This window comes from Stenotrophomonas capsici (genome assembly GCF_034961085.1).
Lineage (GTDB): Bacteria > Pseudomonadota > Gammaproteobacteria > Xanthomonadales > Xanthomonadaceae > Stenotrophomonas > Stenotrophomonas capsici.
In genome coordinates, this window is the sequence record NZ_JAYFUH010000085.1 from 165,643 (window position 1) to 215,123 (window position 49,481).

A 49,481-nucleotide genomic window follows, 5' to 3' on the forward strand; every position below is an offset into this window, starting at 1 on the left:
CGGTGTGCAGGTAGCCGCCAGCCCACAAGGTGGCCGACGCGGCGGGATCGTGCAGGTAACCCTGGGTCAGCCATGGCGCGCGCACCACGACTTCGCCGGTGGCCTGGCCGTCGTGGGCGACCTCGTGCATGTCCTCGTCGACGATGCGCAGGTCCACCAGCGGGATGGGGATGCCGGCCTTGGTGCGCAGCGCGACATCGGCCTCGCCGTCGGCCAGCGCGTCGCCGTCGAGCTGGGCGACGGTGAGCACCGGGCAGGTCTCGGACATGCCGTAACCACCGAAGATGTCGATGCCGCGCGCCAGCGCCTGCTGGGCGAGCACGCGTGGCAGTGCGGCGCCGCCGATGATGACCTTCCAGCCGCGCAGGTCGGTCTGCGCCGAGGCCGGGTCGTTCAGCAGCATGTGCAGGATGGTCGGCACGCAGTGCGAGAAGGTCACTTTCTCGCGGCCGATCAGCGCCAGCAGCCGCCCGGGCAGGTAGCGGCCCGGATAGACCTGCTTGATGCCCATCAGCGTGGCCACGTAGGGCAGGCCCCAGGCGTGGACATGGAACATCGGCGTGATCGGCATGTACACGTCGTCGCGGTGCAGGCGACCCTGCTGGTGCGCGCTGCCGAGCGTGGCCATCGCCGCCAGCGAATGCAGCACGAGCTGGCGATGGCTGAAGTAGACGCCCTTGGGCAGGCCGGTGGTGCCGGTCGTATAGAACGTGGTGGCGCGGGTGTTCTCGTCGAAATCCGGGAAGCGCGTGACCGGCGTGGCCTGTCGCAGGCCGGCCTCGTACTCCGCGGCGAAGCCATCGGGCAACGCGCCGCCTTCATCGTCGAGCAGGATGCGCGTGCGCAGCGCCGGCAACTGCCCGGCGATGCCGTCCAGCACCGGCAGGAACTCGCGGTTGGCCAGGATCACGCTGGCCCCGCTGTGCTTGAGCGTGTAGGCGATCTGTTCCGGGGCCAGGCGGATGTTCACCATCATCAGCACCGCGCCCATCATCGGCACCGCGAAGTAGCTTTCCAGGTAGCGGTGGCTGTCCCAGTCCATCACCGCGACGGTATCGCCGGGCTTCACGCCCAGCGATTGCAGCAGGCCGGCGAGCTGGCCGATGCGTGCCTGCAGCGTGCGGTAGTCATGGCGCACGTCGCCGTAGACGATCTCCTGCCCGGGCCGGGTTGCCAGCGGCGTATGCAGCAGTTGCTTGATCAACAGCGGGTAGGCGTAGGGACCGGATTCGGGCGGCGTGGTGGCGGGCATCGGCGATTCCTGGGGGCAAGGCAACGGGGTGTCAGCGACGGGAGGCCGCCGGGAGCGACAACTGTGCGGGCTGCAGCGGTGCTTCCGCGCGCGGGGTGGGGGTGATCAGTGCATCCTGGGGCAGGGGCTGCGCCGGGTCTTCGAGGTGGTTCCAGACCTGGTCCATGGCCGCGAACAGGTAGGGCAGCAGCGGCACATAGCGCTTGCGGTAATCCGGGAACGCCAGCAGCGAGTCGAAATGCTGCGCGTTGGCTACCCGCCAATAGGCGATCCGTGCGCCCGCCGCACGCGCCTGCGGCACGTAGCGGTCGCTGGTCAGGCTGATCGGCACCAGTCCGTCGTCGATGCCATGGATGACGACGATCGGCAGGCCCGGGCGGGGCGGATTGGCGGCTGCACGGGCAATGCCGGCGCGCACGCGCTCGGCACCTGCACCATCGTGGGTCCAGAGCGAGCGCAGGCAGGACAGGCCAGGCAGGGGATCCGCTGCGGGCAGCGCGTGATCGTCGTAGAGCAGCGTCACACCATTGCCTGGCGGGATGCCGCTGGCATCGCTCCACCAGGCTGCACGGACCTCGGGTGTCGCGATGCCGGGCCTGCCATCCGGGCCGGCGGCGGCGAAGGTGTACCCGCAGGGGTGATTGCCTGCGGCATAGCCACCATAGGCTGACGCATAGGTGGCGGCGATCGCTTGCCACAGATCAAATCCGGTCGAGAACGCGGCTGCGCGCAGGGCGGGTTCACTCAGGCCTGCGTTCGCCAACTGCTGCCATGCCGATCGCGCCTGGGCCTCTGTGTCCGCGCCTTGCACCTGTCCAATGGATGCCAGCACCGCGCAGCGCTGGATTCCGGCCGGTCGTGTCTGGGCCTGCGCGGGTGGCTGCGGCAGATCATCGATGGCCAGCAATGCGCAAGGCATCAGCAGCGCGGCCTGGGTCACGAAATCGTAGAGCGGAGGGGCGCCAGCGACCGATACGTTGGGCTCACCGGCCACCATCGCATCAAACCAATCGCCTTCAATTTCGGCGGCGCGCAATACCGCGCCGCCGCCGTTGGATACCCCGACGCCCAACGTGCGTGTGTTGGCCGGGGTGAAGGGTGCCGACTGCGGAAAGGCACGGTCCAGCGCCTGCAATCCGAACTGCACGGCCTGCACGAGGTGCAGGCCCCAGTCGGCTTCCGGGTTGTCGCCCGAATGTGCGTGCTTGAACGCGACCCCATGCGCAGCGCTTCCCTTCGCGGGGACGAATGCCAACGTGCCATCTGCAGCCGGGGTGCCATCGGCCTGGAAGCCGATACCTGCGTCCAGATCGTAGTAATCGCTGCCGGCGCCCTTGTCCGTATAGGCCACCGCGCAACCGTGGGCCAGTCCCCAACTGCCGGCCACGGAAATCGCGCCGTAGATCCCGCGCGAACCGGAAGACGCCGTCGCGACCAGGCAGCGGCGTGCGGGGTCGAAGTTGTCCGGTATCTGCACCAGCACGCGGTGCGGCTGGCGGGCACCAGGGATGCGGCCGTAGGCGGAGAACTCGCGCCCCGGTGCGGGCTGGAACGTGCCGTAGATTTCACCGAAGCCGCCACCCGGAGTCAGGTCGGCGATGCCCCGCCAGCTGCTCCAGATCGCACGGCGCCGCGCTTGCTCTGCGGTGGGCTTGGCGAATGCCGGCGGCGCGCTGGCGCGCAGGCCTTCAAGGCCGAGCCCGGCTGTCATCAGGTCATCGCTGCCGCGATGGGATGTCTCGCGCCATTGCTCGAACACCGGGGCGGCGGCAGGCACGGGGGCGGTGGCGGCGTTCGCGACGGGGATGCAGCCATGCAGGATCGGCAGCACGGCACAAAGCAGGGAAGCACGGCAGGGAATGTTCATCGCTCCACACTATCAATCCGGTCCGGGGATACCAGCGTACCTAGGTCCCCGTGCTCAGCTGCAATGGGATTTGCTAACCTCGGCCCGAGATGCCAACCCTGCTCATTGCCGATGACCACCCCCTGTTCAGAGCCGCGCTGCATCGCGCGGCCGATGAAGCGGTGGTCGACCTGCAGATCAGTGAAGCCGATTCACTGGACGGGGTACTGGAAGCCATCGACGGCCAGTCGATCGACCTGATGCTGCTCGACCTGCACATGCCGGGCAACCACGGCCTGGCCGGGCTGGCGACGATCCGCGCGCTGCAGCCGGGGCTGGCGATCATCATCGTCTCGGCCAACGAGGAACCGCATGTGATCCGGCGTGCCATCGACCTGGGGGCGGCCGGCTACCTGCCCAAGAGTTCGGGGCTGGCGGACCTGCAGCAGGCGCTGCTCACCGTGCTTGAAGGCGAGCGCTGGATACCGGCGATGCTGCGCGATACCGTCGCGCGGGTGGCGCCGTTCAGCCGCGATGCCGACCTGGCCGCGCGGCTGTCCAGCCTGTCGGCGCACCAGTACCGGGTGTTGAGCCTGGTCGCCGAAGGCCTGCTCAACAAGCAGATCGCCGACCGCCTGGGGGTGCAGCTGCGCACGGTGAAGGCACACATGACGCGCATCATGGGCCGGCTGGGCGTGCGCAACCGTGCGCAGGCGATCCGCGTCCTGCATGAGCTCGGCCTGGCCGATCCCTCCCGGCAGATCGAGGACGCGGACGCGCGGGTGCAGCGCGAGGCCGCCGAAGAGGCCTGAGCCGGCACCGGTCAGCCGTAGGCCCCCGTTGCGCCGGCGTCCTCGCCGGTGGCACGCGCGGCCAGCAGGTGGTTGATCGCCCAGCGCAGCGCCAGCGGCTTGAAAGGCTTGTTCAACAGTGACAAGCCAGCCTCACGCACGGCCTCGCGCGTGTCACTGCCGGTGTCCGCGCTGAGGATCACGGTCGGGCGCGGGCCGTGCATAGCGGCCAGACGCGCGTACAGGGCAATGCCGGTGTCACCGTCATCAAGGTGGTAGTCGAACAGCCACAGCCCGGCCTCGCGCGCCGCGGTGCCCGCGTTGGCGCCATCGGCCAGCGCGGTGACCTCGCAGCCCCAGGCCAGCAGCATCTGCCGCATCGCCGCCAGCGCATCGGGGTCGTTGTCCACCACCAGCGCGCGGGTGCCCTTGATGGTGCTGGTGGCCGCGGGCGCGTCGTTGCGCGGCGCACGCGGCGGGTAGGCACGCGGCACCGTGATGGCGAAGGCCGAGCCGCGGCCGAGCGCGCTGTGCAGCGACAACGGCGCATGCAGCAGGGCGGCGATGCGTTGCGCGATGGTCAGGCCCAGGCCCAATCCCTGCCCGTTGCTGCGGTCGCCGCGCTGGAACTCCTCGAACACCACGCCCTGCTGGTCGGCGGCGATGCCCGGGCCGCTGTCGTGCACGCCGACCACCAGCGCCTCGCCGCGCCGGCGGACACCAAGCAGCACGCCGCCGCTGCGCGTGTAACGGATGGCGTTGGCCAGGAAGTTCTGCAGCACGCGGCGCAGCAGCAGCGGGTCGCTGTGCACCCAGGCGCGGCTGGGCACGTAGCGGAACTGCAGGCCGCGTGCGGCGGCCAGCACCGAGAATTCCTGTGCGAGCGGGTCGAGCACGTTGGACAGCGCGAACGGGCGCGGGTCGGCGACCAGCCCACCGGCTTCCAGCCGCGAGATGTCGAGCAGCCCGGAGAGCAGGTCGTCGGTGGAGTCCAGCGCGCCGCGGATCTGGCGCAGGAAGCTGTCCAGGAATTCGGACTCCAGGTGCTGCGACATGGCGTCGGTCAGCAGTTGGGCGGCATGCAGCGGCTGGATCAGGTCGTGGCCGACCGCGGTCAGGAAGCGCGTCTTGGCCACGTTGGCGCGTTCGGCCTCGTGTACGGCCTGCTCCAGGCGCGCGGTGCGGTCCTGCACGCGGCGCTCCAGGGTCTCGTTGCTGCGCTTGAGCGCATCCTCGGCGCGGCGGAACGCGGTGACGTCGGTGAAGGTGGCGACGTAGCCGCCGCCGGGCATCGGGTTGCCGCGGATCTCGACGATGGTGTCATCGGGGAAAATGCGCTCGGACAGGTGCGGCGTGCCGCGCCGCATATGCGCCACGCGCCGGTTCAGCGCCTTGGCCGGGGTATCGGCGCCGCCCTGGCCGATCTTCAGCTGTCCCATTGCCCATTCGGTGAGATGGGCGACCGGCTGGCCCACCTGCAGCAGCTCGGGCGGGAACTTGAACAACGCGGCGTAGCGGCTGTTCCAAGCCACCAGCTGCAGCTGCGCGTCGACCACGCTGATGCCCTGGCTCATGTTCTCCAGCGCGGCTTCGAGCAGGCGCTGGTTGAAGCGCAGTACCTGGGTGGCTTCGCCGACCGCGCGGGTGACCGCTTCCAGTGGCGCGGCGCCGCCATCGCGCGCGGCCTCGACCAGCAACCGCGCCATCCCGGCACCGACCACGGCGGTGAGCTCGCGCTCGATGGCGGTGACGCGTTGGTCGTCCAGCATCTGCCCGGCATGCCCGGCCATCAGCTGCCGCGTGCGTTCCTGGCCGAGGAAGCGCCCGGCGGTCTTGCGCATGGAGGCGGCGGCCACGCCTTCGCGTTGCTGCGGCAACGACGGACGCACCGCGCGCGCCATCACCGCGACGGTGATCAGGTTGACCAGCAGGCTGACGCCCATGCTGATCGCGATGTGGCCCGGCTGCACGCGCAGCGGGAAGAACACGACCCAGTGCAGCCCTTCCGAGGCGGCCGGCGGCGAGACGATCATCGGCAGCAGCACCAGCCACAGCCATACCAGCGAGCCGGTCACGATGCCGGCGATGATGGCCGGCGAGGGCGTGCGCGGGCGGTACACCGCCAGCAGCACCGCCGGTGCCAGCTGCGCCAGCGCGGTGAAGGACATCAGGCCGAAATCACTGAGCGCTTCGGTGTCGCTCATCGCCCGGCTGTACAGCCAGGACATCAGGAACACGGCCAGGATGCCGGCGCGCCGGAACGCGATCACGCGCGGGCGCAGGTCGGCGCCGGTGTCGCCATGCACGCCGCCGAGCAGGCGCGAGCCGAAGCCGTGGTTGCCGAGCATGATCGACAGGGTCAGGCCGGACAGGATCATCATGCCGGTGGCCGCGCTCAGGCTGCCCAGGTAGGCGAGCAGGGCCAGGAGATGGTGGCCGGCGGCCTGCGGCAGCATCAGCACGTAGACGTCCGGCGATACCGACTGCCCGAGCTGGGCCGCGCCGGACAGCGCCATCGGCACCGACGGCAGCCCGATCAGCAGCAGGTAGAGCGGGAACAGCCAACGCGCGGTCTTCAGGTCGGAGGTCTGGCGCAGCTCGACCACGCCGACGTGGAACTGATGGGGCAGGGTGAAGGCCGCCATCGCGCCGAGCGCGACCATGGTGAGGAAGTCCGGGACCACTGCGGGCGGCGGCAGCTGCGTCATGCGTGCGAGCAAGGGGCTGTCGGCCTGTACTGACAGGGCCGCATACAAGCCGATGGCCAGCAGTGCGGCCAGCTTGAGCAGCGACTCCAGCCCCAGCGCCACCACGATGCCGCGGTTGTGCTCGGTGGCTGACGCCTTGCGCGCGCCGAACAGCAGGGTGAACGCCGCCATCGTCAGCGCGAACCAGAACGACACGTCCGGCGGTGCGCCGCCGCTGGCCAGTTGGTCGCCGAGCAGTGCGCCCAGACCCTGGCTGATCGCCTTCAGCTGCAAGGCGATGTAGGGAATGATGCCGATCAGCGCGACCAGGGTGATGGTCATGCCCAGCCCCTGGTCGGTGCGCAGCCGTGCCACCACCAGGTCGGCGATGGTGGCGCTGTTGTGCTGCTTTGCCAGCCGGCCCAGCCGCGCCAGGAACGGCATGCCGAAGGCGAAGATCAACGCCATGCCGATCAGCGTCGGCGGGATCGCGAAGCCCCATTGCGCGCCCTGCGAGGCGGCGCCGTAGTAGGTCCAGGCGGTGCAGTGCACCGCCAGCGACAGCGCATAGATCACCGGCCAGGCACGTGCCAGGCGATGGCCCTGGCGTTCGCCCCACAGCGCCACGCCGAACAGCAGCACGGTCCAGGCAAGGCAGGCCAACAGGACGATGGAGGGCGTCAACATCGCTCCAGTGTAGGGACCCGGCCGGCCGCCAGGCAGGTGCCGGTCGGCACGGTGGCGCGGTCGCGGCGAGGGCGTGGCGGGCTAGGGGTCGATGAGGACCAGGGCGAGCTGTTCGGCCACCAGCGCCACGTCGCCGGTCGGCTGCAGTTCCACCGTCTTGTGCTGGGTGAGCAGCCATTGCCCGGGCTGGCGGCATTGCAGCGACAGCAGCCGCGAACGCACGCGCACGTCCGCGCCGCTGGGCACCGGGGCCAGGAAGCGTACTTTGTTCAAGCCGTAGTTGAGCACCCGGGTGATGCCGGGGAGCGCGGCCAGCGCGGCCACGTCGTCCTGGACGGTGAGCGAGAGCAGCAGGAAACCATGGGCGATGGTCTGCCCGCCGGGCAGCTCGGCCTGCGCCCGCGCCGGATCGACATGGATCCAGTTGTGGTCGCCGGTGGCATCGGCGAACGCATCGATGCGGGATTGCCCCACCTGCACGCCCGTCCCCAACCGCTCGGCTTCGGCCCAACGCTGCAGTGCCGCCACTGCCGGCGGCAGGTGGTCGTCAATGGTGCTCATGCCACGCGCTCCAGCAAGGCCAGGATGGCCTGGAGCGCTTCCGGCTCGGACAGGGTCGGGGCGTGACCGACCTCGGGCACTTCGACCAGGCGGGCGTTCGCCGAGGTGGCGGCCATCTGCCGTGCCACGTCGGGCGGAAGGATGTCCGAAAGCGCGCCCCGCACGATCAGGGTCGGAGCCTGGCCGGTGAGCGTGCGGACCGCGCGCCACAGCAGCGGCCGCAGCAGCCACAACACCCAGGGCCGGGTGGTGCGGATGACGGCCGGGTCGTAGTCGAGTTCCAGCAGCCCGTCGTCGCGCTCGCGGAACATGCGCGTGGCCATGTCCCGCCAGTCGTCGGCGCCGAAGCGCGGGAACGATGCCTTGCCGATCGACTCGGCGTAGGCGGCTGCCTGCGCCAGGTCCATCGGCGGCAGGTGCTTGCCGGCGTACTTGCCGATCCGTGCCAGCGCCTGGCGTGGCACCTTCGGCCCGGCATCGTTGAGCACGGCGGCGGCGATCAGCCCGGGGGCGCGCGTGGCCAGGGTGATGGTGACCAGCACGCCCAGCGAAGTGCCGATGAACACGCTCCTGTCGATGCCCTGCGCGCGCAGCAGCGCGACCAGATCATCGGCGTAGGTGCGGGGGTTGTAGCTGGACGGGTCGGGTGCGCGCGCCGAGCCCGCGCGGCCGCGCAGATCAACTGCCAGCACGCGCCAGCCGCGCGCGGACAGCGTCGTGGCCAGCGCGTCGAAGTCGGCGCCGTTGCGGGTCAGCCCGGGAATGCACACCACCGTGCCGCGGGGGGATGTCCCTGCTGCCGGCCGGTGGTCACGTGCATGCAGGCGCAGGCCGTCGCTGCTGTTCCAGTACAGGTCATCGTAAGACCGGGTCATGCAGGGGTTCCTAGAAGTCGTAGCGGACGCTGAGGCTGTACTGGCGCGGCGGACCGTAGAAGCCGATCAGCGTGCCCACCGCCGGGATGTTGTAACCGGTGGTGCGGTACTCCTTGTCGGCAAGATTGGTGCCTTGCAGGGAGAACGTCCAGGCATCGTTGAGTTTCCAGATCACGCCTGCATTGACCAGGCCGTAGCCATCCTGCCGGATCACCGGGCTCAGGTCGGTGGTCGGCCAGACCTCGCTCTGGTAGCTGTAGCCCACCCGCGCGGACAGGTTGCCGCCGTTGGCCAGGTCGGTGCGGTACTCCACGTTCACCGCGCCGGAGAATTCGGGTGCATTGGTGAACTTCATCTGGTCGGCGACGTTGACGCCACGGTCCATGTACTCGTCGTACTTGGTGTCCAGCCAGGCCAGGTTCCCGGTGATCAGCCAGTTCTGGGTCGGCAGGTACTGATACTCGACTTCCAGGCCGTTGACCGTGCCTTTGCCGGCGTTGGTGAAGTCGCCGAAGAAGGCATCGTTCACGCCATCGCCGTTGGTATCGATGCCGGTGAATACCGACAGCTGGATGTCCTTGTACTTGTTGTGGAAGGCCGACAGGTTCAGGAACAGGCGCTGGTCGAGGAAGGCCATCTTGCTGCCGATCTCGTAGCTGTCCACGGTCTCGTCGTCGAACGGTTCGGCCGAGCGCGGCACCGCCACGGCATTGGCGCGGATGTTGTAGCCGCCGGACTTGAAGCCACGCGTGGCCAGGCCGTAGACCATGATGTCCGGGGTGATCTGGTAGTCCAGCGACACCTTCGGCGAGACGTTCTTGAAGTTGGTGGTCTTGTCGAAGTCGGCGGCCACCGCGATCGGCCGGGTGAAGGTCGCATCGGCGTAGAAGCGGTTGAGCACGATCGCGCGCTTGTCCTCGTCGGTGTAGCGCGCGCCGACGTCGAGCTTGAGCCTGCTGGTCAGGTCGAACGTCCAGTCCGCGTACAGCGCGACGCTGTCGGTGAGTACCTTGCCGCGGGTGTCGCCGAACTGCAGGTTGAAGAAGTTGTTGCGGATCTGGCCACCGGCCTCGCCGCTGAACTGGTACAGGCCGACCACGCCGCGCACGCGCCCGCCGCCGTCGTAGTTGGCCTGCAGTTCGTTGCTGACCTGGTTGTCCTCGTAGAAGCCGCCGACATCGGCCAGCTTGACCGGGGTGGTGTCGAAATCAATGTTGGAGTGCGAGTCGGACTCGCGCTTGGCGACCACGTACTTGAGCGCCCAGTCTTCGTTGGGCCGCCAGTTCACCGTCGCCGAGGCGCCCTTGGTTTCCACGCTGTTGACGTTGGGCATGCCCGAACGGATGTCGTAGCGATCGTCCATCGGCGGGTAGGCCGGGGTGAACGGGTTGCGCGCGAGCATCTTCGAGCCGCGCATGCCGGACTGGTCGTCGATCCAGTCCAGCGCGAACTGCACGTCGAAATCGTCGCCGGCGTAGGCGCCCAGGTTCAGGCGCGCGGCGTTGACCTGCTTGTCGCTGACCGGCTGGCCGTTGTAGGTGTTCTCGCCGAAGCCGTCACGGTTCATGCTGGCCACCGCGATGCGGCCACGCAGGCCGCTGTCCGGCCCGCCCAGCGGGCCACCGATGGCGGCCTTGGCATCGCGCTGGTTGTAGTTGCCCACGGTGACCTGGGCAAAGCCCTCGGTGGTGGTCGGCAGGCCACGCGAAACGTACTTGATCGCACCGCCAATGGTGTTCTTGCCGTACAGCGTGCCCTGCGGGCCACGCAGCACCTCGATGCGCGAAACGTCGAACACGTCCAGCAGCGCGCCCTGCGGGCGGGCGATGTAGACGTCATCCAGATAGATGCCCACGCCCGGGTCGGCGCCCCAGGTGGGGTCGGACTGGCCGACGCCGCGGATGTAGGCGGTGACCGTGCTGCTGGCGCCGCGCGCGGCGTAGATGGTCAGGTTGGGCACCTGGGCGTCGAGGTCGCCGATGTCCTGCACGTTCAACTTGTCCAGTGCCTCGGAGGTGAACGCAGTCACCGCCACCGGCACTTCCTGCAGGGTTTCCTCGCGCTTGCGCGCGGTCACCATGATGGTGTCCAGGTTGGTGGCCGAAGCGCCCCTGTCCGCCGCCGGCGCGGCCTGCGGCGCCTCCTGTGCCAGTGCCGGCCCGGAGGCCAGCAGCGCGCCGATCATCAGGCTCAAACAGTTCCGCTTCATTCGGTCCTCCCCAGGCAGGTGCGTTGCGGATGGCCCATTGCCACCCGTGGAGCCTAGGCTAGCGGCGTAGCCCCCGGCCCAGCGAGTGGACCTAGGTCCAGTCGGCAGCGGCGGCCAGATCCGGATACTTGGCGCCTCCTCTTCCGGGAGCGCCGTATGTCGTTGCTGATCGTGCTTGCCGCGCTGGGCTTCCTGATGCTGGTGGCCTACCGCGGCTACAGCGTCATCCTGTTCGCGCCCATCGCCGCGCTGGGCGCGGTGCTGCTGACCGACCCGTCGCTGGTGGCGCCGATGTTCACCGGCTTGTTCATGGACAAGATGGTGGGCTTCCTGAAGCTGTACTTCCCGGTGTTCCTGCTCGGGGCGGTGTTCGGCAAGCTGATCGAGCTGTCCGGGTTCTCCAAGTCGATCGTGCAGGCGGCGATCGGCCTGTTCGGGCCGCAACGGGCGATGCTCTCGATCGTGCTGGTGTCCGGGCTGCTGACCTACGGTGGCGTGTCCCTGTTCGTGGTGGTGTTCGCGGTGTACCCGTTCGCCGCGGAGATGTTCCGGCAGAGCGACATCCCCAAGCGGTTGATCCCGGCCACGTTGGCGGTGGGCGGCTTCAGCTTCACGATGGATGCGTTGCCGGGCACGCCGCAGATCCAGAACATCATCCCGACCACGTTCTTCGGCACCGATACCTGGGCCGCGCCGGTGCTGGGCATCCTTGGCAGCCTCTTCGTGCTCGGCGTCGGCATGGCCTACCTGGAATGGCGCCGCCGCGTGGCCGCGCGTCATGGCGAGGGGTATGGCGACCCGGCGACGCTGGTCAACGAGCCGGCGCCGTTCGCCGGCACCACGCTGGCCAACGCCGGGGTGGCGGTGCTGCCGCTGGTATTGGTGTTCGTGTCCAACAAGCTGCTGACGCTGGGGATCCCGCACTGGTACGGTGCCGAGCACAGCTTCGTGCCCGCGGTGCTCGGCAAGGCCGCACCGGTGGTGCAGGAGGTGCCGAAGATCGCCGCGATCTGGGCGGTGGAAGGCGCATTGCTGGTCGGCATCGCCACGGTGCTGGTGCTGGCCTGGCGGCCGGTGGTCACCCTGTTCGCCGAAGGCACCAAGGCCGCCATCGGTGGCGCGTTGCTGGCGGCGATGAACACCGCCTCGGAGTACGGCTTCGGCGCTGTGATAGCCGCATTGCCGGGCTTCATGGTGGTGGCCAATGCGCTGGGCTCGATCAAGGATCCGCTGCTGCACGAAGCGGTCACCGTCACCGGGCTGGCCGGCGTGACCGGATCGGCCTCCGGCGGGATGAGCATCGCGCTGGCGGCGATGTCGGAGACCTTCGTCGCCAACGCGCAGGCGGCGGGCATCCCCATGGAAGTGCTGCACCGGGTCGCCTCGATGGCCTCCGGTGGCATGGACAGCCTGCCGCACAACGGTGCGGTGATCACTCTGCTGATGGTGACCGGGCTGACCCATCGACAGGCCTACAAGGACATCTTCGCGGTGACGATCATCAAGACGGTCGCGGTGTTCGTGGTGATCGGCATCCATTACGCCACCGGTTGGGTGTGACGGCGGCGGGGCAACACCCGCGGGGCAACACCCGCGGGGCAACACCCGCGGGCGAGCTTCTCCCCGTGGTGACTTCGGCACGACTTCATCCACGACTCACGCATGAGGATCTGGCTATGAAACCCGGCATCGAGATGATCAAGGCGGGCCTGCTGGCCCTGTGTGCATGGTTTGCAGTGGCGGGCCCCGCGCACGCGCAGGCGGTGGGGCATTGGGATTTCGGCGTATACGGCAATCTTTACGGTGCCCGTGAATACCAGGTGTGGGTGCCGGCCGGCTACGACCCGGCGCAACCCCGGCCGTTGCTGCTGGTGCTGCACGGCTGCGTCAACGGGCCGAACCTGATGGGCGAGGCTTCCGGCTTCAACGACGTGGCCGACGTGGAGGGCTACATCACGGTGTACCCGCGTCAGAACGTCACCGCCAACCCGGCACGCTGCTGGAACTGGCAACTGCCGGTCAACCAGGCGCGCGGCAGCGGCGAAGCGTCGATCCTGGCCGGGATCGTGGATGCGGTGAAAGGCGACTACAACGTGGATGCGCGGCGGGTCTACGTCACCGGCATCTCCGCCGGCGGTGCGATGACCTCGATCATGCTGGCCTGTTACTCGGACGTGTTCGCCGCCGGCGCGGTGCACTCCGGCGGCATGTACAAGGGCGCGACCACCGTTTCCGGCAGCGCCTACGCGCTGCTGGCCGGCAGCATCTACTCCCCGGACGGCAACGGGCGCAGCGCCTGGGAGTGTTCGGGCTCGCCGTCGCCACGGCCGATCCCGCTGCTGGTGTTCCATGGCAGCGCCGATGCCACGGTCAACCCGGTGAATGGCCAGCAGGCGGTGCGCCAGTTCCTGCAGACCAATGACCTGGCCGATGACGGCATCGACAACGACTCGGTCAAGTACGTGCCCACCAGCACGATTGCCGGACAAGTGCCGGGCGGGCGTGCCTACACCGTCTACAACTACACCTATGGCGGGCAACTGCTGGCCCAGCACTACGTCATCCATGGGATGGGGCATGCCTGGAGTGGCAGTACCTCCGGGCTGCCGTTCACCGACCCGAAGGGCCCGGACGCAACCCTGATCACCTGGCTGTTCCTGAAGGGCTACCAGCGCTGAGTGCTGGCACCTGGTGATCTGCCTGCCGCCATCCCGGACCTGATGCAGGCCCGGGTGGCGGCGGTGCATGGAGGACGGCGGGCCGTCGGCCGGCGCGTACGCGGGCGACCGTGTTACGCAACTGCAATGTTGTGCAGTGATGATCTGCGCGCTTTCATGCCGCGCCATCGGTGCGACCCGGGCCGAACGGACTCATCACCTGCCAACCAAGGGCAACGCCATGCAGCTTCACCCTGTTTCACGTGTTTTCAATCGTTCCATCCGCACGCTGCCGCGCCGCTCGCTGCTGGCGCAGGCTTGCGCTCTGCTGGTCCTGCCGCTGGCCGCACAGTCCGCGCTGGCGCAGGACGCCGCGCCAGGCGTCGAGCGCAGCGCGGCCACCGCGCTGGACACCATCACCGTCACCGCCGAGCGCCGCGAGCAGAACCTGCAGGACGTCCCGGTCTCGGTTGGCGTGGTCCAGGGCGAAGCACTGCGCAGCTACACCGAAGGCGCCGACGACACGCTGCTGGCGCTGTCCGGCCGGGTGCCGAGCTTCTATGCCGAGACCACCACCGGGCGCATCTTCCCGCGCTTCTACATCCGTGGCCTGGGCAACATCGACTTCTACCTGGGGGCCTCGCAGCCGGTGTCGATCATCCAGGACGACGTGGTGCTGGAACACGTGGTCCTCAAGTCCAACCCCGTCTATGACGTGGACCAGGTGGAAGTGCTGCGCGGCCCGCAGGGCTCGCTGTTCGGGCGCAACACCACCGCCGGCATCGTCAAGTTCGACACGGTCAAGCCGAGCCAGGAGGGCAGCGGCCGGGTCAACGTCAGCTACGGCAGCTACAACACCGTGTCCATCGACGGCGGCATGGGCGGTGCGATCAACGACGTGCTGTCCTACCGTGTCTCCACGCTGTACCAGCACCGCGACGACTGGGTCGACAACACCTACGACGGCCCGAGCGCGGATGGCACGGTGACGCCGAAGAAGGACGCGATGGGCGGCTACGACGACCGCAACCTGCGCCTGCAGCTGCTGTTGCAGCCCAACGAGCAGTTCTCGCTGCTGGCCTCGGCGCACACCCGCGACTATGAAGGCACCTCGACCCTGTTCCTGCGCAATGCGCTGACCAAGGGCAGCAACCGCGTGGACGTGGCGCGCGACAAGGTGGCCTACGACGAAGCCGGCAACAACCCGCAGGCCTACAAGACCCACGGCGGCTCGATCAAGGCGACCTATGACTTCGGTGCCACCACGCTGACGTCGATCAGCGCCTACGAAACCACCTCCGGCTACAGCCGCGGTGATACCGACGGCGGCGCCGCGGCGGACTACCCGGTCGGTGGCGTGCCCAACGGGTACGGCCAGTCGATGGGACAGGTGCGCGACCTGGACCAGTTCACCCAGGAAGTGCGCCTGGCTTCCAACCGCACCGACCCGTGGTCATGGCAGGTGGGTGGGTTCTACTTCGATGGCCGCGACACCACCGATTTCTACCAGCGCGCCTGGTTCCTGCAGACGGCCGCGCACAACCCGAACAACTGGGTGCGCCTGCGCAACACCAACACCTCCTGGGCTGGTTTTGGCCAGGTGAGCTGGAAGGCGACCGACGCGCTGACCCTGACCGCCGGCATCCGCGCCACCAAGGACGAGAAGCGCACGCGCCTGCTCAAGACCGCCGACACCGCCGCGGGGGCGGTGACCTACAAGGGGCGTCGCGATGTGGCGATGTCCGATACCCAGCCCAGCTGGGACCTGAGCGCGATGTATGAGGTCAGCGCCGAACTGAGCGTGTACGCCCGCGTGGCACGTGGCTTCCGTGGCCCGACCATCCAGGGCCGCTCGGCGGTGTTCAACGCCGATTTCACCACCGCCGATTCGGAAACCATCCTGTCCTGGGAAGCCGGCATCAAGAGCAGCCTGTTCGACAACCGCCTGCGCCTGAACGTCAGCGGCTTCACGTATGCGGTGGATGACATCCAGCTCAACGGCAACGACTCCAACGGCAACGGCGTGTTGTTCAACGCCGACAAGGCCCGGGCCTACGGCCTGGAGGCCGACCTGGACTGGCGCCCGATCCCGAACCTGTCGCTGACCGCCGGCCTGAGCCTGCTGCACAGCAAGATCCAGGACAAGCGCGTGTATGCGCAGGTCTGTGCGCTCAACGGCGTGGTGGTGTGCACGGTCAACGACCCGACCATCAAGATCGGCAGCAATGTCTACGCGCAGATCGACGGCAACCCGCTGCCAAACGCCCCCAGGTACAACCTCAATCTGGCCGCCCGCTACGACGTCCCGATGGGGGATGACGGTGCATTGTTCTTCGCCACCGACTGGAACAAGCAGGGGCAGACCCAGTTCGTGCTGTACAGCAGCGACGAGTTCCATTCCAAGGGCAACTTCGAAGGCGGCCTGCGGGTGGGCTACACCGGCGGCTACGGTGCCTGGGAAGTGGCGGCGTTCGCGCGCAACATCACCAACGAGAAGAACCTCAAGGGCGTGATCGAGAACTACATGGCTGCGGTGTACAACGAACCGCGCATCATCGGCGTCTCGTTCAACTACAACTGGCGATAAGTGTTCAACGGGGCCTGATGGCGACTCGTGTTTTTAGCCCCTCTCCCGCGTGCGGGAGAGGGGGTGGGGTGAGGGCGCTCTGCGAAGGTATCGCGACTGGACGATGCTGGAAGCACGCTGCGCGCAGCTCCTCATCCGCCTCGCGGGCGCCATTGTCTGCTTGAGCCCCTCTCCCGCGTGCGGGAGAGGGGTTGGGGAGAGGGCACTCCGCGGAGGTATCGCACCTGGACGGTGCGGGAAGCACGCTGCGCGCAGCCCCTCATCCGCCTTGCAGGCACCTTCTCCCGCCAACGGGAGAAGGGAACCGCCAAAGCCAAAAGCAAACCAAGCCCTGCGAACGCCGGTTGGTTTACGCCATGCCGGCTCCGACCGTGGCGCGCACCGGGATTCCAGTCGGGTCGAAGTCCTCCAGGCAGAATACGTTGATGCCGTAGAAATCCGGCGTCACCCGCTTGCGGTGGAACGGGTAGATGCCGCAGGTGGCGCAGAAGTAATGGTGCGCGGTGCGGGTATGGAACTGGTACTCGACCAGTTGTTCCTGCCCGGACAGCAGTTCGAACGCGGATTCGTGCACCTTGACCATCAGCGCGTTCCGGCGCCGGCAGATGGAGCAATCGCAGGTGGTCAGCTCGGGGAATTCGGTCTGGATGCGGAAGCTGACCGCACCGCAGTGGCAGCTGCCACGGTAGGTCTGCAGGGGGCGGTGGGGCATGCGGGGCTCCGTTTGGGTCATGCTGCGCGCCTAGGTGCCTGGCCGCGCGGGGCGGACCATACTGGCGCATCATCGGGCGTCATGGGAGAGGGGCGATGCGTGCATTCCTGAAAGGGCTGCTGGCCGTGGTGGTGGGGTTGGTCGTCGGCAGCGCGGTGAACATGGGGCTGATCCTGCTGGGCGCACGGGTGGTACCGGCGCCGGCGGGCGTGGATACCACCACCAGCGAAGGCCTGGCGGCGGCGATGCCGCTGCTGGGGCCGGCCCATTTCGTCTTTCCCTTCCTGGCCCACGCATTGGGCACGTTCGCCGGCGCGCTGCTTGCCACCTGGGTCGCCGGCCGCGTGAGCCGGGTGCCGGCGGCCGTGATCGGCGTGCTGTTCCTGGCCGGTGGCATCGCCAGTTGCTTCATGCTGCCGGCGCCACGCTGGTTCGAGGTGCTGGACGTGGTGCTGGCCTACCTGCCATTCGCATGGCTGGGCTATCGCTTGGGACGACGACCGGTCTAGTCCGTCAGGCGTGGCTCACGCGTGGGTGCGCGCGATGTTGCCGCGGTTGTCGCGCAGTTCGCGTATCCACCACTGGTGCGGCGTGGCATCGCTGATGAAACGCAGGTGGGTGGCCATCGCCAGCAGGGCGCCGTCATCCGGGTCGAGCTGCTTCCAGGCGTAGCCCAGCAGGTCCGGGGCCTGTTCGGTGAACTCGAACCCATCATGGTCGAACAGGAAGACCTTCCCGGCATCGGCGCCGTGGGTGGGTATCAGCAGGTAGTTGCCGGTGCGGGGTTCCTCGCCGACCACCAGCGCATCATCGGCCCATTCCGGCAGGTACTCCTCGCGTTCGTCCTCGGCCATGTCCTCGGTCCAGCCATCGAACCCGGAACGCAGCAGCGCCCACTCCGACGGCGCGGCGAGCCGCACGGCAGCTTCACCGCTGTCCTCGTCGCCGTAGAACAACACACCGCCGAACTGCCGGTAGAAGTCACGCAGGCCCGCCAGGTCAGGGACGCCTTCGATGCCCAGCGCCGGGGCCAGCTGATGGCGGAAGTCGATGGTGCGGGTGATGTTGGCATCGTCCAGTGCTTCACACAGGAACGTACCGTTGTGCGCGTCGATGGCGTGGTACAGGGCCTGGAGGGGGGGCATGGCTGTCCTTGGCGGTGTGGATAGGGCGCCGGTGGCTCAGGCGCGGTGGGACTTGGCGTAGCTGTCGCGTTCGATCTCGACCAGTTGCACGCTGGTCTGCAGGGCATTGCCATTGGCCGGCACGGCCGCTTCCAGCGCTGCCAGCAAGGCCTGGGCGATCTCCTGGCGAACCTGCAGCGAGCGCCCCGAGAGCAGGGACAGCGTTGCCGCCAGGAAGGCGCGGGGCGCGTCGTCGGTGCCGATCGCCACGCAATTGAACGCCAGCGCACGGGTCTTGATGTCGGCCTCGTCGAAATGGCCGGTGGCGACCAGGGCGTGGTTCAAGCCGCGCAGCACGGCCGGGCTGATCGCGGTGCCGAGGTTGTCGCTGTATTCAAGGGTGAGATGTGGCATTCAGGGCCTGGACGGGGCGGCGTGGAAGGAAGGCCTGCAGTATCGCCTGCGGCAGCCGGATCAATGCGCCGATGACGGCGTTGCCGGGGCAGGGTCGGTGGCGCGCGCCGCGTGATCCAGTGCACGGACAAGGCGCTCGACCTGGGCATGTTCGTAGTGGATATGCGGCGGCGTGCCGGCGTTGGGCGCGGCGGCATCGGCGCGGCGCAGCACTGCCTGCAGCCCGCTGTTGGCCCCATAGCGGGGGGCGTCGATCTCCAGCGTGCGTGCCTCCGGCATGCCGTACAGGGCGTGATGGAGCTTGATTGCATCGAGCAGGGTCAATGCCGGGCCGGGGTGCATGCCGTCTTCCGCATACCAGGGCAGGTCCGGCTGGTGCCGCGAGAGGTCGGCCAGGGTCTGCGAGATCTCGACGTATTCCGCACCGGCCTGGCGCGCGGCCGCGGCTTCCTTTTCCACCAGCGCGGCCGAGGCCTGCGCATTGGCCTGGTAGGTGCCCAGCACCAGCACGCGTGCCTGCACGGCGCGGGCGGCCTCGGCCAGTCCCTGCAGCGCATGCTGCGACTGCTCGCACCGTTGCCGCCCGCCCAGGCAGAGCAGGTCGCCGCCGCGTTCCTGCAGCACCAGCACCTGCGGTCGTCGTCCGGCCAGCGCTGTCTGCACGCTGCCATCGGCCAGCCGCTCGCTGAGCGTGGCGCCGCCCTCAAGGATCATCTCGGCCTCGACCGCATGGCCGTTGGCCTGGGCCAGCGCGGCGAAGGTCGCCGGCAGGTTGCCGTAGTAGGTGAGGCTGTTGCCCACGAACAGGATGCGCTGGGGCGGCGCGGGTGGCGCGGCGCAGGCCGGGGTGACGGCGGACAACCAGAGCGCGGCCAACAGGATCCATCTGCGCATTGCGTGCTTCCCTTCAGGAGACCAGGCCGCTGTGACCTGGCTTACCAGTCGATGGTTCCCTGGATGACGGTCTGCACCTGGCCACCGGACCAGACCTCGCCGTGTTCGTCGATGCTCAGCTCCAGCAATGCGTCGTGGCCGACCTCGCGCCCCTGGCTGGCGGTGTAGCGCTTGCCGCTGCCGGGCAGGGCGCCGCGCTCGTCCAGCCATGCCGCGAGCACGGCGTTGGCCGCGCCGGAGGCGGCATCCTCGAAACGTCGACCGTTGCCGACGAAGGCGCGCACGACCAGCTGGTAGCCCTCGCCACTGCTGCGGGCGTAGGCGAACACGCCCATTGCGCCGGTGGCTTCGGCCAGCGTGGCGATCGCCTCCCAGTCCGGTGCAAGGCCGCGCAGGCTGGCTTCGTCAGCCACCTCGACCACCCACCAGCGGCGGCCGCCCTCCATCAGCGCCGGCGGCAGTTCGCCCAGCGGCCAGCCATGGATCGCCGGTTGCAGGCGCGCGTCATCGGCGGTGACCACTTCGGCCACCGAGGCACGCGGGGTGCGGATGGCGATGGTGCGCACGCCGTCCTGCGTGTGGATGCGCAGCGGCAACGGGCCGGCGATGCCGTCCTGGATCAGCTGGCCATCGACCGGCGTGGCCAGCCCGGCTTCCAGCACCGCATGCGCGCTGCCGACGCTGGGGTGGCCGGCGAACGGCACTTCCTTCTGCGGCGCGAACATGCGGATGCGGTAACTGGCGCCGGGAACGGTCGGCGCGCTGATGAAGGTGGTCTCGGGCAAGCGGGTCCAGCGGGCGATGGCCTGCATGGCGGCATCGTCCAGGCCGTCGGCGTCGAGCACGACCGCCAGCGGGTTGCCGGTGCCGGGACGGGGTGCGAAGACATCAAGTTGCAGGAAGCGACGGGTGGTCATGGGCAATCCGTGGAGAAGCAATGCGGTAGACAGCCCCTCTCCCGCGTGGCGGGAGCGGGGTGGGGGAGAGGGGACGACATCACCACTCGATCTGGCCGGAGATCACCGGCTGCACCTCACCGCCGATCCAGATCTGGGAATCGATATCCACCTGCACCCGCACTTCGCCGTTACGGCCCAGTTCGCGTCCCTGGCTGGCCAGGTACTGGTCGCCGGGCTTGATCCGGCCCTGCGCGAGCAGGTGCGCGGCGACCAGCGCGTTGGCGCTGCCGGTCACCGGGTCCTCGTTGACGCCCACGCCGGGCGCGAAGGCGCGCACGACGTACTGGTAGCCCACGTCCGGGCGGTCGGCCGGGGCAAACACGGCCAGCTTGCCGCGCCCGGGCAGGGCGCCGATGGCCGCCAGCTCCGGGGTGTAGCGGCGCAACGCGGCCTCGCTGGAGGCTTGCAGCAGCCACCAGTCCGGCCCGTTGTTCCACAACACCGGGCTCTGGCCAGGATGGGCCAGGGTGGCCAGGCCATCGGGCAGGACCGGGACGGGCTGCTCGCGGCGCTCGGCCTGCGGGCTGCGGACCTTGATCTGGCGGAACCAGCGCCCGCCCTGCACGTGGACCGGCAGCATTCCGGCGGCGCACTGCTGCACCAGCCGGCCGTCCTCGTCCGGCGTGGCCAGGCCCAGTTCGACCGCCGCCCACGCCGCGCCCACGCTGGGATGGCCGGCGAAGGGCAACTCGCCCTTCGGGGTGAAGATGCGGACGTGGTAACTGGCGCCCTCGTCCGGCGGCAGGAAGAAGATGGTCTCGGAGAGGTTCAGCCAGGCGGCGATGGCCTGCATGCCCTGGCTGTCCAGGCCGTCGCTGTCGACGATCACGCCCAACGCGTTGCCGGCGCCGGGACGGGCGGAAAACACATCCAGCTGCAGATAACGGCGTACGGCCATCGCGGGGGACACTCCAGGAAGGGGGCCGGTCAGCTTACCAGTGCAGGTTTGCCTGGATCACCCGCTGGACCTGGCCGCCGATCCAGATCTCGCCCTGCGCCTCCACGCGGAGCTGCACCTGACCGTCGCGGCCGACTTCGCGGCCCTGGCTGGCGACATAGCAGCCATCGGTGCCCGGCAGTTGGGCGCGCTCCCGCAACCACGCCGCGATCAGGGCATTGGCGCTTCCAGTGACCGGATCCTCGGGGACGTCAGGCGCATCGGCAGGGCAGAACGCGCGCACCACCAGCGCATGCGTCGGGCAGGGCTCGGGGGCGAACAGGGCCACGCCGGTGGCAGCGGTAGCGATGCTCCAGTCGCGCAGCGCGGCCATGTCCGCGACCAGCGCACGCAGGCTGGCGGCGTCGCGCGCCGGCAGCAGCCACCAGCGCGGGCCGTTGTCCCACAGCTCCGGCGGCTGGCCGGCGGCGGCCAGTGCACGCAGTTGCGCGGGGACCGCCCCGGGGGGATCCGGCAGCCGCCGCGGTGGCGGGCTGGCCAGTTCGATCAGCGGTGCCTGCGGCGGGCCGGACACCCGTACCGGCAGCCGGCCGGCGGCGCATTGCTGGACCAGCAGGCCGTTGCGCGGGCGCACCCGCCCGCAGGTCAGCGCTGCCCATGCCGCCCCCACGCTGGGGTGGCCGGCGAACGGCAGCTCGCAGCATGGGGTGAAGATACGGACGCGGTAACTGGCCTCGTCATCCGAGGGCAGCAGGAAGACCGTCTCGGACAGGTTCAGCCAGGCCGCGATGGCCTGCATGTCCTGGCTGTCCAACCCATCGCTGTCGAGAACGACGCCCAACGGGTTGCCGGCGCCGGGCCGGGCGGAGAACACATCCAACTGCAGATAGCGGCGAACGGTCATTGCGGTGTGGGGAACAGGGCAGGCTAGCTTAGGCAAGCCGCACGCAAATGTCGCACCACCAAATGTCGCAGCACGGGTAGGAGCGGCCTCGGCCGCGAAGCTGGCCAGGCATCCGTGTCCCGAATCGCGCAACCGGGGGATCCATCGGCTTCGCGCCCGAGGGCGCTCCTACGGGGTGGCTGTTCAGGTGGATGACCCGGATCGTTGCAAGTGCTACTTTCTTCGCCCCGGGAGGGGGCGGGCTGGAATGGTATCTCCCGAAATCAGCGGTCCGGCCCCATGGGCCTTGGCATAGAATCGGGGGTTCCGCCCGCATTGCCGGGTCTTTCTCCCACTGTGAACCTCCAAAGCCAATGTCCGCTTCCCCAATCGCTGATCGCTGGATCGTCCTCAAGTTCGGTGGCACCTCGGTGTCCCGTCGGCATCGTTGGAACACGATCGGGGAACTGGCGAAAAAACGTGCGGACGAGACCGGTGGGCGTGTTCTGGTGGTGGTGTCGGCGCTGTCCGGCGTCACCAATGAATTGACCGCCATCGCCGACGGCGCGGCCGACAGCCGTGAACGCGTGGCCGCGCTGGTCCAGCGGCACAACGACTTCCTCGCCGAGCTGGGGCTCGGCAGCGAGGTACTGGCCGAACGGCTGGCCGCGCTGCAGTCGCTGCTGGACGACCCGCGCGCCGCCACCCGTCCGCTGGACTGGCAGGCCGAGGTGCTGGGGCAGGGCGAACTGCTGTCCTCGAGCATCGGTGCCGCCTACCTGCGCAGCAACGGCCTGGATTTCGGCTGGATGGACGCCCGCCAGTGGCTGCATGCGCAGCCGCCGGCACCGAACCAGACGGCCTGGTCGCAGCGCCTGTCGGTGAACTGCCAGTGGCAGGGCGATGCCGACTTCAAGCCGCGCTTCTCCGCGCAGCCCACGCGCATGCTGATCACCCAGGGCTTCATCTCGCGCCATGGCGACGGTGGCACCGCCATCCTGGGCCGTGGTGGCTCGGATACCTCGGCCGCGTACTTCGGCGCGCTGCTCGGTGCCAGCCGCGTGGAAATCTGGACCGACGTGCCGGGCATGTTCAGCGCCAACCCGAAGGACGTGCCCGACGCTCGCCTGCTGACCCGGCTGGACTACTACGAGGCGCAGGAAATCGCCACCACCGGTGCCAAGGTGCTGCACCCGCGCTCGATCAAGCCGTGCCGTGACGCCGGCGTGCCGATGGCCATCCTCGACACCGAGCGCCCGCACATGCCGGGCACCAGCATCGACGGCAACGCCGAGCCGGTGCCGGGGGTGAAGGCGATCAGCCGCCGCAACGGCATCGTGCTGGTGTCGATGGAAGGCATCGGCATGTGGCAGCAGGTCGGCTTCCTGTCCGACGTGTTCAACCTGTTCAAGAAGCACGGCCTGTCGGTGGACCTGATCGGTTCGGCCGAGACCAACGTGACCGTGTCGCTGGACCCGTCCGAGAACCTGGTCAACACCGACGTGCTGGCCGCGTTGTCGGCCGACCTGTCGGAGATCTGCAAGGTCAAGGTGATCGTGCCGTGCGCGGCCATCACCCTGGTCGGCCGTGGCATGCGCTCGCTGCTGTACAAGCTCTCCGACGTGTGGGCCACGTTCGGCAAGGAGCGCGTGCACATGATCTCGCAGTCGTCCAACGACCTGAACCTGACCTTCGTCATCGACGAGGCCGACGCCGACGGGTTGCTGCCGATCCTGCACGACGAGCTGATCGGCAGCGGCGCGATGCCGGTCTACGAAGAGCAGGTGTTCGGTCCGCGCTGGCGGGAGATCATCGGCACCATCCGCCCCCGGCAGACGCCGTGGTGGCAGGCGCCGCAGCAGCGCCAGAAGCTGCTGGAGCTGGCCGCACAGGGCACGCCGGCCTACATCTACGACCTGGACAAGGTGCGCGAGCGCGCCCGCCAGTTGAACGCCATCAGCGCCATCGACCGCCGTTTCTACGCGATCAAGGCCAACTCGCACCCGGACATCCTGCGCACCCTGGCCGCCGAAGGGTTCGGCCTGGAATGCGTGTCGCAAGGGGAAGTGGAGCTGGTGTTCGCGGCGGTGCCGGACCTGGCGCCGGAGCGCGTGCTGTTCACCCCGAGCTTCGCGCCGATCGGCGAGTACGCCGCGGTGCTGGCGCGCGGCGTCAATGTCACCATCGACAACGTCGAGCTGCTGCAGCACTGGCCGGAGGTATTCCGCGGCCGCAAGCTGTGGGTGCGCATCGACCTGGGCCATGGCGACGGCCACCACAAGAAGGTCAACACCGGCGGCAAGGATTCCAAGTTCGGCCTGTCGGCGCTGCGCGTGGACGAGTTCATCGCCGCCGCGCGCGCGCTGGATATCCGCATCACCGGCGTGCACGCGCACCTGGGCAGCGGCATCGAGAACGCCGGCCACTGGCAGCAGATGGTCGATGAAATGGCCGGTTTCGCGCGCCGCATCGGCAGCGTGGAGATCCTGGACATCGGCGGTGGCCTGCCGGTGCCGTACAGCGACGATGACGAGCCGTTCGACCTGGACGCCTGGGCCGCCGGCCTGGCCGCGATCAAGGCGGTGCACCCGGCGTTCCAGCTGGCGGTCGAGCCCGGCCGCTTCATGGTGGCCGAGTCCGGCGTACTGCTCACCCATGCCTCGCAGGTGGTGGAGAAGGACGGCGTGCGCCGCGTCGGCCTGGATGCCGGCATGAACGCCCTGCTGCGCCCGGCGCTGTACGACGCCTGGCACGACATCGCCAACCTGTCGCGGCTGGACGATGCGCGCGATGTTGATTTCAGCGTGGTCGGCCCGATCTGCGAATCCAGCGACGTGTTCGCGCAACGGGTGAAGCTGCCCGGCGCCACCGCGCCGGGGGACGTGATGCTGATCGCCGATGCCGGTGCCTATGGTTTCAGCATGGCCAGTACCTACAACCAGCGCGTCCTGCCGCGCGAAGGCGTGGTCAATGCCTGACGCCCACCTTTTTTTGTCGTCCCGCCGCGCGCCCGCGCGAAAACGGTTCGTTTGATTCGGATACGCCATGACAGCTTTTGATAAACACCAGGTTTCCCGTTTCCGCTTCGTCCGCTGCGATTTCGCCGCGGACACCGGCGTGGCGCGGCTGGTCTACGCCTTCGACGACGGCCCGGAGATGACCGAGACCGTCACCGTGCCGGGTGCGCCGTTCCAGCTGGAGGGTGAACGCGCCGCAGCCGTGCAGCGTGCCTTGCAGCTGCTGCACCTGATCGCCGGCGTGAGTTACTACAAGGCTGGCGTACCCGCGCAGGTCAGCATCGACAGCTATGCCATCGATACCGACACCGCCGCACTGGTGGAAACCGTCTACCTCAACGGCCTGGGGGAGTTCGCCTACCGCAATGGCCTGAACCTGCGCGGCAGGTTCAAGCTGCCAGTAGCTTCGCTCCCCTCTCCCGCCAGCGGGAGAGGGGCAGGGGGTGAGGGGGGGCCTGCTCCCAATCTCAACCTCACCCACCACGCCCTGGTCGCCATCGGCGGCGGCAAGGATTCGCTGGTCAGCATCGAAGCCCTGCGCAATGCCGGCGTGGCCGAAACCGTCACCTGGATCGGTGGCTCGCAGCTGATCCGCGCCTGTGCCGAACGCACCGGCCTGCCGATGCTCAACATCGGCCGCACGCTGGCCCCGGAGCTGTTCGAGCTCAATCGCCAGGGCGCGTGGAACGGGCATATCCCGGTCACCGCGGTGAACTCGGCGATCATGGTGCTGGCCGCGCTGGTACAGGGCGTGGACCAGGTGGTGTTCTCCAACGAGCGTTCGGCCAGCTACGGCAGCCAGATCGCCGGCACCGGCGAGGTCAACCACCAGTGGTCCAAGGGCTGGGCCTTCGAGAAGGCGTTCGGTGAGTACGTGCAGCAGCACGTGGCCGCCGACCTGCAGTACTACTCGCTGCTGCGCCCGCTCTCGGAACTGGCGGTGGCCCGCCAGTTCGCCAAGACCGATTTCTACGACGCACATTTCTCCAGCTGCAACCGCAATTTCCACATCCTCGGCGAGCGCCCGGTGAACCGCTGGTGCGGCGTGTGCCCGAAGTGTCACTTCGTGTTCCTGGCGCTGGCCCCGTTCATGCCCAAGACGCGCCTGGTGCGCATCTTCGGCCGCAACCTGCTCGATGACAGCGAGCAGGCCGGTGGCTACGACGCGCTGCTGGAGTTCCAGGACCACAAGCCGTTCGAATGCGTGGGCGAGGGCAAGGAATCGCGCGCGGCGATGGCCACCCTGGCCGCGCGTCCGGAATGGAAGGAAGACGTGTTGGTGAAGCGCTTCGCCAACCTGATCCAGCCGACGCTGTCGGCGGAAGAATTGAAGATCGAGCCGTTGCTGGTCATCGACGGCGAACACCGCATCCCGGCAGCACTGTGGGAGCGTCTGCGTGCGAATTTCGCAGCTTGACGGCAAGCGTGTCGCGCTGTGGGGCTGGGGGCGCGAGGGCCGTGCCGCGTTCGCGGTACTGCGCCAGCGCCTGCCACGGCTGCCGCTGACGCTGTTCTGCCCGCCGGCCGAGGCCGAGCAGGCGCGTGCCGAGACCGCTGGCGCGCTGCAGGTGGAAACCGACATCACGGGCGCGGCACTGTCGCGCTTCGAGGTGGTGATCAAGTCGCCGGGCATCAGCCCGTACGCGCCCGCGGCGCAGCAGGCCATCGCGCAGGGCACGCAGTTCATCGGCGGCACCTCGCTGTGGTTCAGCGAACACGCCGATGCCGACGGCAACCTGCCCAACACGGTGTGCGTGACCGGCACCAAGGGCAAGAGCACCACCACCTCGCTGCTGGCGCATCTGTTGCGCGCGGCGGGGCATCGCACCGGCCTGGTGGGCAACATCGGCTTGCCGCTGCTGGAAGTGCTGGACCCGCAGCCGACGCCGGACTACTGGGCGGTGGAGCTGTCCAGTTACCAGACCGGCGAAGTGGCGCGCAGTGGCGCGCGCCCGGACGTGGCGATCGTGCTGAACCTCTTTCCCGAGCACCTGGACTGGCACGGCAGTGAGCAGCGCTACATCGACGACAAGCTGTCGCTGGTGACTGGCGGGCATCCGCGTGTCGCGGTGCTCAACGCCGCCGACGAACACCTGCGCGCGCTGCAGCTGCCGCATAGCCAGATCGTGTGGTTCAACCAACCCGAGGGTTGGCACATGGTGGGCGAGGTGGTGCATCGCGGTGCGCAGCCAGTGTTCGATACCTCGAGTACACCGCTGCCTGGTCGGCACAACCGCGGCAACCTGTGCGCGGTGCTGGCCGCGCTGGAAGCGATGGGCCTGGATGCGGTGGCCTTGGCCCCGGCGGTGCAGGGCTTCCGTCCGCTGCCCAATCGTCTGCAGACGCTGGGCGAGCGCGACGGGTTGCGTTGGGTCAACGATTCGATCAGCACCACGCCGCATGCCTCGCTGGCCGCGCTGGACTGCTTTGCCGGGCAACGCATCGCGCTGCTGGTGGGCGGGCATGACCGCGGCGTGGACTGGCACGATTTCGCCGCGCACATGCGCGACGACGCGCCGGTGGAGATCGTGACCATGGGTGCCAACGGCCCGCGCATCCACGCCCTGCTGCAGCCCTTGGCCGATGAGGGCCGCTTCGGCCTGCATGCCGGCGGCGACCTGCCGCATGCGGTGGAACTGGCGCGTGGTGCACTGGGTACGCAGGGCGGGGTGGTGTTGCTGTCGCCGGGTGCACCGAGTTTTGGTGCCTACAAGGACTACGTGGCGCGTGGTCGTCATTTCGCTGAACTGGCCGGGTTTGATCCGGACCTGATCAGCGCGATTCCCGGATTGGGCGTGGGCTGAGCGGGGCGCTGGCTTCTTGGGCCAGAAGCTTCCCCTCACCCCCCCTCTCCCGCAGGCGGGAGAGGGGCCAGTGCGCTACGAGCCGCAGCAATCCGAGCCCCTCTCCCGTTCACGGGAGAGGGGTTGGGGTGAGGGCCGCGTTTGCCCGTAGACTCCGCGACACAACCCAACCCGGAGCACTCCCATGCAAGCAGCACGAAAGTGGCAGTTGGCAGCGTTGGCTTTGAGTCTTTCGGCGGCGATGCCGGCCTTGGCGAAAATGCAGCAGCGCCCGGTCGAATGGCAGCACGGCGGCGCCACCTACAGCGGGGTGCTGGTCTATGACGACGACGGTGATGCGCGCCGCCCGGGCGTGGTGATGGTGCCGAACTGGCGGGGCGTGAATGCCTCGGCCGTCGCCAAGGCCGAGCAGATCGCCGGCGACGACTACGTGGTGCTGGTCGCCGATGTCTATGGCAAGCAGGTGCGCCCGAAGGACAACGATGAAGCCGCCGCAGCCTCCAAGCCGCTGCGCGAGAACCGCGCCGAACTGCGTGCGCGTGCCCAGGCCGCGCTGGAGGCGCTGAAGGCACAGGCCGGCAAGGCACCGCTGGATGTCGCCCATATCGGTGCGGTGGGGTTCTGCTTCGGCGGTACCACGGTGCTGGAGATGGCGCGCGCGGGCATGCCGCTGGCCGGCGTGGTGAGCCTGCACGGCGGCTTGTCCACGCCGAGCCCGGCCGCTGCGGGCAGTGGCAAGGTGCCGATGCTGGTGCTCAATGGCGCGGCCGACCAGGGCGTCAGTGGCGAGGACATCGCTGCGTTCGGTACTGAAATGGACGGCGCCGGCGCGGACTGGCAGTTCGTCAACTTCAGCGGCGCGGTGCATTGCTTCGCCGAATCCGATGCCAACAGCCCGCCGGGCTGCCTGTATGACCCGCGCGCCGCCAAGCGTGCATGGAAGATGATGGACAACTTCCTGGAAGAACGCCTGGAGCATTGACCGCTTGGGCCGGGCTAGGCTCGGCAGGGGGTACCCGGCAAGGCTTCAGCGGGGCATGGCTCCGCTGAAGCGCGTGCGATCAGCGGGCCTGGCGGGCGGCGTCGATGGCACCGCTGATCGCCGCGCGGGCCTGCGGACTGTTGCGCCAGCAGCTGCTGCCCAGCATGGCCGAGGCCTGGGTCACGATGTCCATCGTCTCGGCGTCGGCCAGCTGTGCCAGCGAGTGGAAGCCCAATTGCTCCAGCCTTGCCACCACGGTGGCACCCACGCCCTTTACCGCCAGCAGCACGGCGCGCTCTTCGGCGCTGAAGCCTTCGACCGCCATGGCTTAGTGGCTGCGCTCGATGGCGTAGCGGGCCAGGCCGCGCAGGGCGGCGACGGCGTCGCTTTCCGGCAGGCCTTCCAGCGCCTGTTCGGCCGCGTCGGCATATTCCATCGCACGCTTGCGGCTGTAGTCCAGGCCGCCGGTGGCATGGATGGCGGCCAGCACTTCCGGCATGGCAGTGGCATCGCCGTTCTGCACGATCTCGCGCAGGCGCTGGCGGGTGGTTTCGTCCGAATGGGCCATGGCGTGGATCAGGGGCAACGTGGCCTTGCCCTCGGCCAGGTCGTCACCCAGGTTCTTGCCCAGCTCGTCGGCGTTGGCCGAGTAGTCCAGCACGTCGTCGGCGATCTGGAACGCATAGCCCAGGTGCATGCCGTAGTCGAACAGCTTCTGCTGCACCGCCTCGTCGGCACCGGTGGCCAGCGCACCCAGGCGGGTACCGGCGGCGAACAGCACGGCGGTCTTGCGCTCGATCACGCGCAGGTAGGCCGCCTCGTCGGTGTCCGGGTTGTGCACGTGCAGCAGCTGCAGCACCTCGCCCTCGGCGATGCGGTTGGTGGTGTCGGCCAGGATCTGCATCACCGGCATGCGGTCCAGCTCGACCATCAGCTGGAAGCTGCGCGAGTACAGGAAGTCACCGACCAACACGCTCGGCGCGTTGCCCCACAGCGCGTTGGCGGTGCTACGGCCCCGGCGCAGGTCCGATTCGTCGACCACGTCATCGTGCAGTAGGGTCGAGGTGTGGATGAACTCGATGATCGCCGCCAGCTGGTGGTGCTCCGGCCCGGCACCGCCGACCGCGTGGCCGGCCAGCATCACCAGCATCGGCCGCAGGCGCTTGCCGCCGGCGGAAATGATGTGGTCGGCGATCTGGTTGATCAGCACCACGTCCGAGGACAGGCGGCGGCGGATCAGCGCATCGACCGCGGCCATGTCCGGCGCGGCAAGGGTCTGGATGGCGGGCAGGCCCAGCGCGGGGCGGAGGTCTTCGGCGAGGCTCATACGGTTGCTTCTGGGGGTACCCGGCGATTATAGGCGGTGTGCGCCCCGGGAGGCCGGAAACGCTTCCGGCCCAGTGAATACGTATGCAAGCGACACCACCGGCAAAGTGGCGACGCTAAGCTGACCGGCATCTGTTTTCAGCCCCCAGCGGGGCTCCTGAAGCCCGGAGGGGGGCGCTCGATGTCGAAGACTCCATGGTGGCGCGGCGCCGTCATCTACCAGATCTATCCGCGCAGCTACCTGGATACCGATGGGGATGGCGTGGGCGACCTGCCGGGCATCATCGAGCGCCTGGACTACATCGCCTCGCTGGGCGTGGATGCGATCTGGGTCTCGCCGTTCTTCAAGTCGCCGATGGCCGATTTCGGCTACGACATCGCCGACCAGCGTGACGTCGACCCGTTGTTCGGCAACCTGGCCGACTTCGACCGCCTGCTGGCCAAGGCGCATGCGCTGGGCCTGAAGGTGATGATCGACCAGGTGTTCAGCCACACCTCGGTGGAGCACGCCTGGTTCAAGGAAAGCCGCGAGAGCCGCGACAACCCCAAGGCCGACTGGTACGTGTGGGCCGACGCGCGCGAGGACGGCACGCCGCCGAACAACTGGCTGTCGATCTTCGGCGGCGTGGCCTGGCGCTGGGAACCGCGCCGCCGCCAGTACTACCTGCACAACTTCCTGTCCTCGCAGCCGGACCTGGATTTCCATAATCCGGCGGTGCAGCAGGCGACGCTGGACTACGTGAAGTTCTGGCTGGACCGGGGCGTGGACGGGTTCCGCCTGGATTCCATCAACTTCTGCTTCCACGACGCGCAGCTGCGCGACAACCCGCCCAAGCCGGAAGACCAGCGCGTTGGCCGCGGCTTCAGCCCGGACAACCCATACGCCTTCCAGTACCACTACTACAACAACACCCGCCCGGAGAACATCGGCTTCCTGGAGCGCCTGCGCGCGTTGCTGGACCAGTACCCGGGCGCGGTGACGCTGGGCGAGATCTCCTCGGAGGATTCGCTGGCCACCACCGCCGAGTACACCGCGCCGGGCCGCCTGCACATGGGCTACAGCTTCGAGCTGCTGGTGGACGACTACAGCGTGGAGTACATCCGCAGCACCGTGGAAAAGCTGGAAGCGACCATGCGCGACGGCTGGCCGTGCTGGGCGGTGTCCAACCACGACGTGCAGCGCGCAGTGACGCGTTGGGGCGGCCACCCGGCCAATCCGCAGCTGGCCAGGATGCTGGTCGCGCTGGTGTGCTCGCTGCGTGGCTCGGTCTGCATCTACCAGGGCGAGGAACTGGGGCTGGGCGAGGCGGACGTGCCGTTCGAGGCGCTGCAGGACCCGTACGGCATCACCTTCTGGCCGAACTTCAAGGGCCGCGACGGGTGCCGCACACCGATGCCGTGGACGGACCAGGCCCTGGCCGGCTTCACCCGGGGCAAGCCGTGGCTGCCGATTCCGGCCGAGCATCGCGCGCTGTCAGTGCAGGCGCAGGAAGCGGACGGTGATTCGACACTGCATGCCTTCCGCAACTTCCTGCGCTGGCGCAAGGCGCATCCGGCGTTGGTGGAGGGGACGATCCGCTTCCTGGACAGCGCTGAGCCGGTGTTGTTGTTCGAACGTCAGGCGGGTGATGAGACCTTGCTGCTGGCGTTCAATCTGTCAGGGGATACGGTGCGGCATGCGCTGCCGGCCGGGGAGTGGCAGGCCTTGGCGCTGCCGGGTCCAGCGGCCGGTGCGCTGGAAGCTGGCGAACTGGTACTGGCTGGAAACGCGGTGTACTGCGCACGTCGCAGCTGAGTTCCCGTTTCTCTCTTTCATGCAGGCGGAGATGGCATCTCCGCCTTTTCTTTGGTCGTGGCTTCGGCTTTGGCTTGGCTTTTGCCGTGGCTGTGGCTGTGGCTTAAGCCCCTCTCCCGTTCACGGGAGAGGGGTTGGGGTGAGGGTGTTCTCGGCTGCAATCCAACGTTGAAGCCAAGCCAAAGCTCCCCCATCCGCCCTCCGGGCACCTTCCCCCGCAAGCGGGAGAAGGGAATGACAAAGGCCAATGCTGAATCGAAAGCCGAAGCCGAAGCCGAAGCCGAAGCCAAGGCCAAGGCCAAGGCCAAGGCCAGAGCAAAGCAAAGCAAAAGAAAAAGCAAAAGCAAAAGCAAAAGCAAAAGAAAAAGCAAAAGCAAGAGCCAAAGCCAAAGTGATTCCCACCTGTGGGGAGATCAGGACACAACTTCCCAGGTAGAGTTCGCCGCTGCTGCACCAGCACCAGTGCAGTGCCAGCAGGTTGCTCCTGGACAGCACTCCCGCCAGGCCGAAAACACTTCCCCGGTACCCCATCACGGCATCCCGGTAACCCGCCACGACATCATTGCCACCAACGCAGAAGGCCCGCTGCACACGCAGCGGGCCTTGACTGTGTTTCCGGCAAGAACGGCTTAGAACTTGTAGTTCACGCCGACCTGGTAGGTGCGGCCCCATTCCACGGTTTCCAGCGGACGGTCCTTGCTGCCGGCGTAGGTCTCGTACTTGGAGTTGGTCAGGTTGCTGGCCTGCAGGAACAGGCTCAGGCCCTTGAACATCGTGCCGTCGCCGAAGCTGTAGCCCACCTGCGCGTCCAGCACGTCCTCGCCCTTGACGTAACGCAGGGTGCGGTTGCCGTTGAAGTTGCCGATCTCACCGATGAAGTCCGAGCGCTTGCGCTGGTTCAGGCGTACTTCGAAGCCACTGTTCTCGTAGTAGGCGGTGAAGTTGTACACGCGTTTGGACAGGCCCGGCAGCATGATCGGCTCGGAGCCGACGCTGGAGGTGGTGCCCGGGTCCGGCGGGATGGTGATGTTGCTGTCGTTGAAGCTGGCGCTGGCGACCACGCCGAAGCCGCGCAGGCCTTCGAAGAACAGGTCCAGCGGCAGCGAAGCGGTCAGCTCGGCGCCGCGCAGGCTGCCACCGTTGCCGTTGAACGGCGCGGTGTAGGTGCCAGTCTTGTCGACCACGATGCCCGGCGGCAGGGTGATGGCGTTGGCTTCCAGCCAGGCATCGACCTGCTGGGTGAAGTCATAGCCGTCGCGCTTCTCGGTGTAGATATAGGTCTTCAGGTCCTTGAAGAACACCGCGGCAGCCACGTAGGCCTTGTTGCCGAAGTACTTTTCCCAGGACAGGTCGACCGCGTTGGCCACCCACGGGTCCAGGTTCGGGTTGCCACCGCTGGCGCCGGGCTTGCCCTGGTTGGTGTCCACACCGAATTCCATCGACGCGCGCAGCTCATCCACGCGCGGGCGTGCGACCTGGCGGGCCAGGGCGAAGCGCACGGTGTTCTCGGCCGGCAGTTCAAAGGCCAGGTTCAGGCTCGGCAGGAAGTCGAGGTAGCTCTTGCCTTCGTTGATCGGGATGACCTGGCTGCCGACCGGCTGCCCGCCATCCCAGTAGTTCGAGCTGGAAGACTGGCGCACGTGCTGGGCCTGGATGCCGACGTTGCCGCGCACCGGGATCGAGCCGATCTGGGTGCTGATGTTGGCACGCAGGAAGGTGGTGGTGATCTCCTCGTCCACCGTCCACTGCTTCGGGATCAGGTAGCTCTCGGTGGTGGTCGGGTTGAACACCATGTAGCGTGCCACGGCGGCGGGCACGTTCCAGGCCGGGATGTAGCCGGCACCGGCAAAGCCCAGGTTGACCGGCTTGTACTGCAGGTCGCCGGCGATGCTGGTGATGCCCTGCGCGCCGAGGTTGATGTTGCCTTCGGCCTGGGTCTTGTTCTTGCTGCGGTCGGCGTAGTTCACGCCCACGTCGAAGTCGGAGAACCAGTTGAAGCCGTCCGGCACCGGGAAGGTCGCCATCAGCTTGACGCCCTTCAGCTCGTCGTCCACGTGCGGGGTCTTGCCGTAGCCCGAGCCATAGATGGTGTTGGTCAGGTACAGCTTGCTGTAGTCGGAGTAGTCCATGCCCGGGGTGAACTGCGGGAAGCTGCCGCCACCGAAGTTGAGCTTGACCGAATCCAGCTGTGGTGCCGGCAACAGCTGCAGGTTGTTCTCCAGGTTGATCTCGTCGCGCTCAGCCTTGGACCAGCTGACGTCGGCCACCACGCGCACGCGCTCGAAGTTGAACTCGTTGTTCCAGCCCAGTGCCTTGATGCTGTCTTCGCGGTGGTTGTACATGCCGCGCACCAGCGGGTAGACGTTGTGCGCGGTGCCGCTGACGAAGCTGCCGTTGTCGTTGACCACCACGTCGGTGACATCCAGCCGGCCGTAGCCGCCGTTGTAGTCGCCCAGGTGGATTTCCAGCTGGTTGGCGGTGTCGTACTCCTTGGCCTTGGTGTAGAAGGCGTCCAGCGTGCTCGTCCAGGTGTTGTTGGGACGGAACTGCAGGGTGGCCATCACGCCGTCGCGCTTGGAGTGGCCGGTGCGGCGCAGTGCCTTGATGCCGTCGGAATAGTAGGTGCCGGCGGCGACGCCCGGGCGCCAGTCATCGCCCCCCAGTGCCTGCCACGGCTCGTACAGGCCGACCTGGTTCTCCTGCTTGGACATCTCCGAGTGGGAGTAACCGATCGCCAGGCCGATGGTGTCGTCGGCGAACTTGTCGACGAAGCTGGCATTGATGCGGTTGCCATACGGGTCTTCGCCGGCGGCTTCGCCCAGCGAGTTCTTCTGGTAGCGGCCGCTGATGGCGATCACGCGGTCACCGTAGCTGAGCGGGCGCACGGTCTGCATGTCCAGCGTGCCGGAAAGGCCTTGGCCGACCAGGCCCGAGTCCGGGGTCTTGTAGACGGTGACGCCGCTGATCAGTTCCGACGGGTACTGGTCGAACTCGACGCTGCGGTTGTCGCCGGTGCTGACCATCTCGCGCCCGTTGAGCAGCGTGGTGGCGAAGTCGGGCGACAGGCCGCGCACGCTGATGACCTGGGCGCGGCCGGCGACGCGCTGGGCGGCCAGGCCGGGCAGGCGGGCGATCGATTCGGCGATGCTCACGTCCGGCAGCTTGCCGATGTCCTCGGCCGAGATGGCTTCCACGATCGAGGTGGAATCACGCTTGACCGAGATGGCGCTCTCGATGCCGCGGCGGATGCCGGTGACGGTGACCGTGTCCAGGTCGGTGGCGTCGGCCTTCTTGGCGGTTTCGTCGGCGGTTTGCGCCTGGACGCCGGTGGCGGTCAGTGCGATGGCGGACGCGAGCGCCGCGCTCAACAGGTTGCGCTTGGTGTTCAACATTCTCCCCTCCCAGGTAATGTCGTCGGATTGTTTTTTTCTGCATGCCGGAGTGGTCTCCGTGCACGTGTCGGCGGTGCGATGGGGCTGCCTGCGACATGTCTCGCATGGTAATCAGCGGGCAACGTCGCGGAATCGCCCTGCATACGTATTCAATGGGTTTTGCGGTGGTGGAATGGCGGTGAAAACGCTTCCGGCAGGCGAGCGATGCCCGCAGGCGCGGCCCCGGCCGCGAAGCCATTGCCAACGCCGCCACCAGGCATCTGAAGTTGCGCTCCGTCCTTGCGGATCCGTCTGGCCAGCCACGCGGCCGGGGCCGTTCCTGCGGGGCGTCGCGGGTCAGTACAGCGGCACCAGCCGCACCGCCGCGCCACCGCCGGCGCCCAGCGGCAGGGCGAGGCTGTCACTGCTGCGCACTTCGCGGGTCTCGCGGACGAAGGCAAATGGCCGGGTCTCCCAGTTGGCACCGTCGCCGTCGCGGTAGATCTCGGCGCGGTAGCGGCGCTTGGGATCCAGGAATGACAGCGAGGCCTGCAGGGAATGCGGTTGCTCGTCACCGACGCTGCCAATGAACCACTCCTCCGAGCCGCGTGCCTTGCGCGCCAGCGTCACGTACTGGCCCACCTCGCCGTTGAGCACGTGGCTCTGTTCCCAGTCGACCGCCACGTCCTTGATGAACTGGAAGGCGTCCGGGTGCTGGGCGTAATGCTCGGGCAGGTCGGCCACCATCTGGATCGGGCTGTACAGCACCACGTACAGCGCCAGCTGCTTGGCCAGGGTGCTGCGCAGCGGCAGGCCGTTGCGGCCCTTCAGGCTGACGATGCCGGGGGTGTAGTCCATCGGCCCGCCGAGCATGCGGGTGAACACCAGCGTGGCCTCGTGGCCGGGCGGGTTCGGCGGGTTGCCCCAGGCATTGAATTCCATGCCGCGCGCGCCCTCGCGCGAGACCCAGTTGGGCCAGGTACGGCGCAGGCCGGTGTCCTTGATCGGCTCGTGCGAGTTGATCGCGATGTGCCTGTCGGCGGCCTGCTTGAGCACGCGCAGGTTGTGGTTGCTCATCCACTGGCCTTCGTGCCACTCGCGCACCACTGGGCCACCGGCCGTGTCCTGGCGCTGGATGTCGCCGGCGTCGCAGACGTAACCGGTCTTGACCACGTCCACGCCGTTGCGCGCATACAGGTCCAGCGCGGCCGGCAGTTGGCGCTCGTAGTGGCTGACCGCGCAGGCGGTTTCGTGGTGGCCGATCAGGTGCACGCCCTTGTCCGCGCCGTAGCGCGCCAGGCCGGGCAGGTCGAAGTCGGCGGTGGGGCGGGTGAAGTCGAAGCCCCAACCGTTGGCGAACCAGTCCCCGTCCCAGCCCGGGTTCCAGCCTTCGACCAGCACGCCACGGAAGCCATTGGCAGCGGCGAAATCGATGTAGCGACGGGTGTTGGCGGTGGTGGCGCCGTGCTTCGGGCCGGTCGCCCAGGTTTCGGTTTCCAGGTGCAGCGACCACCATACACCGACGTACTTGGCCGGCTTGAACCAGCTCACGTCGCCGATGGCATTGGGCTCGTTGAGGTTGAGGATCAGGCTGGATTCGACCAGGTCACCGGCCTTCTCGCCGACCTGGAGCGTACGCCACGGCGTGTTGAACGGCAGTGCGCGGACCACCGGCGCGCCGTTGCTGGACGGGGTCAGCGCAGCGCGCAGCACGTCGCCATCGCCACGGGCCAGGTTCATGCCGGCGTAGTCGACCAGCGCGGCTTCGTGGATGGACAGGTGCAGGCCGTTGTCGCTGCGCAGGGTGAGCGGGGTCTGCGCGGTACCGATCTGGTTGAGCGGGGTGCGGTGGTACAGGTACTCCTCGCGGTTCCACTCCAAGGCGGGGATCCACCAGGCCGTGGCCGGTCGCGCCGGGGCGAATTCGGTCAGCTCGGCGTTGATCCGTGCCTGCTGCATCGCCGGTTGCTGCGGGAACTCGTAGCGGAAGCCCACGCCATCGTCGTAGACGCGGAACACCACGTCGAAGCGGCGCCCGTGCGCGACGCCCGAGGGGGCCTTCTCGGTGAAGCTGGCGCGCAGTTCGTTGTAGTGGTTGCGGGTGAGGCGGCGTTCGCCCCAAGGTTGCTCCCAGCTTTCGTCGACGCTGCGGCGCGCCTGCCCGGTCAGTGCCAGGTTGCGCTCCAGCCGGCCGCTGTCGAGCAGGAAGCCCAGCCGCGAGGGCGCGATCACCGCCTCCCCGTTGCGCTCCACCCGGTAGGCCAGGCGCCCTTCATGCTGCGATTCGAGGGTGACGCTGAGTACGTCGCCGGGCGAGCTGACGCGGGCCAGTTCGGCCGCGTGTGCGGCGGGCAGGCCGGCCAGCAGCAGGGTGAAGGCGAGTTTCAGGCGGAACAGGCGGGAGGACGGGCGTGGCGGTGCCATGTCGGGTATCAACTCCGGGGTGCAGGAACGGGAAGCAGGTGCCACCACTATTCCAGTTGGTGCAGGGCGTCATGGCCGGCAGGGGCACTGAATACGTATGCACCGGCGGTGCGCATCCGCCACCACGCCTCTACCATGGCCCGGCGCAACGGCGCCCGTACATCGCATCCGTGATTCCCGGAGGGGGGAACCGCTTGATGAAAAGCAAACCGCAATTGTCGTTCTGGCAGATCTGGAACATGTGCTTCGGCTTCCTGGGCATCCAGTTCGGCTTTGCACTGCAGAACGCCAATGCCAGCCGCATCTTCGAGACCCTGGGGGCCTCGATGGAGGCAGTGCCCGGGCTCTGGATCGCCGCGCCGCTGACTGGCTTGCTGGTACAGCCGGTGATCGGCTACCTGTCTGACCGCACTTGGACGCGCTGGGGACGCCGCCGCCCGTTCTTCATGATCGGCGCGGTGCTGACCACGCTGGCCCTGCTGGTGATGCCCAATTCACCGACGCTGTGGATCGCGGCCGGCACGCTGTGGGTGCTGGATGCCTCGATAAACGTGTCGATGGAGCCGTTCCGCGCCTTCGTCGGCGACCAGCTTTCGCCGCGGCAGCGTCCCAGCGGCTACGCGATGCAGAGTTTCTTCATCGGCGTGGGGGCCATCGTCGCCAGCTTCCTGCCGTACCTGCTGGCCCACTTCGGCGTGGCCAACACCGCCGCGCCGGGGCAGGTGCCGGACACCGTGCGCTATGCGTTCTACTTCGGTGCCGCCGTGCTGCTGGCCGCGATCACCTGGACGGTGGTCAGCACCCGTGAGTACTCGCCGGCCGAGCTGGCCGGTTTCGACGATGCCGAACCCTCGCCGCTGCATGCGGCCGCGCCGGTGATCGGCCCGCCGCGCGGGAACCACATCCTCGGCTGGCTGGGGCTGGGCGTGTTGCTGGCGGCATTGATCGCCTGGCGGCAGGGCGACCGCATGTTGTACGTGCTGGCCGGCCTGTGCGCGGCCTACGGCCTGCTGTTGGGCGTGGCCCGGATGCTGCCGGGCACGCACATGCTGGCCACCATCGTCGGCGACCTGCGCACCATGCCCACCACCATGCGTCGGCTGGCCTGGGTGCAGTTCTTCTCGTGGTTCGCCCTGTTCGCGATGTGGATCTACACCACCGCCGCGGTCGCCGGCACCCATTTCGGTTCCACCGACCCGCAATCGGCGGCCTACAACGAAGGGGCCAACTGGGTGGGCGTGCTGTTCGGTGCCTACAACGGCTTCGCCGCGCTGGCCGCGCTGGTGATCCCGCTGATGGTGCGGGTGATGGGCCTGCGCTGGAGCCACCTGGTCAACCTGTGGCTGGGAGGGTTGGGGCTGGTCTCGCTGATGTTCATCAGCGACCCGGCGTGGCTGCTGCTGTCGATGGTCGGCGTCGGCTTCGCCTGGGCCTCGATCCTGTCGCTGCCGTACGCCCTGCTGTCCGACAGCGTGCCGTCCACCAAGATGGGCGTGTACATGGGCATCTTCAATTTCTTCATCGTGATCCCGCAGCTGGTCGCGGCCAGTGCGCTGGGCTTTGCCCTGCGCAGCTGGCTGGGCGGCGTGCCGATGCATGTGCTGGTGCTGGGCGGCTGCAGCCTGTTCGTCGCCGGCCTGTGCGTGCTGCGGGTTCCGTCGCAACCGGAGGTGGTGTGATGCGCATGCGTTTGTCGGTGGCAGTCTCCTTGGCGCTGGCCGCCGCTCCCGTCCTGGCCGCGCGGCCGGACTACGTGGGTACGTCCGAGCCCTTCGCCAGCGATGCAGTGTACTTCGTGGTCACCGACCGCTTCGTCAACGGCGACACCGCCAACGACCACCGTGACCAGGGCGGCGCGCACCGCACCTTCGACATCCCGGTGCCGTGCCCGGACAAGATCGACGGCAACATCGGCTACCTCGGCGGTGACTTCAAGGGCCTGCTCGACAATGCCGGCTACATCCGCGGGCTCGGCTTCGGCGCGGTGTGGATCACCCCGATCGTCGACAACCCGGACCAGGCCTTCACCGGCAGCAAGCCGATCAGCTGCACCAGCACGCTGACCGACCGTGGCAAGACCGGCTACCACGGCTACTGGGGCGTGAATTTCTACAAGCTGGACGAGCACCTGCCCAGCGCCGGCCTGGATTTCGCCGGCCTGACCCAGGGCCTGCACGGTGCCGGGCTGAAGGTGGTGCTGGACATCGTCGGCAACCATGGCTCGCCGGCCTGGACCATGCCGGCCGCCCAGCCGCAGTTCGGCCAGATCTTCGACAAGGACGGCCGGTTGGTCGCTGACCACCAGAACCTGCCGCCGGACAAGCTCGACCCCACGCACAACCGGCTGCATGCGTTCTACAACAATATCGGCCCGGTCGATGGCAGCAAGGGCTCGATCTTCGATGGCAACCTGGCCGAGCTGTCCGACTTCAACGAGCACAATCCGGCGGTGATGGACTACCTGGTCGGTGCCTACCTGCAATGGACGGGGCAGGGCGTGGACGCGCTGCGCATCGACACCATCGGTTGGCTGCCGCACCCGTGGTGGCATGCGTTCGTGCAGCGCATCCGCGCGCAACACCCGGGCATGTTCATGTTCGGCGAAGCCTTCGACTACGACGCCAGCAAGATCGCCGAGCACACCTGGCCAGGCAACGCCAATGTCAGCGTGCTGGATTTCCCGCTACGCGGCGCGATGTCGGCGGTATTCGGCAAGGAGCAGAAGGGCTTTGAGGCCCTGTCCGAACCGTTGCACCTGACCGGCGGCCCGTACGCCAATCCGTACGAGCTGATGAGCTTCTACGACAACCACGACATGGCGCGCCTGGACGCGACCGATGCCGGGTTCATCGACGCGCACAACTGGCTGTTCACCGCACGCGGCATCCCGGTGCTGTACTACGGCTCGGAGACCGGCTTCATGCGTGGCCGCGCCGAGCACGCCGGCAACCGCGCCTACTTCGGCCAGGAGCGCATTGCCCATGCGCCGCAGAGCCCGATCTTCGGCCCCCTGCAGCGCATCGCGCGGCTGCGCCAGGCCACCCCGGCGCTGCAGCGCGGCCTGCAGGTCAACGAGCGCCTGCAGGGTGACCAGGCGGTGTTCTTCCGCGTGCTGCAACAGGGCGACACCGCGCAGACTGCGCTGGTGCTGCTCAACAAGGGGAACACGGCGCAGGCGTTCGAGGTGAGCCGCTACCTGCAGGCCGGACAATGGCGCGACGCGTTGGACGGCGGCACGTTGGCCGTGCGGCGCACCTTGAAGACCGACGTGCCGGCCCATGGCATCAAGGTGTTCGTGCTGGAAGGCGAGGTAGAGCAGGCCGAGTTGAAAGCACAGCTGGATGCCGCAATGGCCGACCAGCAGGCCCGCAACCAGCACCTGAAGCGCTGACCAACCAAGCCCCTCTCCCGCAAGCGGGAGAGGGGTTGGGGAGAGGGCCGCTGCAACCAGCCACCCGCTACAATCCACATCCCCGCATCCCCACGCAGTACCCATGAACGAGCTTTCCCCGCAGACCCCCATCGAAACGCTGCTGCAGACCGCGATGGACGGCAAGCTGCCGATCAAGGCCTTCATGCAGGCGTTTGTCGCCTCGGAAGTCGTGCTGCTCACCGGCAGTCTGGTCACGCCCGACGGCAGTGGCTTCGACCCGTTGCTGTTCGACAAGCAGGGCGTCCTGCATGTGGCGGTATTCACCGACATGTCGCGCGTCGGTTTCCACACCCAGCAGGCGCCGCACAACATCCGCATGTTGATGTTCGAAGTACTGCGCCGCGTACCGGGCGGTTATGGCGTGGTGGTCAATCCCGGTACTTCGCTGGGCTTCGAGATCTCGCCGGCGGGCCTGCAGGAGATCCTCAAGGACTTCAGTTGACCAACGTGCCTGGGTAGGAGCGGCTTCAGCCGCGAAGCCGACCACGTCGTCAGTCCCAAGGGAAAACAGCAACTACGGCCAGCGTACTGGCTTCTTCGCTCTCGGCATCGCCACGGAAGCCGCTTCTACAACGCTTGTCGCCGCGACGATTCCCGCACCACCAGCTTCACCGGGATGTTGATGCCCTCCACCGGCTCGCGAGCGATCAGCCCCAGCAGTTTTTCCACCAGCAACTGGCCGGCCTGCTTGGTGTCCTGTTGCACCGTGGTCAACGCCGGCGATACCGAACCGGCCAGCGGAATATCGTCGAACCCGGTCACCGCCACGTCGTCCGGCACGCGCAGGCCGCGCTCGCGCAGCGCACGCAGCGCGCCGATGGCGATCAGGTCGCTGGCGGCGCAGACCGCGTCGAAACGCTTGCCGCGGTCCAGCAGGGCCAGGCAGGCGTTATGGCCGGAATCCTCGGTGGTGATGGCATCGTGCTGCAGCGCGGCCTCCGGCGTCAGCCCGCGCGCGCGCAGGGCTTCGGCATGGCCGCGGTAACGCTCGGCGAACTCCGGGTAATGGCTGTCGGCATGGCCCAGAAAGGCAATGCGCCGGCAGCCCTGGTCGAGCAGGTGGGCGGTGATGTCGAACCCGCCCTGGAAGTTGTCACTGCCCACCGATACCCCGGGTTGGCCCGGCAGCGCCGCGCCCCAGCGCACGAAGTGCGTGCCCTGTTCGACCAGCCGCTCCAGCCGTTCCACCGACTCGTGGTAATCACCGTAGCCGAGCAGGATGATGCCGTCGGCCTTGTTGCTGTCCTCGAAGTCGGCATGCCAGTCGCTGGACAGCTGCTGGAAGGACACCAGCAGGTCATGCCCATGCAGCGCGCAGGCACGGGTGATCGAACCCAGCATCGAGTGGAAGAACGGGTTGATCAGCGAATCGTCCGGGGTGGGGTCCTCGAAGAACAGCAGCGCCAGGGTGCCGGATTGCTGGCAGCGCAGGCTGGAAGCGTTCTTGTCGACCTTGTAGTTCAGCTGGCGCGCGATCTCCAGGATGCGCTTGCGCGTCTCGGCGTTCACCATCGGGCTGCCACGCAGGGCACGCGACACGGTCGGCTGCGAGACGCCGGCCATGTGTGCGATATCCAGGGAGGTGGCTTTGCCTTTGATGGTCATCATGTGCCGCGGGAAGAGGTCGCCGGGCATCATGCCACGCAAACGCGATGCTGCCGTTGACTGCCGTCGCTCCTCAGCGCAACGGCAGGGCCCCGGTCCGTGCGCAATGCTGTTCCAACGCGTCACGCAGCAGGCGGTCGCGCTCGAAATCCAGCCGCTCCGGGTCTTCTTCCAACGCAAGGATCGGCTCCCACTGGAATGCGTCGGCACCGTGCGTGGCCCAGGCCTCCTGCAGTTGCCGGTGCGGATGGCTGCCCTGGCGCAGGCCGAACCACAGCCGGTTGCGGATCGCGGACAGGTTCAGGGCGATGCCTGCCCAGCGCGTATCGGTGGCGGTGCAGCGGATCTGGTAGATGCCGCTTTGTACTTCCTGCCGCTTGTAGTCGGCGCTTTGCTGACGGCGGGTTTGTTTGTCCATGAGGGATTCTCGAAGATGTGGCAATATTGCCCGGGTGTAATTCAGTTGTAGATATTACCCGGATTAAAATAGAGGTGCTATGGACGATCCGCTGAACGCGCCGCACGCCCTGTTCGAGGGGCACCAGCTGCTGGCGAGGGGGCCGCTGCAGCAGGTGGTGGCCGAGGCCGTGGCGCGCGTTGGCGTGGGGGCCGATGGACGGCCATTGCTGCTGCTCAACGATGGCTCCGGGGAAACGGTTGACCTGGACCTGCGTGGTGGGCTGGCTCAGGTGCTGGAGCGCCTGCAGGCCCGTCTGGCACCTGCGCTGGCCGCGCCGCAGGAGGCTGCCGCCCCACGTGAACGCGGTCGTCCCCGGCTGGGCGTGGTGGCCCGCGAGGTGACCCTGCTGCCGCGGCATTGGGAATGGCTGGCCAGCCAACGCGGCGGGGCCTCGCAGGCGTTGCGCCGGCTGGTGGATGAAGCCCGCCGGCGCGAGCAGGAGCAGGGGCTCCCGGCCTCACCGGAGGCCCGTTACAAGGCCATGTCCACCCTGGCCGGGGACATGCCGGGCTTCGAGGAGGCCAGCCGCCTGCTGTTCGCCGGCGACGAGGCCGGTTTTGCCCGCTCCATCGCCCAATGGCCGCAGGACCTTCGCGATTACCTCGGCAGCGTGTCGGCCGAGGCCGAGGATTGATCGCGAGCGCGGGTGAACGCGGGCCGCGGTGTTAACATCCCGCGTTACGCATCCCCCAGTCCCCTTGTCAGGACCCCTTTGCGCCGGCCGCAACACCGTCGGCGCGGATCCTGGCTCCCAACGGAAGAAACAATCCTATGGCCCGCGGCATCAATAAAGTCATCCTGGTCGGCAACCTCGGCAACGACCCGGACACCAAGTACACCCAGGCCGGCATGGCCATCACCCGCGTGAGCCTTGCCACCACCAGCGTCCGCAAGGACCGCGATGGCAACAACCAGGAGCGCACCGAATGGCACCGCGTGGTGTTCTTCGGCAAGCTCGGCGAGATCGCCGGTGAATACCTGCGCAAGGGTTCGCAGGTCTACGTCGAAGGCGAGCTGCGCTACGACAAGTACACCGGCCAGGATGGCGTGGAGAAGTACTCCACCGACATCGTCGCCAACGAGATGCAGATGCTCGGCGGCCGTGGTGAAGGCGGCGGCGGTGGCGGCGGCAACTTCGGTGGCGATCGCCCGCAGCGCCAGTCGGCCCCACGCCAGCAGCAGGGTGGTGGCTACGGCAACCAGGACCAGGGCGGCGGTTACGGCGGCGGCCAGCGCCAGCAGCAGCGCCCGGCACCGGCCCAGCAGTCGGCGCCGCCGATGGACGATTTTGCCGACGACGATATTCCGTTCTGATCAGCCATCGCACGTTCTGTTTTGCCAAAGGCCATGCATCGCATGGCCTTTTTTATTGGTTTGCTGGGCCAGTGGCGATTCGATGGCCAACAACCGATCGGCATATGTTCATGCCAGCAAGGCTTGTCATGAATATGGCTTTTGTTTTTCGTGAGGCAATGATGTCTATGTTTTTGATAGCATCCGCACTGCAAATTGGTTCACAGGGGGCGGTTGCAGCCGGGAAGCAGGACGTTCCCGACCTCGACTGCAGAGCCGATGCTTTCCGGGATGGTGCGCACGCCCCAGCCATCCCGTACAGCCGCGTGCTGCGGCTGACCAAGGACAGTGGGTTGCATGGAAAACAAGGGAATGCAGGGGCGTGGCCCATGGAAGGCGCGCAGGGGATTGCTGGCGGTTGCATGCGGTGTGTTGCTTGGGGCGGTGCTGCCCACGCACAGAATGCCGATGCAAACGCACAGGAGCTGCTGCGGCAGCAGGAGCGTGAGCGCGTACTGCGTGAACAGCAGGAGGCACGGCCGGATGCGCGGCTGCAGCCGACGCCCGAGGCATCGGTGGGCAGATTGCCTTCGGACGAGACGCCATGTTTCGTCATCAACCACATCACGCTGGATGGCGAAGACGCTGAGCGCTTTGGCTGGGCGTTGAAGGCGGCCAGTCCCAGGGACGATCCGGCCACCGGGCGCTGCCTCGGCACCGCTGGTGTGGACATCGTGATGAAGCGCGTACAGAACGCAATCATCGCGCGTGGCTATGTCACCACCCGCATTCTTGCCGCACCCCAGGACCTGAAGCATGGCGCATTGGCTTTGACCGTTGTGCCGGGGCGGATCCATGCCATCCGCTTCGCTGATGATGTGCAGCCGCATCCGGCATTGTGGAACGCGCTGCCTGCCAGTTCGGGTGATCTGCTCAATCTGCGCGGTATCGAGCAGGCCCTGGAGAACTTCCAGCGCGTACCGACCGCAACGGTCGACATCCAGATCGCGCCACCGGCCGAGGGTGCTGCCGCCAAGCCGGGTGAAAGCGACCTGCTGATCAGCTGGAAGCAGCGCTCCCAAATCCGCGTCAACCTCACGCTGGATGACTCGGGCAGCACATCGACCGGCAAACTGCAGGCCGGTGCCACGGTATCGCTGGACAACCTGGCGCGCCTGAACGACCTGTTCTATTTCAACGCGGGCAAGTCCGTGTTCAACGGGAGCGGGCGCGATACCGAAAGCTGGGCGGCGCACTACAGCGTTCCCGTCGGGCAATGGTTGCTGGGGATCAACACCAGTGACTACGACTACCGCCAATCGGTCGCCGGTGCGTATGAAACCTATGTCTACAGCGGCTCCAGCCGCAATGCGGAAGTGCGGCTGACGCGCATGCTGTTCCGCAATGCCAGCTTCAAGACCAGCGGCCATGCGCGGGGTTGGTATCGCGACTCGAACAACTTCATTGACGATGCAGAGATCGAAGTGCAGCGCAGACGCATGGCCGGTTGGGAGCTGGGCCTGTCGCACAAGCACTTCATTGGCAGCAGCACGCTGGATCTTGGCTTGGCCTATCGGCGCGGAACGCGTGCCTTCGATGCGCTGCCTGCACCGGAAGAAGCATTTGGCGAAGGCACCGCGCGGGGCCGCGTCATCACCGCCGATGCGCAATTGATGGTTCCGTTCAAGCTGGGCAGGCAGCCTGTCCGTTACACCAGCAGCTGGCGTGCGCAATGGAATCGCTCACTGCTGGTGCCGCAGGACCGTTTCTCGATTGGTGGCCGCTACACGGTGCGTGGCTTCGACGGCGAAATGTCGCTGACCGGCGAGCGTGGCTGGGTGCTGCGCAATGAGCTGGGCTTCGCACTGGGCGGTGGCCAGGAAGCGTACTTGGGTGCCGATTACGGCCATGTGGGCGGTCCTTCCACGCGCTGGCAGATGGGCGACTACCTCGCCGGTGCCGCGATGGGACTTCGGGGCGGTGTCGCGCACGCGCAGTGGGACGTGTTCGTCGGCAGCCCGTTGCACAAACCCCGCGGCTTCCCCACCGCGTATACGACCTTCGGTTTCAGCCTGAGCGCCTCGTTCTGATCGTCTGCGGCCAACAGGGCCGCAGGCATCTGCAGTGTGCGGGTCGGCGGGTCATAAAAAACAAGCATAGAAAGGAAGCAATGCCATGAATCGTGTTTACCGTCTGGTCTACAACCGTACCCTGGGTGTCTGGCAGGTCGCGTCCGAGCTGGTAAAGGCAACGCAAGGCGGGCTGTGCAGTGGCGCGGGCCTTTCGATGGCGACGCTGCGTCCGATGAGCTTCGCGCTTTGGGTGGCCATGGGGTGGGTGGGGCTGGTGCAGCCGTTGCCCGCCCAACAGGCACCGGGGCAGCATGCCGGACGCATCGTCACCGACCCCACCGCACCGACGAACCAACGGCCTACCGTGGTGACATCGGCCAATGGCACGCCGCAGGTCAACATCACCACCCCCACTGCCAAGGGGGTTTCGCGCAACAGCTACCGGCAGTTCGATGTTGGCAGCGACGGCGCCATCCTCAACAACTCACGCACCAACGTACAGACGGAACTGGGCGGCTGGGTGCAGGGCAATCCCTACCTGGCGACCGGCACGGCACGGGTCATCCTCAACGAGGTCAACAGCGCCGATCCCAGCCAGCTGCGCGGCTATGTCGAAGTGGCAGGTGACCGCGCGCAGGTAGTGATCGCCAACCCGGCCGGCATCCAGGTGGATGGAGGTGGATTCCTCAACGCCAGCCGGGTGACGCTGACCACAGGCACGCCCATCGTCAACGGCGGTGCGTTGGACGGGTATCGCGTGGATGGCGGCGCCATCCGTATCAGCGGTGCAGGCCTGGACGCCAGCCGTACCGACTTCACCGACATCATCACCCGCTCGCTGGACGTCAACGCCGGCATCTGGGCCAACCAGCTGCAGGCCAGCTTGGGCAGCAATGTTGTCAGCGCCGATCACAGCAGCGTCACCGCCCAGCAGAGCAATGGCCAAGCGCCAGCCTTCGCATTGGACGTGGGTGCGCTGGGTGGCATGTATGCCAACAAGATCTGGCTGGTCGGCAACGAACACGGCCTTGGCGTGCGCAACGCCGGCAACATCGGTGCACAGGCCGGTGAGCTGGTGGTTACCGTGGACGGGCGCATCGAGAACACGGGTGCCTTGCAGTCGCAGCAGGATACGAAACTGACCGCCACTGCCGGTGTGGCCAACAGCGGCACCATAAGCGCGGCCCGCGAAGCCATCATCAACACGGCTGCTGATCTGGACAACAGCGGCGGCACGCTCAATGGCCGGCGGCTTGAGGTGAACGCAGCGTCATTGCGCAATCGTGACGGTGCGATTGAACAGACGGGCGCGCAGGCGCTTGAAATCAGAACGGCATCACTGAGCAACCGCGATGGCGGCCGTATCGGCGCCGTGGAGCTGGCTGGCAGTGGCGGGAGCAACGGCGGCACGGATGGCAATGGCGGAACAGGAACGCCCGGTGGGGGTAGTTCCGGTGGAACGGAAGGCGGGGGGAACGGCGGTACGGGCACCGGTACGCCGCCCATCACCGCTCCGCTGGCGGCAGGTGCATTGAACATCGGCAATGCGCTGGACAATGACGCCGGTCGCATCGATGCACTGGGCGCGGTGGTGCTGTCGACGCGTGATGGCTTGGACAATAGCGGCGGCAGGATCGGGGTTGAATCGCTGCGGGTAGAGGGCGGCGAGCTGCGCAACGTGGATGGCACTTTGAAGGTGCAAGGCGATGCGAGGGTGCTGGCTACCAATGTCGACAACAGCAAGGGGCAGTGGAGTGTGTCCGGCGCGTTTGAACTTGCAGTGCAGTCACTCGTCAATCGCGGCGGCCTCATTGAGCAGGTCGCCAACCGTGCCGCGCAGTGGTCGGTTGCCGGGCAGCTCGACAACAGCGGAGGAACGATTGCCAGCAATGCAACCTCGCTGGTATTGGACGCCGGTCGCCTGGTCAACGAAGACGGCACCGTCAGCCATGCCGGTACGCAGGGCCTGACCCTCAGCACCGGGCAACTGGATGGCCGGCGCGGCACCATCGCCACGGCCGGTACGCTGGCGTTGACCGCTCGCGCGGTGGATCACCGCAATGCCACGCTCAATGCCAGCCAGCTCACGGTCAATGCCGCCGGCTTCGACAACCGGGGCGGCACCGTGGTGGCCACCGGCCAGCAGGCGAACACGATCCAGGTGCAGGGCACGCTGGACAATGGCCAGGGCGGCACAATCGCCAGTAATGGAGATCTGTCGTTGCAGGCGGCAACGCTGGGCAACGCCGGCGGCACTGTGCAGCACGCCGGTACCGGCAGCCTGAGCATCAATGCAGCGACGTTGAACGGCCAGGGCGGCACGCTGCTGGGCAACGGCACGTTGACCCTCACCGGGCAAACCACCGACCTGAGCAACGGCACCACTTCGGCGCAGCGCATCAGCATCACCACCGGCGATCTGACCACAGCGGGTGGGCAGCTTTCTGCCACCAGCACCGACACGCTGCAGCTGCAGGTACGCAATCGCCTGGACAACACCGGCGGCACCCTCGGCAGCAATGGCGCGGTGGACCTGACTGCCGCGCATTTCATCAATGATCAGGGCAAGTTGATTGCGGCCGGCACCGGCGCATCCAGCGTTCGCGTCACGCAGCAATTGGACAACCGTGGCGGCACGCTCTCCAGCAACGGGGACGTGCAGCTGCAAGCCGGCCAGTTGAACAATGCCGGTGGCACCGTGGTGGCCGCCGACAAGGCGCAGCTGCAGGTAACGGTGGACGGCTTGCTGGACAACAGCAACGGCGGCCGACTGACCGCAGGCGGTGACCTGAGCCTGAGCGCCGACACGCTGGACAACCAGGGCGGTGCAGTCGAGCATGCCGGCGAAGGTACGCTGCAGATT

Annotated in this window: 37 protein-coding genes (1 of these 37 running past the window's edge); 18 read left to right on the forward strand and 19 right to left on the reverse strand. The window is 67.6% G+C overall.

Going from position 1 to position 49,481, the window contains the following annotated elements; all coding sequences use genetic code 11:
* On the reverse strand, positions 1-1,252 hold the 5' portion of the coding sequence (locus tag VA603_RS08070) for a fatty acid--CoA ligase (protein WP_323438464.1). The gene continues 407 nt to the left of window position 1, outside the view; only the first 1,252 of its 1,659 coding nucleotides appear in the window; it begins with the start codon at positions 1,250-1,252; its stop codon lies beyond the left edge, outside the window.
* 31 nt (positions 1,253-1,283) lie between these two features.
* Complete coding sequence (locus tag VA603_RS08075; RefSeq protein WP_323438465.1) at positions 1,284-3,119, reverse strand: 3-hydroxybutyrate oligomer hydrolase family protein; 1,836 nt, start codon at positions 3,117-3,119, stop codon at positions 1,284-1,286.
* A gap of 89 nt (positions 3,120-3,208) precedes the next feature.
* Between VA603_RS08075 and VA603_RS08080 the strand changes: the two genes are divergently transcribed.
* Positions 3,209-3,910 carry a response regulator transcription factor gene (locus tag VA603_RS08080; RefSeq protein ID WP_323438466.1) on the forward strand — a complete coding sequence of 234 codons (702 nt, stop codon included), beginning with the start codon at positions 3,209-3,211 and terminating at the stop codon, positions 3,908-3,910.
* Positions 3,911-3,921: 11 nt separating this feature from the next.
* On the opposite strand, the gene VA603_RS08085 is transcribed toward VA603_RS08080, so the two are convergent.
* From VA603_RS08085 to VA603_RS08100, 4 genes are all read right to left on the reverse strand, one after another.
* Entirely contained in the window at positions 3,922-7,263 is a 3,342-nt protein-coding gene (locus VA603_RS08085) for a hybrid sensor histidine kinase/response regulator (RefSeq protein ID WP_323438467.1), read from the reverse strand.
* Positions 7,264-7,344: 81 nt separating this feature from the next.
* Positions 7,345-7,824: a MaoC family dehydratase gene (locus VA603_RS08090; RefSeq protein WP_132864694.1), complete on the reverse strand. Its 480-nt coding sequence runs from the start codon at positions 7,822-7,824 to the stop codon at positions 7,345-7,347.
* Positions 7,821-8,699 carry an alpha/beta fold hydrolase gene (locus VA603_RS08095; RefSeq protein WP_323438468.1) on the reverse strand — a complete coding sequence of 293 codons (879 nt, stop codon included), beginning with the start codon at positions 8,697-8,699 and terminating at the stop codon, positions 7,821-7,823. Before VA603_RS08095 ends, VA603_RS08090 begins: the two co-directional genes overlap by 4 nt.
* 10 nt (positions 8,700-8,709) lie before the next feature.
* On the reverse strand, positions 8,710-10,908 hold the full coding sequence (locus VA603_RS08100; RefSeq protein ID WP_323438469.1) for a TonB-dependent receptor: 2,199 nt from the start codon (positions 10,906-10,908) through the stop codon (positions 8,710-8,712).
* Positions 10,909-11,064: 156 nt separating this feature from the next.
* On the opposite strand from VA603_RS08100, the gene VA603_RS08105 reads away from it, so the two are divergent.
* From VA603_RS08105 to VA603_RS08115, 3 genes are all read left to right on the forward strand, one after another.
* Positions 11,065-12,468 (forward strand): GntP family permease, encoded by a 1,404-nt coding sequence (locus tag VA603_RS08105; protein ID WP_323438470.1) that lies wholly within the window; start codon positions 11,065-11,067, stop codon positions 12,466-12,468.
* A gap of 116 nt (positions 12,469-12,584) precedes the next feature.
* Positions 12,585-13,586 (forward strand): extracellular catalytic domain type 1 short-chain-length polyhydroxyalkanoate depolymerase, encoded by a 1,002-nt coding sequence (locus VA603_RS08110; protein WP_323438471.1) that lies wholly within the window; start codon positions 12,585-12,587, stop codon positions 13,584-13,586.
* Positions 13,587-13,806: 220 nt separating this feature from the next.
* Positions 13,807-16,152, forward strand: a complete 2,346-nt coding sequence (locus VA603_RS08115) for a TonB-dependent receptor (RefSeq protein WP_323438472.1) — start codon at positions 13,807-13,809, stop codon at positions 16,150-16,152.
* 349 nt (positions 16,153-16,501) lie between these two features.
* Here VA603_RS08115 and VA603_RS08120 read toward each other — a convergent pair whose 3' ends face one another.
* A complete protein-coding gene (locus VA603_RS08120; RefSeq protein ID WP_323438473.1) occupies positions 16,502-16,864 on the reverse strand; it encodes a GFA family protein in 363 nt (120 codons plus the stop codon).
* Between the two features lie 95 nt (positions 16,865-16,959).
* Between VA603_RS08120 and VA603_RS08125 the strand changes: the two genes are divergently transcribed.
* On the forward strand, positions 16,960-17,373 hold the full coding sequence (locus VA603_RS08125; protein ID WP_323438474.1) for a hypothetical protein: 414 nt from the start codon (positions 16,960-16,962) through the stop codon (positions 17,371-17,373).
* A 15-nt stretch (positions 17,374-17,388) separates the two neighbouring features.
* Here VA603_RS08125 and VA603_RS08130 read toward each other — a convergent pair whose 3' ends face one another.
* From VA603_RS08130 to VA603_RS08155, 6 genes are all read right to left on the reverse strand, one after another.
* Positions 17,389-18,009, reverse strand: a complete 621-nt coding sequence (locus tag VA603_RS08130) for a hypothetical protein (RefSeq protein WP_323438475.1) — start codon at positions 18,007-18,009, stop codon at positions 17,389-17,391.
* Between the two features lie 36 nt (positions 18,010-18,045).
* On the reverse strand, positions 18,046-18,402 hold the full coding sequence (locus tag VA603_RS08135; protein ID WP_323438476.1) for a 5-carboxymethyl-2-hydroxymuconate Delta-isomerase: 357 nt from the start codon (positions 18,400-18,402) through the stop codon (positions 18,046-18,048).
* Positions 18,403-18,462: 60 nt separating this feature from the next.
* Positions 18,463-19,296, reverse strand: a complete 834-nt coding sequence (locus VA603_RS08140; RefSeq protein WP_323438477.1) for an SGNH/GDSL hydrolase family protein — start codon at positions 19,294-19,296, stop codon at positions 18,463-18,465.
* Between the two features lie 41 nt (positions 19,297-19,337).
* Positions 19,338-20,213 (reverse strand): PhzF family phenazine biosynthesis protein, encoded by an 876-nt coding sequence (locus VA603_RS08145; RefSeq protein ID WP_323438478.1) that lies wholly within the window; start codon positions 20,211-20,213, stop codon positions 19,338-19,340.
* Between the two features lie 79 nt (positions 20,214-20,292).
* Positions 20,293-21,153 (reverse strand): PhzF family phenazine biosynthesis protein, encoded by an 861-nt coding sequence (locus VA603_RS08150; protein WP_323438479.1) that lies wholly within the window; start codon positions 21,151-21,153, stop codon positions 20,293-20,295.
* A 34-nt stretch (positions 21,154-21,187) separates the two neighbouring features.
* Positions 21,188-22,057 carry a PhzF family phenazine biosynthesis protein gene (locus VA603_RS08155; protein ID WP_323438480.1) on the reverse strand — a complete coding sequence of 290 codons (870 nt, stop codon included), beginning with the start codon at positions 22,055-22,057 and terminating at the stop codon, positions 21,188-21,190.
* 353 nt (positions 22,058-22,410) lie between these two features.
* Here VA603_RS08155 and VA603_RS08160 point away from each other — a divergent pair, with 353 nt between their 5' ends.
* The 4 genes from VA603_RS08160 (at position 22,411) to VA603_RS08175 (ending at position 28,839) form a co-directional block, all read left to right on the forward strand.
* Positions 22,411-25,014, forward strand: coding sequence for a bifunctional aspartate kinase/diaminopimelate decarboxylase (locus VA603_RS08160; protein ID WP_323438481.1), 2,604 nt, complete (start codon positions 22,411-22,413; stop codon positions 25,012-25,014).
* Between the two features lie 67 nt (positions 25,015-25,081).
* Positions 25,082-26,470 (forward strand): UDP-N-acetyl-alpha-D-muramoyl-L-alanyl-L-glutamate epimerase, encoded by a 1,389-nt coding sequence (murL, locus tag VA603_RS08165; protein WP_323438482.1) that lies wholly within the window; start codon positions 25,082-25,084, stop codon positions 26,468-26,470.
* Positions 26,451-27,857: a UDP-N-acetylmuramoyl-L-alanine--D-glutamate ligase gene (murD, locus tag VA603_RS08170; protein WP_323438483.1), complete on the forward strand. Its 1,407-nt coding sequence runs from the start codon at positions 26,451-26,453 to the stop codon at positions 27,855-27,857. Before murL ends, murD begins: the two co-directional genes overlap by 20 nt.
* Positions 27,858-28,041: 184 nt before the next feature.
* The gene (locus VA603_RS08175) at positions 28,042-28,839 is read left to right on the forward strand and encodes a dienelactone hydrolase family protein (protein WP_323438484.1); all 798 of its coding nucleotides are present in this window, start codon (positions 28,042-28,044) and stop codon (positions 28,837-28,839) included.
* A 79-nt stretch (positions 28,840-28,918) separates the two neighbouring features.
* On the opposite strand, the gene VA603_RS08180 is transcribed toward VA603_RS08175, so the two are convergent.
* The gene (locus tag VA603_RS08180) at positions 28,919-29,164 is read right to left on the reverse strand and encodes a helix-hairpin-helix domain-containing protein (protein ID WP_323438485.1); all 246 of its coding nucleotides are present in this window, start codon (positions 29,162-29,164) and stop codon (positions 28,919-28,921) included.
* Between the two features lie 3 nt (positions 29,165-29,167).
* Complete coding sequence (locus VA603_RS08185; protein WP_313253788.1) at positions 29,168-30,166, reverse strand: polyprenyl synthetase family protein; 999 nt, start codon at positions 30,164-30,166, stop codon at positions 29,168-29,170.
* A 180-nt stretch (positions 30,167-30,346) separates the two neighbouring features.
* Between VA603_RS08185 and VA603_RS08190 the strand changes: the two genes are divergently transcribed.
* Both VA603_RS08190 and VA603_RS08195 read left to right on the forward strand, forming a co-directional pair.
* Positions 30,347-31,960, forward strand: coding sequence for an alpha-glucosidase (locus VA603_RS08190; RefSeq protein WP_323438486.1), 1,614 nt, complete (start codon positions 30,347-30,349; stop codon positions 31,958-31,960).
* A 234-nt stretch (positions 31,961-32,194) separates the two neighbouring features.
* A complete protein-coding gene (locus VA603_RS08195) occupies positions 32,195-32,593 on the forward strand; it encodes a hypothetical protein (RefSeq protein ID WP_323438487.1) in 399 nt (132 codons plus the stop codon).
* Here VA603_RS08195 and VA603_RS08200 read toward each other — a convergent pair.
* On the reverse strand, positions 32,590-35,352 hold the full coding sequence (locus tag VA603_RS08200) for a TonB-dependent receptor (RefSeq protein ID WP_323438488.1): 2,763 nt from the start codon (positions 35,350-35,352) through the stop codon (positions 32,590-32,592). The two genes, VA603_RS08195 and VA603_RS08200, sit on opposite strands and share 4 nt — an antisense overlap.
* A 336-nt stretch (positions 35,353-35,688) precedes the next feature.
* The gene (locus VA603_RS08205) at positions 35,689-37,755 is read right to left on the reverse strand and encodes a glycoside hydrolase family 97 protein (RefSeq protein WP_425603678.1); all 2,067 of its coding nucleotides are present in this window, start codon (positions 37,753-37,755) and stop codon (positions 35,689-35,691) included.
* Positions 37,756-37,952: 197 nt separating this feature from the next.
* On the opposite strand from VA603_RS08205, the gene VA603_RS08210 reads away from it, so the two are divergent.
* The 3 genes from VA603_RS08210 (at position 37,953) to VA603_RS08220 (ending at position 41,630) form a co-directional block, all read left to right on the forward strand.
* Positions 37,953-39,434, forward strand: coding sequence for an MFS transporter (locus VA603_RS08210; RefSeq protein WP_132864673.1), 1,482 nt, complete (start codon positions 37,953-37,955; stop codon positions 39,432-39,434).
* Positions 39,434-41,146 (forward strand): alpha-amylase family glycosyl hydrolase, encoded by a 1,713-nt coding sequence (locus VA603_RS08215; protein WP_323438490.1) that lies wholly within the window; start codon positions 39,434-39,436, stop codon positions 41,144-41,146. Before VA603_RS08210 ends, VA603_RS08215 begins: the two co-directional genes overlap by 1 nt.
* 103 nt (positions 41,147-41,249) lie before the next feature.
* On the forward strand, positions 41,250-41,630 hold the full coding sequence (locus VA603_RS08220) for an SseB family protein (RefSeq protein WP_132864671.1): 381 nt from the start codon (positions 41,250-41,252) through the stop codon (positions 41,628-41,630).
* A 125-nt stretch (positions 41,631-41,755) separates the two neighbouring features.
* Here the strand turns inward: VA603_RS08220 and VA603_RS08225 are convergent, their stop codons facing one another.
* The gene (locus tag VA603_RS08225) at positions 41,756-42,793 is read right to left on the reverse strand and encodes a LacI family DNA-binding transcriptional regulator (RefSeq protein ID WP_323438491.1); all 1,038 of its coding nucleotides are present in this window, start codon (positions 42,791-42,793) and stop codon (positions 41,756-41,758) included.
* A 73-nt stretch (positions 42,794-42,866) separates the two neighbouring features.
* Complete coding sequence (locus VA603_RS08230) at positions 42,867-43,211, reverse strand: GIY-YIG nuclease family protein (RefSeq protein ID WP_323438492.1); 345 nt, start codon at positions 43,209-43,211, stop codon at positions 42,867-42,869.
* Positions 43,212-43,290: 79 nt separating this feature from the next.
* Between VA603_RS08230 and VA603_RS08235 the strand changes: the two genes are divergently transcribed.
* The 4 genes from VA603_RS08235 to VA603_RS08250 all read left to right on the forward strand — a co-directional run.
* Positions 43,291-43,887 (forward strand): DUF2239 family protein, encoded by a 597-nt coding sequence (locus tag VA603_RS08235; RefSeq protein WP_323438493.1) that lies wholly within the window; start codon positions 43,291-43,293, stop codon positions 43,885-43,887.
* Positions 43,888-44,024: 137 nt separating this feature from the next.
* Positions 44,025-44,567: a single-stranded DNA-binding protein gene (locus tag VA603_RS08240; protein ID WP_323438494.1), complete on the forward strand. Its 543-nt coding sequence runs from the start codon at positions 44,025-44,027 to the stop codon at positions 44,565-44,567.
* A 401-nt stretch (positions 44,568-44,968) separates the two neighbouring features.
* Positions 44,969-46,636 carry a ShlB/FhaC/HecB family hemolysin secretion/activation protein gene (locus tag VA603_RS08245; RefSeq protein WP_323438502.1) on the forward strand — a complete coding sequence of 556 codons (1,668 nt, stop codon included), beginning with the start codon at positions 44,969-44,971 and terminating at the stop codon, positions 46,634-46,636.
* 85 nt (positions 46,637-46,721) lie between these two features.
* Positions 46,722-49,481, forward strand: a 2,760-nt coding sequence (locus VA603_RS08250) for a two-partner secretion domain-containing protein (protein WP_323438495.1), incomplete at its 3' end; no start/stop codon positions are given.

Coding starts and splice junctions, on each gene's coding strand:
- VA603_RS08120 (WP_323438473.1), bottom strand. CDS start 16,864: ATGCCCCACCGCCCCCTGCAGACCTACCGTGGCAGCTGCCACTGCGGT.
- VA603_RS08115 (WP_323438472.1), top strand. CDS start 13,807: ATGCAGCTTCACCCTGTTTCACGTGTTTTCAATCGTTCCATCCGCACG.
- VA603_RS08125 (WP_323438474.1), top strand. CDS start 16,960: ATGCGTGCATTCCTGAAAGGGCTGCTGGCCGTGGTGGTGGGGTTGGTC.
- VA603_RS08220 (WP_132864671.1), top strand. CDS start 41,250: ATGAACGAGCTTTCCCCGCAGACCCCCATCGAAACGCTGCTGCAGACC.
- VA603_RS08075 (WP_323438465.1), bottom strand. CDS start 3,119: ATGAACATTCCCTGCCGTGCTTCCCTGCTTTGTGCCGTGCTGCCGATC.
- VA603_RS08085 (WP_323438467.1), bottom strand. CDS start 7,263: ATGTTGACGCCCTCCATCGTCCTGTTGGCCTGCCTTGCCTGGACCGTG.
- VA603_RS08095 (WP_323438468.1), bottom strand. CDS start 8,699: ATGACCCGGTCTTACGATGACCTGTACTGGAACAGCAGCGACGGCCTG.
- VA603_RS08210 (WP_132864673.1), top strand. CDS start 37,953: ATGAAAAGCAAACCGCAATTGTCGTTCTGGCAGATCTGGAACATGTGC.
- VA603_RS08180 (WP_323438485.1), bottom strand. CDS start 29,164: ATGGCGGTCGAAGGCTTCAGCGCCGAAGAGCGCGCCGTGCTGCTGGCG.
- murL (WP_323438482.1), top strand. CDS start 25,082: ATGACAGCTTTTGATAAACACCAGGTTTCCCGTTTCCGCTTCGTCCGC.
- VA603_RS08230 (WP_323438492.1), bottom strand. CDS start 43,211: ATGGACAAACAAACCCGCCGTCAGCAAAGCGCCGACTACAAGCGGCAG.
- VA603_RS08235 (WP_323438493.1), top strand. CDS start 43,291: ATGGACGATCCGCTGAACGCGCCGCACGCCCTGTTCGAGGGGCACCAG.
- VA603_RS08135 (WP_323438476.1), bottom strand. CDS start 18,402: ATGCCACATCTCACCCTTGAATACAGCGACAACCTCGGCACCGCGATC.
- VA603_RS08240 (WP_323438494.1), top strand. CDS start 44,025: ATGGCCCGCGGCATCAATAAAGTCATCCTGGTCGGCAACCTCGGCAAC.
- VA603_RS08145 (WP_323438478.1), bottom strand. CDS start 20,213: ATGACCACCCGTCGCTTCCTGCAACTTGATGTCTTCGCACCCCGTCCC.
- VA603_RS08195 (WP_323438487.1), top strand. CDS start 32,195: ATGACAAAGGCCAATGCTGAATCGAAAGCCGAAGCCGAAGCCGAAGCC.
- VA603_RS08080 (WP_323438466.1), top strand. CDS start 3,209: ATGCCAACCCTGCTCATTGCCGATGACCACCCCCTGTTCAGAGCCGCG.
- VA603_RS08225 (WP_323438491.1), bottom strand. CDS start 42,793: ATGACCATCAAAGGCAAAGCCACCTCCCTGGATATCGCACACATGGCC.
- VA603_RS08150 (WP_323438479.1), bottom strand. CDS start 21,153: ATGGCCGTACGCCGTTATCTGCAGCTGGATGTGTTTTCCGCCCGTCCC.
- VA603_RS08175 (WP_323438484.1), top strand. CDS start 28,042: ATGCAAGCAGCACGAAAGTGGCAGTTGGCAGCGTTGGCTTTGAGTCTT.
- VA603_RS08185 (WP_313253788.1), bottom strand. CDS start 30,166: ATGAGCCTCGCCGAAGACCTCCGCCCCGCGCTGGGCCTGCCCGCCATC.
- VA603_RS08110 (WP_323438471.1), top strand. CDS start 12,585: ATGAAACCCGGCATCGAGATGATCAAGGCGGGCCTGCTGGCCCTGTGT.
- VA603_RS08160 (WP_323438481.1), top strand. CDS start 22,411: ATGTCCGCTTCCCCAATCGCTGATCGCTGGATCGTCCTCAAGTTCGGT.
- VA603_RS08155 (WP_323438480.1), bottom strand. CDS start 22,057: ATGACCGTTCGCCGCTATCTGCAGTTGGATGTGTTCTCCGCCCGGCCC.
- VA603_RS08215 (WP_323438490.1), top strand. CDS start 39,434: ATGCGCATGCGTTTGTCGGTGGCAGTCTCCTTGGCGCTGGCCGCCGCT.
- VA603_RS08205 (WP_425603678.1), bottom strand. CDS start 37,755: ATGGCACCGCCACGCCCGTCCTCCCGCCTGTTCCGCCTGAAACTCGCC.
- VA603_RS08190 (WP_323438486.1), top strand. CDS start 30,347: ATGTCGAAGACTCCATGGTGGCGCGGCGCCGTCATCTACCAGATCTAT.
- VA603_RS08140 (WP_323438477.1), bottom strand. CDS start 19,296: ATGCGCAGATGGATCCTGTTGGCCGCGCTCTGGTTGTCCGCCGTCACC.
- VA603_RS08105 (WP_323438470.1), top strand. CDS start 11,065: ATGTCGTTGCTGATCGTGCTTGCCGCGCTGGGCTTCCTGATGCTGGTG.
- VA603_RS08100 (WP_323438469.1), bottom strand. CDS start 10,908: ATGAAGCGGAACTGTTTGAGCCTGATGATCGGCGCGCTGCTGGCCTCC.
- VA603_RS08090 (WP_132864694.1), bottom strand. CDS start 7,824: ATGAGCACCATTGACGACCACCTGCCGCCGGCAGTGGCGGCACTGCAG.
- VA603_RS08200 (WP_323438488.1), bottom strand. CDS start 35,352: ATGTTGAACACCAAGCGCAACCTGTTGAGCGCGGCGCTCGCGTCCGCC.
- VA603_RS08245 (WP_323438502.1), top strand. CDS start 44,969: ATGCGGTGTGTTGCTTGGGGCGGTGCTGCCCACGCACAGAATGCCGAT.
- VA603_RS08130 (WP_323438475.1), bottom strand. CDS start 18,009: ATGCCCCCCCTCCAGGCCCTGTACCACGCCATCGACGCGCACAACGGT.